The sequence below is a fragment of the Belnapia mucosa genome (assembly GCF_016775475.1).
Lineage (GTDB): Bacteria > Pseudomonadota > Alphaproteobacteria > Acetobacterales > Acetobacteraceae > Belnapia > Belnapia mucosa.
In genome coordinates, this window is sequence record NZ_JAEUXJ010000002.1 from 455,658 (window position 1) to 510,070 (window position 54,413).

A 54,413-nucleotide genomic window follows, 5' to 3' on the forward strand; every position below is an offset into this window, starting at 1 on the left:
CCTTCGGCCGCACTGCCATGGCGGCCCTGGTCGCCGGCGGCGTCGTTGCTTCGGGCATGGGCTGGACCTGGCTGAAGAACGGGCATTTCGAGCTTGGCTCCTGGGCCGGCATCTCGCTGCTCGGCAAGTCGCTGGTCCTGCTGGAGCCGGAGGATGCCGCGACGCTGCCACCCGCCGTCAGCGCCTCGCTCCAAGCCGCCGCCGACGCCCGCCGGCTGATCGCCGAGCAGCCCGACATTGCCGCCCGCATGCGGGCGCAGATCCAGTCCTCGGGCGATGTCCGCTTCCCGGGCTTCTGGCGCGCCGCGAAGCGCGACTGGCCCGAATGGCAGCAGGCCAGCGACCGGGAGAAGGATCTGCTCGCCCGCGCCATCGACAAGCAGCTCATCGCGGCGCATCCGCATGGCTATCTCGAGCTCTGGGCGCGCGACTGGCTCGCCCTCATCATCATGCCCTCCTATTGGCCGGCCTGGGCGACGACGGTGCCGGAGGATTGGAGCGTCTTCGCCTTCTGCCGCGAGCTCGATAGCTGCTGGGGGCTGGAACGCTACGACCTGCCCTTCCATGCGCGGCTGCTGCTGATCGGCGCCAGCGTGTTCGGCGCGATCCTGGCCGTGGCGCTGATCCCGCTGCTGGCCTGGCGGGTGCTGACCCGCCGCGCCGACCCGGCGACGGTGCTGGTCTGGGGCGTGGCGATGCTGCTGCATGGCAGCCTGATCATCACCTCGGCGGTGGAGGCGGGGCATGTGCGCTACACGGTCGCCCTGCATATCCTCGACATAACCATGCTGTCCTGGCTGCTGCTGCGCCTCCTGCCCGGGCTCGGCCGACCCGCCGCGGTGGAGGCTCGCGCATGAGGACGCTTCGCCTCGGCCTGCTGCTCACCCTGCTGGTGCTGGCGACCGTCGCGCTGACGCCGCTGCTCGGCGTGCCGGTCTATGGCCGGAATTTCGGCCATGATTCGAATTTCGCGCTCACCGCCCTGGCCTTCATGGAACAGGGCATCCGCGAGGGCCGCTGGTGGCCGCGCTGGGTGATGGACACCAATTTCGGCCTGGGCGGCATCACCTTCTACACCTATCCGCCGCTCGGCTATTGGGTCGCGGCGCTGTTCCGCATCGGCAGCGGCCTCCCGACCGCCGAGGTGATGGCGCTCAGCATGGCCTTCTGGCGCCTGGTCTTCCTCGGCGGCTGCTTCCTCTGGCTGCGGCGCCATGTGCCGCCGCAGGCGGCGCTGGCCGGCGCCGCGCTGGCCGCGCTGCTGCCCTATCCGGCGCTGATCAATCCCTGGATCCGCTTCTCCTATGCCGAGGTGGCCGGGGCGGCGATGCTGCCCTTCCTCCTGCTGGCGATCGAGCGGGCAGCCGAAAGCCGCGACGGCCGCGGCATCCCCGGCCTCGCCGTGGTCTTCGCCGCGTTGGCGCTGACGCATCTGCCGAGCTGCGCCCTGGTCGCGCATCTCGCCCCTGTCTATGGCTGGGCGTATGGCGGCAAGCGCGGTGCGATCCGCACCATCCTCGGCGGCCTGGGCGGTGCCGGGCTCGCCGCCTGCTTCATCCTGCCCGCCGCGGCGCTGCTGAAGGACGCGAATTTCGAGGGCGACGCCATCTGGCGCACCAGCCTGATGTTCTACAGCGGCCTCGACGGCACCGCGGTCTATGTGCAGTTCCTGCTGATCGTCTGGACCGCCGGCTGGGCCACGGTGCTGGCGGCGCTGACCTTCCGCTGGCTCGGCCGGGCCATGCCGGCCTCGCCGCTGCGCCATGCGGCGATGGTGCTGCTGTTTGCCGCCTTCGCGCTCATGACGGTGGTGACGCTGCCGCTCTGGATCCTGCTGCCGCAGCTCCGCTCCATCGAATTCCCCTGGCGGGCGACCGGGCTGCTGACCATGCCTGTGGCGGCGCTGGCGGCCCTTGCCCTGGCCGGCGGGGCGCGGATGGCGCGGCCAGTGGTGCTGGCCTTCGGCCTCGGCTGCGCCGTCCTGCCGCCGCTCTTCCTCTGGGTGATGGTGAGCTTCGGCAATCCCGGCTGGCCACGCTTCCTGCCGGCCGAGCAGCGGCAGGAACGCGCCATGGTCTCGCCGCGCGGCATCTCGCCCGAGCATCTGCCGGCCTGGGCGGCGCGGGCCGGCTGGCGCGGCGTCTGGGAGGGAACGGAGACCGAGACGGCGCCCGATCCCTGGCCGCGGCCCGCGCTGCCGGCGGGCGCCCGCCGCATCCCCGGCGGCTTCCTGGTGCCGGAGGCGACCACCAGCTTCGCCCTGCCGCAATTCTACTTCCCCGCCTGGCAGGCGATGGATGGCGCCGGGCAGCGGCTGGAGGTGCGGCCGACCGAGGGCGGCTTCGTCGAGGTGGTGGTGACCCACCCCGTGCGGGACCTGCGGGTTGCGGTCGGGCTGACGCGCTGGGAATGGGTGGGCTGGGCGGTCACCGGCCTCACCGCGGCAGGGCTGCTCGGCCTCGCCCTCTGGCGGCGGCCGGTGCGGGGCGTGGTCCCGGCGGTGGCGCCCGGTGCCCGCTGACTAGATGAACTGGCCGCGAAGGAAGCCGAGCGCCGGGAGCGGGGTCCATTTCCGCGGCAGCTCGGCCCGGTTGATCGGTGCCACGCTGTAATGTGGCACCGGCTGGCGGGAGCGGCGGAGGAAATCCTCATAGGCCCGCACCTGCTGGGCCCGCCAGTCCCGGTCGGCCAGCGCCGCGGCACGGCTGCGATAGACATCGGCAACGCGGTTGATGCGCCCGACCGTGGCATAGACGGCCCAGAGCTGATCGTCGTCACGACCGAGGCTGATCAGATCCCTCACACCACCTTAGGTCGCAATCGGCAGGGCCGGCGTCAAGCCTTCCCCGCCTCCTGCTCCCGTTCCAGGTCCCGCCGCGCATCCGCCAGCCGGGCCCGCTCCTCAGCCGGCAGGCTGGGGTAGTGCAGGTCGAGCCCCTCCAGGGCCTGGGCGATCGCCTCGGCGACCATCAGCCGGGTAAACCATTTGGTATCGGCCGGCACCACGTACCAGGGCGCGGCCGGGGTGGCGGTGGCGCGGATCGCCCGTTCATAGGCGTGCTGGTACTCGTCCCAATGGTGCCGCTCGGCGATGTCGCCGGCGTTGAATTTCCAGTTCTTCTCCGGCTCCTCGATCCGCTTCAGGAAGCGCTGGCGCTGTTCCTCCCGGCTGACATGAAGGAAGAATTTCAGCACCACCACGCCCTGGCGGCCGAGATAGGCCTCGAAGGCGGCGATATCCTCCAGCCGCTCCTCCCAGATCCGCTTGCCGACCAGCCGGTCCGGCAGGCGCTGCCGCGCCAGCACCTCCGGATGGATCCGGGCGACCAGCACCTCCTCGTACCAGGACCGGTTATGGATGCCGATCTGGCCGCGGGCGGGGAGGGCGGCGACATGGCGCCAGAGGAAGTCATGGTCCAGCTCCACCGGCCCCGGCGCCTTGAAGGCCGTGGCATGGCAGCCCTGCGGGTTCACCCCGCTGAAGACATGCTTGATGGCGCCGTCTTTCCCGGCCGCATCCATCGCCTGGAAGATGCAGAGCACCGCCCAGCGATCCTGGGCCGAAAGCTGGTCCTGCAGGGCGGCGAGGCGGTCCACACCTTCCTGCAGCAGCGCCGCGGCGGCCTCCTTGTCGAGCTCGAGGCCGGCGGTATCGGCCGGGTCCCAATCCGCCAGATGGAAGCCCTTGCCCGCCTCGACCCGGTATTTCGCCACCAGCTTGCGGCGCCGCTTCACATCCATGGACCGTCTCTCATGCTGTGGGGCGACGGTCACCGCCCGTCCCGCCGGGGTCAAGCTCAATGCAGCCGGAGCCGCAGGCTGACCGGGCAATGGTCGGAGAGGCGGTCGCGCCAGTCCAGGCTGCGCTCGGCATAGACCAGGACGCGCAGGCTCTCCGGCACCGCCCAATCCCGTGCCGCGCCACCGAGCAGGATATGGTCGATGAAGGCCCGCCCGCCGCGCGGCCCGGCCCAGCAGGGGCTGGAAACGCCCTCGGTCGCGCGCAGCAGGGGCGCCGCCGCCGCAAGCCGCGCCCAGAGCGCATCGCCCGGCGTGCCCAGTGCCCGGTTGAAATCGCCGAGCAGGGCGAAAGCCACGCCCTCCCGCTGCCGCGCCGCGACCCAGCCGGCCAGGATCTCGCCCTGGCGCACAAGCTGCTCGCATTCCGGCTCAGGCCGGTCGAGCCGGCCGCTGGAGCAGCCGCTTTTCAGATGCAGCGAGAGCAGGCGCAAGCGCCGCCCCTCCGCCTCGACCATGATGTCGGTGCCGCGGCGGAGGGAGAAGCGGGCACCGGGATTGAGGTCGAGCCCGGCGAGATCCGGGTTGCGGGTGACGCGCAGGCTGCGGCGCACGGCGAATCCGGCGCGTTGCACATCGTCTTCCTCGGGGAAGAAGAAGGCATAGTCGCGGGCATCCAGCAGCCGAGCGGCGGCCTCGGGCCCGTCCACCTCCTGCAGGGCCAGGATATCGGGATCGAGGCGGCGGGCGTATTCGGCCAGCCGCGCCACATCCTCGGCCCGGCGCGGCGCCCGGTCGCGCGGCAGCAGCCAGTCGCGGCCGGTGAACCAGGCGAGGTTCCAGCTCGCCAGTTTCAGCTCCCGCGCCTGGGCGAGAGGTGGAAGCAGCAGGGTGAGGAGGAGAGTGAAGGCGGAGAGGGTGATACGCATGGCGGCGACCTTGCCGGGCGGCGGCCGGGGTGCCTAGCCTGGGGCATGACACGCCCTCTCGCCCTGCTCCTGCTGCTCGTCGCCCTGCCTGCCGCCGCCCAGGGGGTGAAGGCGCCCGAGACGCCCTTGCAGACCATCGCCGCCCTGCCCACCGAAGCAGCCGGCTGGCGCCGCGGCGGCGTGACGGATTTCGAACCGCGGCCGGGCGGGGCCGGGATGGGTGCGGCGGCGGAATACCGGCCGGCGGCGGGCGGGCCGGGCGTGCTCACCGTCTATGTCTATGACCGGGGCCTCGCCGGCGGCGCCACCGCCGCGAGCCTCGAGGCCGAGATGAGCCAGGCGGTGCGGGAGATCGAGCTGGTCGGGCCGCAGCGCCGCTATCGCGTGGATGCACGGCAGCCGGGGCCGCCGGTCGGCCAGGCGCTGCGCTGCGAGCAATTCGGCCTCGCCTTCGATGGCGGCAACCGGGCGGATAGTTTCCTCTGCCTCGGCGTGGTGCGCAGCCGTTTCGTGAAGCTGCGCGCCACCTTCCCGGCCGGCGCGCTGGAGGCCGAGGCGCAGCAGGTGCAGGCCTTGGGCGGGGCCGTGGTCGCGGCGATCCGCCAATAACGGGGAGGGGCCAATGGGGGAGGGTATGACGATGCAGGGTCAGACGGCGCCGCTCACGGTGCGGCTGGATGGGTTGCGGGTGGCGATCAGTGCCGGCGCGGGCGGCATCGGCCGCGCCATGGCCGATGGGTTTGCCAGCTGCGGGGCGAAGGTCTTCCTCTGCGACGTGGACCAGGAGGCGCTGGCGGCCTCGCCCCACCCCTCCATGCTCGCCGATATAGAGAGCGTCGAGGGCTGCGAGGGCTTCGTCGATGCCGCGATCGCGCATCTCGGCGGGCTCGACGTGCTGGTGAACAATGCCGGCATCGCCGGCCCCACCGCCCGGGTCGAGGATGTGACGCCGGAGGCGCTGAGCCGCACGCTGAAGATCGACCTGGAGGCCATGTTCCACTGCGCCCGCCGCGCGGTGCCGGCGCTGCGCGCGGCGGGCGGCGGCTCCATCGTCAACCTGTCCTCGGCCGCGGGCCGCTTCGGCTTCCCGCTGCGCAGCCCCTATGCGGCGGCCAAATGGGGCGTCATCGGCTTCACCAAATCCCTTGCCATCGAGCTGGGGCCGGAGCGGATCCGGGTGAACGCCATCCTCCCCGGCCTCGTCGCCGGCGACCGCATCCGCCGGGTGCTGGAGGCCAAGGCCCAGGCCAACGGCCGCAGCTTCGCCGAGCAGGAGGCCGAGGCGCTGCGCCCCGTATCCCTCCGCTGCTACGTCACGCCGCAGGACATCGCCAATATGGCGCTCTATCTCTGCTCGCCCTTCGGCGCGACGATCAGCGGCCAGTCGCTCTCGGTTGATGGCGACATGCAGGTGCTGGCGTGAGCCTGCGGCCCATCTCCTCCTTCGACGAGCTTTCGGTCGGCCAGCGCTTCGCTTTCGGCACCTTGGAGATGACGCGGGAAGAGATCCTGGAATTCGGCCAGCGCTACGACCCGCAGCCCTTCCATGTCGATGAGGCGGCGGCGGCCGAGGGGCCCTTCGGCGGCCTCATCGCCTCGGGCCTGCATACCCTCTCGGCCAGCTTCGCCACGATGATCCGCACCGGCATCATGGCCAAGGTCTCGTTGGGCGGGGCTGGGATGGAGATCGCCTGGCCGGCGCCGGTGAGGCCCGGCGACGTGCTGCAGGTCACCGGCGTGGTGGAGGAGCTGACGCCGAGCCGCAGCAAGCCCGACCGCGGCGTGGCGAAGCTGCGCTTCACCGCGCATCGCGTCGGGGATGGGGCGAAGGTGCTGGACGTGCTGGGGACGGTGTTCCTGAAACGCTGACCCCTGGCCCGCGCCATGATTGCGTCCATTCCATGATAGTGATGATCGCGCTGCTGAGCCTGCCGGCATTCTGCGCGGTCTGGCTGGGTGGCGAAGCGCCCTCCTACCTCAAGGCCGCGGTGCTGGGCGGAATGGTTGGCGCTTTCGCCGCCATGATCGCCGGCTTGATGGTGGTCCCGTTCTTTCTCGCCGTGATCCTTTTTGGCGCACCCTGGACGGTGTCGATCGGCGCGGCCTGCGGATGGATCGGCCACGCGCTGCGCCGTCATCTTGGTAGTCGAGCGCGAACCGCCCTGAGAGGCAGCTACCTCCTCGCTGCGATCGGGGCTGGCCTCTACGGGTTTCTGGCGCCGAATGCGCAGGCCGCCGTGCCTTGGCCTGATCCGGAGGTCAGCATCCGGCTCTCCACCTGGGGTTTCCACACATCCCAGTGGCGCATGCGTGTCAGTACCCCAAACGGCTCGGCGCTTCAGGAAATGTGGGAGAACTGGGGGCCCGCGACACGCGCCAACATCTACCGCACGCCGCTTGGCTCCGTCGCCATCGCCGGGGCAGGAAGCTATGGCTGGGTGATCGAGTTCGCTGCCGACGGCAAGCCTCGTCCCGGCGGACACCGGGAACTGGCTGATGCGTCGCAATGGACCTATATCGGGGCCGTTGTTCAACGCGACAGCGCCCTGGTATTCGTCTCTCCCACCCAGCTTCCGGAATGCGTCGAAACATTCGGCGAAGGAACGATCCCACCCGGCAGGGAGGCATTCCGCTCCGCAACCGGTTGTTAGAGAAGGTCCTAACCCTTGGCCCGCGCGATGATCCCCGTCGTCGAGCGTCCCGGCAGCAGGTCCAGCAACACCACCTCGCCGCCCGCCGCCTCGACCTCAGCCGCTCCCACCACCGTCTCCTTCGTGTAGTCGCCGCCCTTCATCAGCACATCCGGTAGCAGCAGCCGGATCAGCTCGATCGGCGTGTCCTCCTCGAAGGCGATCACCGCATCCACCGAGGCGAGGCCCGCCACGACCGCGGCCCGGTCGGCGAGCGGATTGACCGGCCGCGTCGGGCCCTTCAGCCGGCGGACGCTGGCATCGGAATTCAGCGCCACCACCAGCCGGTCGCAGCGCCGCCGCGCCGCGCGCAGCGAGGCGACATGCCCGGCATGGAGGATGTCGAAGACGCCATTGGTGAAGCCGACCCGCAGCCCATGCGCCCGCCATTCGGCGACCAGCCGCGCCGCCGCCTCCCGGTCCAGCAGCGCCTCCTCATCCGGGGCGGAGCCGCTTTCGGCCCGCAGCGCATGCGCCAGCTCATCCACGCCGACCGTCGCCGTGCCGAGCTTGCCGACGACGATGCCAGCGGCGGCATTGGCGATCCGCATCGCCTCCTCGAGCGGCTGGCCCGAGGCATGCGAGAGGGCGAGGGTGGCGATGACCGTGTCGCCGGCGCCGGAGACATCGAAGACCTCCCGCGCCAGGGCCGGCACGCTCGTCACCCCGGCGCCGGCGCGGATCAGGACCATGCCATGCCCGGCCCGGGTGCAGAGCAGGGCGGCGAGGTCCGCCTCGGCCATCGCATGCCGGGCGGCGGCCACCACCTCCGCCTCGGTGCCGACCGGCATGCGGGTGGCGCGGGCGAGTTCGCGGGCATTGGGCTTCACGCAATCGGCGCCGCGATAGATGCGGAAATCCTCGCTCTTCGGATCGACCAGGACAGGAATGCCCCGGGCCCGCGCCGCGGCGATCGCCTCGGCGATCACCGGGGGCGAGAGCACGCCCTTCGCGTAATCCGAGAGGATCATCGCCTGGCAGGAGGGGAGGGCGGACCGCACCGCCGCCAGCATCGCCGCGGCTTCCTCCGGCTCGGCGGGGCTGGTTGCCTCGTCATCGACGCGGACCACCTGCTGGGTCCCGGCGATGATCCGCATCTTGCAGATGGTCGGGCGGCCGGCGCTCTCGACCATCCGGTCCTCGATCCCCGGATCGGCGGCGAGCAGGGCGCGGAATTCCGCCGCCGCCCCGTCCCGCCCCAGCAGCCCGACCAGCACCGCCCGGGCGCCGAGGGCGGTGATGTTGCGGGCGACATTGCCGGCGCCTCCCGGCATCGCCATCAGCCGGCGCTGGCGCAGCACGGGCACCGGCGCCTCGGGCGAGATGCGCTCCACCTCCCCGTAGAGGAAGCGGTCGAGCATGGCGTCGCCGAGGACGAGGATGCGGAGGGCGCTGAAATCGAGCATGGGGAGGGGAATAATCCCCTTCCGGGTTCAGGAAAAGAAAACGGCGCCCGGGTTGCCCCGGGCGCCGTCAAAACCAGCCCTGACCGGAGAGATCAGGCGCTGTTCTTCATGATCTCGTCCGCCACGTTGCGCGGCACCGGATCGTAGTGGTGGAACTGCATCGAGAAGCTGGCGCGGCCCTTGGTCATGCCCCGCAGGTTGGAGATGTAGCCGAACATCTCCTTCAGCGGCACATGCGCCCGGACGATGACCGAGGTGCCGGCCATGTCCTGCGACTGGATCACGCCACGGCGGCGGTTCAGGTCGCCGACCACGTCGCCGACATGGTCCTGCGGCGTCGTCACCTCGACATCCATGATCGGCTCGAGGATGACCGGACCGGCCTTCTTCATGCCCTCGCGGAAGCAGGCCTTGGCCGCGATCTCGAAGGCCAGGGCCGAGGAGTCGACGTCGTGGTACTTGCCGTCCACCAGGCTGTACTTGAAGTCGACGGTCGGGAAGCCCGCGAGCACGCCGGTATCGGCCTGCACCTTGATGCCCTTGTCGACCGCCGGGATATATTCCTTCGGCACCGAACCACCGACCACGGCATTGACGAACTCGATGCCGGTGTTCCGCTCCTTCGGCTCGAAGGTGATCTTCACCTCGGCGTACTGGCCCGAGCCACCCGACTGCTTCTTATGGGTATAGGTCTCGGTATGCGGCTTGGTGATCGTCTCACGATAGGCCACCTGCGGCGCGCCGATATTGGCGTCGACGCCGTATTCCCGCCTCAGCCGGTCGATGATGATCTCGAGATGCAGCTCGCCCATGCCGGAGAGGATGGTCTGGCCGGTCTCCTGATCGGTCTTGAGGCGGAGCGACGGATCCTCGCCGGCCAGCTTCTGCAGGCCAAGGGTCATCTTCTCGATGCCTTCCTTGGTCTTCGGCTCGACCGAGATGTCGATGACCGGGATCGGGAAGGCCATGCGCTCCAGCACCACCGGGTCGGCGGCATCGGCGAGGGTGTCACCCGTGCCGGTGTCCTTCAGCCCGACGAAGGCGGCGATGTCGCCGGCGAAGACTTCCTTGATCTCCTCGCGCTTGTCGGCATGCATCTGGAACATGCGGCCGACGCGTTCCTTGTGGCCCTTGGTCGTGTTGAGGACCGTGTCGCCCGAACGCAGCACGCCGGCATAGACCCGCACGAAGGTCAGGTTGCCGTACTTGTCGTTGATGATCTTGAAGGCGAGGCCGGCGAAGGGCAGCGTCTCGTCGGCCGGGATCACGCGGCGGTCGGCGTTCTCCTCCTCGCCTTCCTCGGCGGCGACCTTGATGCCCTCGATATCGACCGGGCTCGGCAGGTAGTCGAGCACGGCGTCGAGCAGGGGCTGCACGCCCTTGTTCTTGAAGGCGGTGCCGAGCAGCACGGGGCGGAACTCGCCGCTGATCGTACCCTTCTTGATGCAGGCCTTCAGGGTCTCGACCGAGACGTCGCCCTTGTCGAAATACTCTTCCATCGCCTTGTCATCGACGCCGAGGACGGTGTCGAGCAGGGTCTGGCGATATTCCGCGGCCTTGTCCTTCAGGTCGGCGGGGATGTCGACATATTCGAACTTCGCGCCGAGCTCGTCGCCCTGCCAGATGATGGCGCGCATCTCGACCAGGTCGACGACGCCCTGGAAGGTGTCCTCGGCGCCGATCGGCAGCTGCAGCGTCACCCAGTTGATGCCGAGCTTCTCGGTCAGGGTCGCGGCGGCGCGGTAGAAGTCGGCGCCGGTGCGGTCGAGCTTGTTGACGAAGATGATGCGGGGGACGTTGTAGCGGTCCGCCAAGCGCCAATTCGTCTCGGACTGCGGCTGCACGCCGGCCACGCCCTCGATGATGAAGATGGCGCCGTCGAGCACGCGCAGCGAGCGGTTCACCTCGATGTTGAAATCGATGTGGCCGGGCGTGTCGATGATGTTGATCCGGTAGTCCTTCCACACGGCGGTCACGGCCGCAGAGGTGATGGTGATCCCCCGCTCGCGCTCCTGCTCCATGTAGTCGGTGGTGGTGTTGCCGTCATGGACCTCGCCGATCCGATGCGACTTGCCGGTATAGTACAGAATCCGCTCGGTCGTCGTGGTCTTGCCCGCGTCGATATGCGCGGTGATGCCGATATTGCGGATGCGGTCGAGCGGGGTGCGCGCCACGGTGGGCCTCCATAGACAAAAACGGGCCCGGCCGCGGAACATGCTCCGCACCGCCCGCCGAGATCTGACTCAATCGGTCTGGTATCGCTGGGGGAGATGCCCCCTCCGGCCCGGTTTTGCAAGCGGGTTTCGCGCAAACCGGGCCGAATGGCGTCGCCCGGGCAGGTCGGGCCCGTTCCCCTAGCCGAACAGCTTCGCCGTGATCTCCGCCACATGGCGGCCCTGGAAGCGCGCCAGCTCCAGCTCGTTCTCGCTCGGCTGGCGCTCGCCCTTGCCGCCGGCGATGGTGGTGGCGCCATAGGGGCTGCCGCCGCTGACCTCATCGAGGCGGGTCAGCCCCGAGGCCGAATAGGGCAGCCCGACCACCAGCATGCCGTGATGCAGCGCCATGGTGTGCATCGCCATCAGCGTCGTCTCCTGCCCGCCATGCTGGCTGGCGGTGGAGGTGAAGGCGCTCGCCACCTTGCCGATCAGCGCCCCGCGCGCCCAGAGACCGCCGGTCTGGTCCCAGAACTGCGCCATCTGGGACGCCATCCGCCCATAGCGGGTCGGGCAGCCGATGATGATCGCGTCATACTGGTCGAGCTCCTGCGGCGAGGCCTCGGGCGCCGCCTGGTCGAGCTTGGCGCCGGCCTTCTCCAGCACCTCGCGCGGGGCGATCTCCTGCACCCGCTTCACCGTCACCGTGGCGCCGGCCCCGCCTGCGCCCTCGGCAACGGCCCCGGCCATCGTCTCCACATGGCCATAGGTCGAATAGTACAGCACCAGGATGCGCGCCATCGCTCTCTCCGCCGGTTGTAACCGGCGGGGCATACGCCCGGGGCCGCAGCGCGTTCCGCTACCAGATCAGGCGTTCCGTCTCCGCATCCGTGTAGAGCCGGCGGGCGAGGTCGGCATGGCCAGCCTCCGTCGCATGATCGGCGGCGGTGCGGCCTTCCCGGTCGCGGAGCGCCGGGTCGGCGCCGAATTCCAGCAGCAGCGCCACCGCATCCTGCTGCCCGGCGGCGGCGGCGGCCATCAGCGCGGTCGGCGCCTCGCGCGGGTCGCCCTCGGGCTCGTTCTGGGCGCCGCATTCCAGCAGCAGGCGCAGCACATCGAGATGCCCCGCCCGTGCCGCCAGCGCCACCGGGTCATCCGCGTGCCCGCCGCGCGGGGCGGCGAGATCGGGATCGGCCTCGATCATGGCACCGGCCGCCGCCGCGTCGCCGCGGCCGACCACTTCCAGGAACTGCGCCTTGTTGTCCATGACCCCGCCCTCCGGAGGCCGGAACGCTCAGGACCCCCGATAGGTTGTGTAGCCGAAGGGGGAACAGAGCAGCGGGACATGGTAATGCCCCTGGCCGGCCTCCAGCCGCACCCGCACCGGCACCACGTCATAGAAGCCGCTGCCCAGGCCGCGGCCGGCGAAATAGGGGCCGATGGCGAAGCGCAGCTCATGCAGGCCAGGGGTGAAGCCGGCTTCGTTCGGATAGAAGGGCTCGGCATTCCGCCCATCCGCCGTCGTCACCGTGCGGGCGACCAGCACCGGCACCGGCGCCGGCTCCAGCCGCCAGAGCTCCACCACCACGCCGGCGGCCGGCACCCCCTCCGCCGTGTTCAGCATATGGGTGCTGAGATACCCCGCTTCCGCCATCGCCATCCCCCGTCGTTCCGCTGGCCCTGTCTCATGGGCATTAGCATGGCTTGACGGCGCCCCGCCCGCTGCGGTTTGTCCGCCGGGTCCGAGGGAGCGAGCAGCGCATGAGCGGAACCGTGGCGCCCAACCTGGTGGCCGCCGTCAGCGAGCAGCGGCAATGGGACCGGCTGATGGAGATGGCCCGGCTCGGCGCCATCACCGGCGCGGATGGCTCCCCCGGCGTCAACCGCCCCTGCCTCTCGCCGCTCGACCGCGAGGCGCGGCGGCTGCTGATCGGCTGGGGGAGGGAGCTCGGCCTCACCCCCTCCATCGACGCCCTCGGCAATCTCTTCTTCCGGCAGGAGGGGCGGGAGGCGGGCCTCGCCCCGGTGCTGACCGGCAGCCATATGGACAGCCAGCCGGCCGGCGGCCGGTTCGACGGCATCTGGGGCGTGCTGGCGGGGCTGGAGGCGATCCAGGCCCTGCGCGAGGCCGGCATCACCCCCCGCCGCCCGATCGAGCTGGTCGCCTGGACCAATGAGGAGGGCGGCCGCTTCGCCCCCGGCTGCATGGGCAGCATGGCCTATGCCGGCCATAGCGCGCCCACAAGCTGGGACGCGGTCGAGGATGGCGAGGGCATCCGCTTCGGCGATGCGCTGCGGGAGCAGCTTGCGCTGGAAGCCGACCTGCCCCGCCGGCCCCTCGGCGTGGTCGAGGGCCAGGCGCCGCATGCCTATGTCGAGGCGCATATCGAACAGGGGCCGCGGCTGGAGACGGAGGGCTATGATATCGGCGTCGTTACCGGCATCCAGGGCAGCCGCTGGTTCCTGGTGGAGCTGCGCGGCGAGAGCGCCCATGCGGGCACCGCGCCGCTCTCGACGCGGCGGGATGCGGTGCAGGATATGGTCCGCGCCGTCACCGCGCTGAACGCGCTGATGGACGACCCGACCGATGTGCTGCGCTTCACCGTGGCGCGGATCGAGGTCCATCCCAACAGCTCTAACAGTGTCGCGGAGCGGGTGCGCTTCACCATCGATTTCCGCCACCCTGCCGCCGCGGTGCTGGCGGCGCGGGGCGATGCGATCGAGCCCACCATCCGCGCCGCCGTCCAGCATTGCGAGGTGACGGTGACGGAGCGCTTCCACGCCCAGCCCGCCGACTTCGCCCCGCTGGTGACGGAGGCGGTGGCGCGGGCCACCGCTGCGCAGGGACTGCGGGCGCTGCGCATGCCATCCGGTGCCTTCCATGATGCGCAATTTATGGTGCCGCTCTGCCCGACGGGGATGATCTTCGTGCCGAGCCGGCGGGGCATCAGCCACAACCCGGCGGAGTATTCGTCGCCGGTGCAGCTGGCGGCGGGGACGCGGGTGCTGGCGCAGGTGCTGGCGGAGTTGGCGGAGGGGTAGGGCCCAGGCAGCGCCTCACCGAACAGGTCTGCGACTGCCCCCCGAAGGCAATCTCTCAAACCGCGCATAATTTGAGGTGCATCAAGGCCGGGAGGTTACAGATCCGCCATTTTGCCGCCCGCACAGGCCGCCGGGGCCTGTAGGAAGAGCGGGAGGACGGCGTGAAGGCACGCGACCTGATGACTACTGGCCTCGTCGTGGTGCCGCCGGAGATGGCGGTCGCCGGTGTGGCGCAATTGCTGGCCAGCCGCGGCATCTCGGCGGTGCCGGTGACGAATGCCGAAGGAAAGCTGCTTGGCCTGATCACCGAGGGCGACCTGATCCGCCGGCTGGCGGAGGAGAAGCGGGGACCGCTCGGCTGGTTCCTGGCGCTCTTCGGGGATAGCCGGAAGCTCGCGGACCGCTTCGCCAAGGCGCACGGCGCCAAGGCGGAGGATGTGATGACCCGCGATCTGGTGACCGTGGACGAGGACGCCAGCGCCGAGGACATCGCCCGGCTGATGGAGCGGCACCAGATCCGCCGCGTGCCGGTGCTGAGCAACGGCAAGCTCGCCGGCATCGTCAGCCGGGCGGACCTGCTGCACGCGGTGCTCGCTCCGTCCGGCGCGGCGCCCGCCGCCGAGGTGACGGACGCCGCAATCCTGCGGAAGATCAGCGCCGCGATGCAGGAACAGCCCTGGGTCAACGCCTTCTACGTCTATCCCGACGTCCAGGAAGGCAAGGTCACCTTCTACGGATTCCACCGGTCGCCCGAGGTGCAGCGCGGGCTCGACGTGCTGGCGCGCGAGGTGCCGGGCGTGACGGCAGTCGAGGACAAGACCGAGCCGATGCCCTTCTTCCTGCGCGCCTCGATCTAGCGGCCAGGGCGGCGCCGGGCACGTCATGAAAAGTGCAGGATTGAGCACGGCGGAGGCCGCACTGCGCCTCCGCCGGGAGGGGCCGAATGCCCTGCCAGACGCCGCCCACCGTTCCCTGGCCCGCGTCGCGCTGGACGTGGCGCGGGAGCCGATGTTCGCCCTGCTCCTGGGGGCCGGGGCGCTCTACCTCCTCCTCGGCGACCTGGCCGAGGCGCTGGTATTGCTGGGCTTCGCCTGCCTTTCAGTCGGCATCGCGGTCGCGCAGGAGGCGCGGACCGAGCGGGCGCTGGAGGCGCTGCGCGACCTCTCCTCCCCCCGCGCCCTGGTGGTGCGCGATGGGGAACGCCGGCGCATCCCGGGGCGGGAGGTGGTGCGGGGCGACCTGCTGATCCTGGCCGAGGGCGACCGTATCCCCGCCGATGCCCGCCTCCTGGCGGCCGAGACGCTGGAGGTGGACGAGTCCCTGCTGACCGGCGAATCCGTCCCGGTCCGCAAGCATGCCGCCGCCGCGCCGGGCGAGGCGACGACACCGCGCCCGGGCGACGACCCGGCCGCGGTCTTTTCCGGCAGCCTCGTCGTGCGCGGCAGCGGCGAGGCGATCGTGCAGGCGACCGGCCCGCGCACGGAACTCGGCCGGATCGGCTCCGCCCTCGGCGGGATCGAGCGCGAGCCGCCGCGTCTGCGGGCGCAGACCGCGGCGCTGGTGCGCAGCTTCGCCGTGCTCGGCCTCCTGGCGAGCCTCGTGCTCGCCCTGCTCTATGGCCTGCTGCGCGGGGACTGGCTGCAGGCGGCGCTCGGCGGCATCGCGCTGGCCATGGCGATGCTGCCCGAGGAATTCCCCCTTATCCTGACCGTCTTCGCCGTCATGGGGGCGCGGCGCATCGCCCGGGTCGGCGTGCTGCTGCGCCAGGCCTCCGCGCTGCAGACGCTGGGCGCCACCACCGTGCTCTGCACCGACAAGACCGGCACGCTGACCCGCAACCGCATGGCCGTCGCCCTGGCGCAGCCGGACCCGCCGCTGGACGGGCCCGGCCTGCTGCGCCTCGCGGCGGAAGCCAGCGAGGACGCGCCCTTCGACCCCATGGAGGTGGCGCTGCGCCAGGCGGCGCCGGAAGCCACGGGCGGCACGCCGCTGCATCACTACGGGTTGCGCCCGGACCTGCCGGCCATGGGCCGCGCCTGGGCCGCGGGCGATGGCATGCGGCTGGCGGCCAAGGGCGCGCCGGAGGCCATGCTGCGCCTCTGTGCCCCACCGCCCGCCGAGGCGGCGCGCATCGCCGCGGCGGCCGCGGCGCTGGCCGCGCGCGGGCTGCGGGTGCTGGGCGTCGCTTCCGCCGAAGGGCTGGACCCGGCGCACCCGCCGGCGCGGCTGGAGGAGGCGGGCCTCGTTTTCCGCGGGCTGGTCGGCCTGGCCGATCCGCTGCGGCCGCAGGTGCCGGAAGCGGTGGCGGAATGCCGCACCGCCGGCATCCGCGTGGTGATCGTCACCGGCGACCATCCGGAGACGGCCCGCGCCATCGCCGCCGAGGCCGGGCTCGATACCGGGCCGGTGGTGACGGGCGCCGAGCTGGCGCGGCTGGACGAGGCGGGCTTCGCCGCGCGCGCGGTGGGGGCCGCGATCCTGGCCCGGGTGCTGCCGGAGCAGAAATTGCGCCTCGTCCAGGCGCTGAAGGCGGCGGGCGAGGTGGTGGCCATGACCGGCGACGGGGTGAACGACGCCCCGGCGCTGAAGGCGGCGCATGTCGGCGTCGCCATGGGGGCGCGCGGCACCGATGTGGCGCGGGAAGCCGCGGCGGCGGTGCTGCTGGAGGATGATTTCGGCGCCATCCTGCGCGCCATCCGCCTGGGCCGCCGGATTCTTGACAACCTGCGCAAGGCGATGGGCTACATCGTCGCGCTGCATGTGCCGATCGCCGGCATGGCCTTCCTGCCGCTGGCCTTCGGCCTGCCGCCCGTCCTCGGGCCGCTGCACATCGCCTTCCTGGAGATGGTGGTGGACCCGGTCTGCTCCCTGGCCTTCGAGGCGGAGCCGGAGGAGGCCGATGTCATGCGCCGCCCGCCGGAGGACCCGCAGGCGCCGCTCCTCGCGCCCGGGCTGGTTGCCTGGGGCGTGGTGCAGGGTATCGTGGCCTTCGCCACGACCGGCGCGCTCTACCTCTGGGCCTGGCAGGCGGGGCTGGAGGAGCCGGCGCTGCGCGCCATCGCCTTCACCGCCCTGGTCGCCGCCCTGGTGGCGCTGATCCTGGTGAACCGGTCCTTCAGCGCCTCGCCCCTCGCGGCGCTGGCGCGGCCGAACCCGGTGCTGCTGGCGGTGCTCGGCTTGGTCGGCCTTCTGCTGGTCCTGGTGCTGGAGGTGCCGCCCGTCGCGGCGCTGTTCCGCCTGGAAGGCTTCGCGGCCTGGCATGCGGGGCTGGCGCTGGCGAATGGCTTGGCCGTGCTGCTGATCCTGGAGGTGGGGAAGCGGTTGCGGAATGCCTGGCCCCGCCGGTGAGGCAGGGCGATGCGGCCGAGCCCACGATCCGCGCCGCCGTCCAGCATTGCGAGGTCGCGGTGACGGGGCGCTTCCACGCCCTGCCGGCGGAGTTCGCCCCGCTGGTGACGGAGGCGGGGGCGCGGGCCGCCGCCGTCCAGGGCTACGGGTGCTGCGGATGCCATCGGACGCCTTCCATGATGCGCAGTTCATGGTGCCACTCTGTCCGACGGGGATGATCGTCGTGCCGAGCCGCGCGGGGATCAGCCACAACCCGGCGGAGTATTCGTCGCCGGCGCAGCTGGCGGCGAGGGTGCTAGGGCACTTGGTGGAGGAGTAGAGGCAGGCTCAATGGGACTGTATTTGGCACGGGAAAAATAAGTTCTGGTTTGGCCCAACGATCAGGGTTAGTAATTTCTGGATTTTCAACAAGTAGGAGTTTGCAGCGCACATGTCCCTGCCTGCTCCGATTTTTCCTCCTGTTGGTGTCTGCATCTACTGTCGAAGCGATGGTGGAGCGGAGGGGCTCAGTAGAGAGCATCTTTTTCCGTACGGCCTTGGGGGAAATTACGTATTACCTGAAGCTAGCTGCGCGGCTTGCGCTGATGTAACTAAGCGATTCGAGCAGGTATGTCTTCGGCAGATGTTTGGCGCCGTGAGAGCTCAATTGGGCTACCCGACACGGCGTAAGCAGGAACGACCCAACGAATTCCCTATGGTACGAGTTAAATCGGAGGCGGAGGAACGCATCTCTGTTGTAATAAGCGAACATCCGACCGTACTGATTCTTTTTGTATTTGAGCCCCCAGGCTTGCTGCGCGGTCAGAGCGGCATAAAGGTGTTCGCGTACAACGCAGTTTGGGTTTCCGACATTACTGGATCCGCATTTGAAAAGGCGAAAGGCGTCGGCTCCGAATTGCCGCTTGTTTCACATCACCATGATATGTTTGCTTTCGCGCGCATGATCGCAAAAATCGCCCACGGGCTCGCCGTCGCGCGGTTTGGTATAAATAGCTTCGAGCCAGTTTTAACTAAACTTATCCTCGGTGAAGAGAACTATGCGCCCGATGTAATAGGAGGTGTAGCTGAGAACGGGTTTCATGCGATTCCTGATCGAGTCGATTTTGAATTTACCTGCTATTTTTCGCTATTTAATTTGGGAGATACGATTTACCTAGTGGCCGATATTCGACTTTTTGCTTATTTGGGAGCCCCCGTTTATAGAGTGGTGGTGGGTAAAGTGCGGCATGGAGTTAAAGACGGCAGCCCCACTGCTTCCTAGGAATTTGCCACAGTTCCATAAAGGCGGAACGCTCTAGAGCCACCTTCGGCCGTCTCGGATATCAGCTCCTTCGTTCGAATCCTCGACATTTTAACCCTTTTCCGCTATAGGAATCCAGTCACCTCCCCACCTGGATGGGGTTTTGTCCGAAACCTACCGCTTTGATCTTACACGCTTACGCTGCCAACCAGCTCTTCGCCTCCCCGGCATAGGCCTCCCCCGGGTTCCCGCTCACCGTCGTCCGCCACATCACCCGCTCCAGCCGCTCGGCGTCGAACCAGGTGGCGGCATGGACCAGGCAGCGGTTGTCCCAGATCACCAGGTCGCCCGCCGTCCATTCATGGACATAGACGAAGCGCGGCTGGGTCAGATGGGCCATCAGCGCCTCCAGCAGCCGCGCCCCCTCGCCATGCGGCCCGGGCTCGAGGCCGGCGATCGGTCCCTCCAGCCAGTCCATCTGGCCATATTCGCAGAGGAAGAGGGCCGGCCGCCCCGTCACCGGATGCCGGCGGACCAGGGGCTGGCGCTGCGGGCGCTGGTGCGGCGCGAGCGGCGCCTGGGGCGGGGTGCCGGCCAGCACCGCCTCCCGCCGCCGGCCGATGGAGGAACTGGCATGCAGCCCCTCCAGCCCCTCGATCCGGGCCTGCATGGCGGGCGGCAGGGCGGCATAGGCCGCGGTGCCATCGGCAAACAGGGTCTGCCCCTGGCCCTGCGGCACCGGCACCACCGCGAGGAAGAGGGAGATATCGGGCGGCGGTCGCCTGTAGCTCTGGTCGGTATGCCAGCCGCGGCGATGCGGGAATTGCACCGGCAGGCGGCCATCCTCGGTCAGCGGCGGCTCCGGCCGGGCAGGCGGGGCGCGATGCACGGGCGGGATGTTGGAGACGACGAAGATCTCCGGCACCTCGGGATGGATCATGTTCGGCGCCATCCCGGTCTCCCGGTAGTTCTCGACCTCGGGCCCGAACAACCGGCTGAGGCGGAGCAGCAGGCCGGCCTCCCCGGCCATGTCCCCCATGCCGGGGATCAGCAGCAGCCCGCCGGCCTCGGCCAGCAGGCGGGGCAGGGCCTCCGGCTCGGCCTCGGCCGCGGCGACCAGGGCGCCGGCGCCGGGCAGGCCATCGAAGCGAAGGCGCCCGCCGAAGCCGGCGCCGGGGAGGGGCTGTTGGCAGTCGAAGCGGCTCATTCGCCGAGCCTATCGGGGGGCCTCCGGCAGGTCCAGGCTGCCGCCGAAGGGGAGGGTGGTGAAGGCCTCAGCCTCCAGCCCCGCCGCGGCGCGGGCCTCGGCGAGCCAGGTTTCCGGCCCCTCGATCGCCTCATCGGTCAGGCTGGCGAAGGTGCCGAAATGCATGCCGATGCTGCGGCGGGCCCCGAGCGCCCGGTGCGCCTCGACCGCCTCGCCCGGGTCCATGTGCTGGGTGCGCATGAAGAAGCGCGGCTCATAGGCGCCGATCGGGATCAGGGCCAAGTCGATGCGGGGGAAGCGGGCGGCGATCTCGGCGAAATGCGGGCACCAGCCGCTATCGCCGGCGAAGTAGATGGTGGCGCCCTCCGACTCGAGGACGAAGCCGCCCCAGAGGCTGCGGTTGCGGTCGAAGGGCGTGCGGGCGGAGAAATGCTGCCCCGGGACATAGGTGATGCGGAGGCCGGCGGCCTCGGTGGATTGCCACCAGTCGAGCTCGGCAGCATCCCGGATGCCGGCCTTGGCGAGGTGCCGCGCATTGTCGAGGCCGGTGACGGCGGGCGGCGACCAGCGGCGGCGGACCTCTCGCAAGGTCGGCAGGTCGAGATGGTCGTAGTGGTTGTGGCTGACCAGCAACAGGTCGCAGCCCGGCAGCGCCTCCAGCGCCTGCCCCGGCGCCCGCACCCGGCGCGGCCCGGCGAAGGAGAGGGGGCTCGCCCGCATCGACCAGACCGGGTCCACCAGCACGCAACGCCCGCCGAGCTGGATCAGGAAGGAGGCATGGCCGATGAAGGTGGCGCCGATCCGCCCGGCCGGCAGGCGCGGCGGCGGGGGCTGCGGCGGGTCCTCGATCCAGCGCGGCCAGGGGATGGGCCGGCTGGTGCGGCGCCAGCGCCAGACATCGCGGAGGGTCTTCTCCGTGCGGTCATGGACATTGTGGAAGACGCGACCATCCCAGTGGTCGGAGGGGCTCACTTGCAGTCCAGCACCCGCAGGTCATAGACGGGGTGCTCGAGCATGCTGACGCCCGGCGCATTGGCGAACATCCAGCCGCGGAACACTTCCTGGAAGCCGTTGGGGCGGCGGCTGTCGCTGATCTCGAGGAAGGCGGCGGCATCCGGCACCTCATCCGACGGGCGGGCATTACAGGCGGTGACGCGGACGGTCAGCGTGCCGAATTGCGCCGGCTGCCCGACGGTCGCGCGGAGGACGGAGATGCGGGCCGTCACCTTGTCGAGCAATTGCAGCTCGGCTTGGCCCTTCGGCAGCCACTCCTGCGCCGCCGCGGGAAGCGCGGCCAGCAACAGCGCCAGCAGCAGCGCCCGCCTCATGGCTGGGGGCGCTTCGGGCTGGGCAGCGCCGCCACCATCTCGGTCAGGATGCGGCGCAGCGCCGCCTCATCGACGCCCATCAGCACGGCGTCCTCGAAGGCGTCGCGCATCACCTGGACGAGTTCCTCATGGTTCTCGGCCAGGACCTTCAGCTTCTCCCGGCAGGAGAGGGGCTGGCCATCGACACCGGGCCAGCTGGCGGGCGGGGCGAGGCTCATCGGCTGGCGGCCGGTGCCCCGGAGCCTTGTGTCGCCCCCTGGGCAGCGCCCTGTTCGGCGCCGCCATTCTGCGGTTGCTGGCTGTTCATCTGCGTGACCGAGAAGATGAACCGCCCGAGCAGCGATTCAAGGCTGACCGAGCCCTGGGTCTCGGTGATGCGGGCGCCATCGGCGAGGAATTTCTCGCTCCCCCCCGGGACGAGCGAGACATATTTGCCGCCCAGCAGCCCCTCCGAGGTGATCTCGGCCGAGGTGTCGTCGGGCAGGCGTAGGCTGCGATCGACGCGCATGGTCAGCACGGCACCGAAGCTGTCCGGGTCGATCCGGCTATCGGTCACGCTGCCGACCTTGACGCCGGCGATGCGGACATCGGCGCCGTTGGAGATGCCGTCGATCTTGTCGAATTTGGCCGTCAGCCGCATGCCATCCGCATTGGTCGCGCCGCGGCCGCTATGCAGCACGGCATAGGCGAGGAAGATGGCGGCGATGACGAGCACGATGCCGCCGGTTGCGACCTCGACGAGGCTGCGTCCCTTCATTTCCGGCGCCTCAGGAACCCGGGGTCCAGGCTTCGTAGTCGCCCGTGGTCGTGCGCCGCGTGCCGCCGACATAATCATGGCCGGTGGGGCGATAGGAGTGGGCGGTGCCGGTCAGGTTCGGCAGGTGCTCCTGCTGCCAAGCATAGCGCTTCGTCTCCGGCAGCGGCTCCGCCGTGATGTGGTGCAGCCAGGCATGCCATTCGGGCGGGACCACGGTGGGGTCGTTCCCCTTGGCAAACAGTGCCCAGCGCCGGGTGCGGCCATAGACCGCCTGCTTGGCCCGGCTCTCATAATAGACATTGCCGAAACGGTCGGTCCCGACCTTGCGGCCGGTGAAGCCGGAGGTGAAGCGCGTCAGGAAAGACATAGGGCCGGGGAAGCTCCTCGGGGGATGGCCGCCCAGATGGGGTGCGGTGACGGGGCGGACAATCGCACAAGGCGTGCAGCGGCGCAAAAGCCGCACCTGCGAACATCCCATCCACAGGACCATCCACAGGATGTTGCGGTCAGCGGAGTCATTAGACACCAGATACGGCTTCCCGCCAGCGCCGAGCCGGCCTAGCATGCCCCCATGGCAAGGCTCACAGGCACGCTCTGGGAAGGGGTCGCGCTCCGCCGCATCCGCGCGGGCGCCGATCCGGATGCAACGCCCCGTCCGGTGGCCCTGCCGATCGGCTGGGATGCCGACTCGGCCGCGGCCATCGCCGCCCTGGCACCGGGGGAGGGGCCGGTGGCGCTGCCGCGCCTCGCCGAGGCCTGGATCGGCCGCGTCACCCGCTGCGGGCTGCGCGCCGGCCTGTTCGAGGAGCGTGGCGCCGCTCAGCTCGCCGAAGGGCTGCGCGCCCTGCTGCTGACCCGCCGCGGCGCGCCGGGCATCGAGATCTGGCGCGGCGAGGTGCCGAAATCCGGCCGCGCCGAGCCGCGCTTCGTGCTCAACCTGCCCGCCTTCCTCGAGGCCGAGGGTGGCTTCGACCTGGAAGGCTATGCCGAGGCCTGCGCGCTGGCCGTCCGCGCCCTGGATGCGCTGGGCGGGGCCAAGGCCAACCGGCTGCGACTCGGCTTTGCCGATCTGGCCGGGCTGCTGGCCGGGCTCGGCCTGCCCTATGACAGCCGCGAGGCCCGCAACACCGCCGCCGCCATCGCTGCGCTGACCCGCGGCGCGGCGGAGGCCGAGTCGGGCCGCATCGCCGCCCGGCTCGGCGCGCGGGAGCCGGTGGCCCTGCTCTGGCCCGCCCCGCCGGGCGAGACGCCGGTGTCCGGCCTCGCCGCCGCCGCCCGCGCCGCGCTGGACGAGGCCGCGTCCTCGCCCGGGCTGCGGCATCAGGCGCTGCTGGCCCTCGCCCTGCCCGATGCGGTGGAGGCGCTGCTCGGCGCCGAGACCGGCGGGCTGGCACCGGCCACCGGCTCCACCCGCACCGTGCTGACCGAGGCGGGCGAGGTGGCCGAGGTGCCGACCCGCGCCGCGATGCGCGTCGCCCGGCAGTTCCAGTCCCGCGCCGGGACGCTGCTCGCCTCCGCCTCAGAAGCCGCCCGCGCGGCGATGCGGGAGGCCGTCTCACCCTTCCTGCATGCCGTGCCGCCGGCGCCGGTGGCGGTGCCCGCCCCGGCCCAGGCGGTACCGAAACCGGCCGCCCCGCTGCGCCGCCATGCCGGCTCCACGCTGCATGTCACGGTCGGCGGCCATAAGGTCGCGCTCCGCACCGCCGAGGACGCCTCCGGCCGGCTGCTGGAGATCGCCTTTACCCTCTCGAAGGAGGGGCCGGCCTTCCGCAGCCTGATGGAGGCCTTCGCGCAATCCGTCTCGCTCGGCCTGCAATCGGGCGTGAAGCTGGCCGACTATGTCGAGGCCTTCGCCTATACCCGCTTCGGCCCGGCCGGAGTGGTGGAGGGCGATCCGGCCATCCCGCGCGCCACCTCGGTGCTCGACTGGGCCTTCCGCCGGCTGGCGCTCGACTATCTCGACCGGCGCGACCTGCCGCAGCCCTCCGAGGAGGACTGCCTGCCGGAATCGCTCGGCAATGCCGCGCAGCAGGCGCCACTGCTGCCGCTCGACCTGCCGCCGCAGGCGCCGCCGGGGCGCGAATCCGCCGCGGGCGGGCCGCGCGGCCGCAGGCGCAACCTGCGGCTCGTCGGATAAACAGGGGATCACCATGGCCGGACGCATCGAAATCCGCCTCGCCGAGCTCGGCATCACGCTGCCGGCCCCGGCGGCGCCGATCGCCAATTACGTGGCCTTCAACATCACCGGGAAGCTGGTTGTCATCTCCGGCCAGATCCCGCTGCGGGGTGGGAAGATCGCCTATACCGGCAAGGTCGGCGCCGGCGTCTCGGTCGAGGATGGCGTGGCCGCGGCGCGGCTCTGCTTCGTCAACCTGGTCGCGCAGCTGAAGGCCGCGGCCGGCGATCTCGACCGGGTGGCACGGGTTGTCCGGCTGGGCGGCTTCATCGCGGCGCCGGCGGAATTCACCCAGCATGCGGTGGTGATGAACGGCGCCTCCGACCTCGCGGTCGAGGTCTTCGGCGATGCGGGCCGGCATGCCCGCACCACCATCGGCGTGCCCTCCCTGCCCGGGGATGCGGCGGTCGAGGTGGAGGGGATGTTCGAGCTGGCCTGAGGGGCATTGCCAGGGGTTGCCCTCGCGCTGCGGCGCAGCACATGCTGGGGCGATGCCTGAGTCCGCCCCGGCCCTGACCCTCAGCCTTCACCGCGCCATCGCGGAGCTTCCGGCGGAGGAATGGGATGCCTGCGCCGGCGGCGGCAACCCCTTCGTCAGCCATGCCTTCCTGGCGGCGCTGGAGGAAAGCGGTAGCGCCACCGCCCGCACCGGCTGGCTGCCGCAGCATGCCGCCTTGCGCGACCCCGACGGCCGGCTGCTGGCCTGCGCCCCTTGCTACGCGAAGAGCCACAGCCAGGGCGAATATGTCTTCGACTATGGCTGGGCCGACGCCTTCGAGCGGGCCGGGGGGCAGTACTATCCGAAGCTCCAGGTCTGCTCCCCCTTCAGCCCGGTGCCCGGGCCACGGCTGCTGATCGATCCCCAGTCCGGCCTCGGCCCGGCGGCGATGGGCCAGGCGCTCGCCCAGGCCTGCGGCGAACTCGGCCTCTCCTCGGCCCACATCACCTTCTGCGAGGCCCCCGAATGGGAGGAACTGGGCGAGGCCGGCTGGCTGCAGCGCCTCGGCACCCAGTTCCACTGGCACAACCACAGTTATGCCAGCTTCGACGACTTCCTCGGCGCCCTGTCCTCGCGCAAGCGGAAGGCAATCCGGCGGGAGCGGCGCGATGCCGCGGCCTCGGGCTTCGTGCTGCGGACGCTGCGCGGGCATGAGATCACGCAGCGCCACTGGAAGGCCTTCCATCGCTTCTATCGCAGCACCACCGACAAGAAATGGGGCCGCAGCGCCTATCTGACGCCACGCTTCTGGCCCCTGCTGGGTGAGGCGCTGGGCGACAAGGTGGTGCTGATGGTCGCCGAGCAGGATGGCGAGCCGGTGGCCGGCGCGCTCAACCTGCTGGGACGCGAAGCCCTGTATGGCCGCAACTGGGGCAGCATCATCGATGCGCCCTTCCTGCATTTCGAGCTCTGCTACTACCGCGCCATCGACTTCGCCATCGAGCACGGGCTGCCCCGCGTCGAGGCCGGTGCCCAGGGCGAGCACAAGATCCAGCGCGGCTACCTGCCGGCCCCGACCTATAGCGCGCATTGGATCGCCCATGTCGGGCTGCGCCGCGCTATCGGCGATTTCCTCGACCGCGAGCGCCCTGCCATGCTGCGGGAGATGGAGGCGCTCGCCACCCTCTCTCCCTTCAGGAAGGATGGCGAGGCCGAGTAGCGCGGCGCAGCCGGCGGAGTGTTCAGGGTCCGGCGGGGACTGAGTCCAGCATCTCCAGCACCGCCGCTGCCGCCGCCTCGCTCGGCACTCCCTCGGGCGGCCGCAGCAGCGCCAGCGCCTCGGCGAAGCCCGCCCGCTGGGCCGCCGCGGCGGCCGGATCGCGCAGCAGCCGGACCAGCCCCTCGGCCAGCAGCGCCGGGGTGCAGCGTTCCTGGATGAATTCCGGCACCACCTCCCGCTCGGCCAGCAGGTTGACCAGGGAGGCATGCGGCACCTTGATCAGCCGCCGGGCGATGGCGGCCGTCACCGGGTTCACCCGATAGGCCACCACATGCGGCAGGCCGGCCACCGCGACCTCGAGGCTGGAGGTGCCGGATTTGATGAGGCCCGCGGCCGAGGCGGCGAAGAGATCGTATTTGTCGGCCACCTGCCGAACCAGCACCGGCGCCACGGGCCAGGTGGCGGTGCCGGCGCGGACCGCCTCCTCCACCGGTCCGGCCAGCGCCACTGCCGGCCGCAGGCCCGGCACCTCGGCCGAGGCCAGCCGCAACGCCTCGCCGAAGATGCCGAGCAGCCGGCGCACCTCGGACCGCCGGCTGCCGGGCATCACCGCCACCACTGGCGCGCCGTCCGGGATGCCATGCGCCGCGCGGAAGCGGGCTGCATCGCCCCTGTCGGCGCCGCTCTCCAGCACCGGATGGCCGACGAAGCGGACGGGGATGCCGGCGGCCTCGAAGAAGGGCGGCTCGAAGGGCAGCAGGGCGAGGATGCGGTCCACTTCCTGCGCGATCTTGCGGACGCGCCCCTGCCGCCAGGCCCAGACCTGCGGCGCCACGTAATGCAGCACCTTCACCCCCTGCGCCCGGACCCGGCCGCCGAGGCGGAGGGTGAAGCCCGGCGCATCGATCGTCACCAGCAGCGCCGGACGGCGGGCCAGCACATCGGCCTCCGCCTCGGCCATGCGCCGGGCGAGGCGGCGAAGATTGGGCACCACCTCCAGCAGCCCCATCAGGGAGAGCTCGCGCATGGGGAACAGGCTCTCGACACCCATCTCCGCCATTCGCTCGCCCCCGATACCGGCGAAGCTGAGGTCGGGCCGCCGGCGCCGCAGCGCCGCGATCAGCCGCGCGCCGAGGATGTCGCCCGAGGCCTCGCCGGCTGCCAGGTAGATGAGGGTCATGCGAATACCGCGAGAGGAGGGGGTGCCACCGGCCCCTTCGGCCAGTCGCGGTGGTTCAGCACCGCGCCCTCGCGCCGCACCGTCTCGATCCGCGCCGGGTCGACCTCGCAGAACAGCCAGCCCGGCGCATCCAGCGCCGCCTCGGCCAGCACGCCATCCTCGGGGAAGCCGCGATCGACCGGGCCATAGACCGCGGCCGCGCCGTGGTTCTCGTCGAGGGCCGCCGACCAGGGGGCGAGGCCCACGGTCGGCGCCACGGCGACGAAGCACTGGTTCTCCAGCGCCCGGGCGCGGGCGGAGAAGCGCACCCGGTTGAAGCCCTGGACGCTGTCGGTGCAGGCCGGCACCAGCACCAGCCAGGCGCCGGCCTCGACCTGGGCGCGGACATGCTTGGGGAATTCAGCGTCGTAGCAGATGGAGACGCCGATCCGCCCCCAAGGTGTCGGGAAAACCTGCGGCCCGGCGCCGGGGGAGACGCCCCAGCGCTCGGCCTCGAAGCGGGTCATCATCCGCTTGTCCTGGAAGGCGAGGCTTCCGTCGGGCGCGATCAGCGGCGCCCGGTTCACCACCCGCCCGTCCAACGCCATGGGCAGGCTGCCGGGCAGCAGCCAGGTGCCGTGCCGGCGCGCGACGCCGCGCATCGCCTCCAGCACGGCGGGCGCCGCCTCGACCATGGCGCGGAGCTCGGCGGCCTCGTCGGCGCGGCCGCCAACGATCTCCATCGGGGCGTATTCGGGCATAAGGAGGAGGTCGGCGCGGGGGGAAGCTTCGGCGACGAAGGCATCGAGGCGCGCGGCATAGCCCTCGACCCCTGCCGGCCGCCCCACGGGCCAAGCGAGCAAACCGAGCCGCAGAGTGGTCACAACAGATCCTTCACCCAGAAGCCCAGCGCATGCGGCGTCTCGGCCGCATCACCATGCTCCCGCCAGCGGAAGACGCAGGAGAGGTCAGGCCGCGGGGTGAAGCCGCGCCGTCGCCAGAAATCATCGAGCGGGACGTAACCGGGCGGCCGGCGAGGGTCGTTGGCGTTGCGGACCACGGCGCAGAAGGCAGCGGCCTCCAGCCCGAGGGCGCGCGCATGCGCCTCGCGCGCCGCGAAGAAGCCGACGCCCGCGCCCTGGCCGCGCCAGGCGGGCAGCAACACGCTCTCGCCGAAATAGCAGAAGCGGGCGGGGTCGAGGCCGCGCCGGCGGAAGGCCGCCTGGACCGGCGCATGCGCCTCGGCCATGGGCTGGCAGGTCGCCATGCCGACCGGTTCCTCGCCGGCGAAGGCGACGATGATGCCGGCGTCGCGGCCGGCGGCGAGGCTTTGCAGATACTCGGCCTCATGCGCCGCGTCGCCGTCATAGAGGTAGGGCCATTCGGCGAAGACGGCGATGCGGAGGCGGGAGAGGGCGGGCAGCGCCGCCTCCAAACCAGCGCCGGAGAGGGTTTCGAGCCGCAGCGCGCTCATCAGGTGATCTCGCGCTGCTGCCGGGCACTTTCGGCGAAGGCCATCAGCCCCTTCTCGACCGTCGCCCGGTCGAGGTCGCGGAGAATGAAGACGAGGCGGGAGCGGCGGTCATCGCCCTCGGGCCAGCGCTCCAGCATGACGGGCGGGTGGAACAGGTGCTGCACGCCATGGATGGCGACCGGCCGCTCCTGCCCCTCGAGGTTCAGGATGCCCTTGATGCGGAGCACGCTCTCCCCGCGCGTCATGGTCAGCACCTCAAGCCAGGTGGCCAGCCCGTCCCAGGGCAGGGGCTCGTCGAAGGTCAGGCAGAAGGAATGGATCCGGGCATCGTGCCGGTTCGCGTCGTGGTGGTGGTGATGATGGTGGTGGTCATGCGCCGCGAAGGCCTCGGCATCCAGCCAGCGGCGGACATCCGGGTGCTTGCGCGTTGCGTCGAACAGCCCGCAGTCGAGCAGCGCCTCCGCCGGGGCATCGGCCCGCAGCAGGGGCGCGCCGGGGTTCAGCGCCCGCAGCCGCGCCTCCAGCGCCGCCACCGCCTCGGGTGGGGCGAGGTCGGTCTTGGTCAGCACCAGCCGGTCGGCGACGGCCGCCTGCTTCACCGCTTCGGGCTGGGCGTCGAGCGTCGCCATGCCGGCCATGGCATCGACCAGGGTGACGACGCCATCCAGCCGGAAGCGGGCGAGGACCAGCGGGTCGCTCATCAGCGTCTGGAGGATCGGTGCAGGATCGGCGAGGCCGGTGGTCTCCACCACCACGCGGCGGATCGCCTGACCGGCGGTGGCCCGCTCCGCGAGGTCGCGCAGCGTCCGCACCAAATCACCACGCACGGTGCAGCAGAGGCAGCCGGCATTGAGCAGGACGGTGTCGCCATCCAGCCGCTCGACCAGCAGGTGGTCGAGGCCGATCTCGCCGAACTCGTTGATGAGGACGGCGGTCTCGGCCAGCGCCGGGTCGCGGAGCAGGCGGTTGAGCAGGGTGGTCTTGCCGGCCCCGAGGAAGCCGGTCAGCACCGTCACTGGAATAGGGGTCATTGACCGTACAGCGCCTCCGGCGCCACCTCGGGCTGGGTCAGCTCGGCCAGCCCGCCATCGCGGGGTGCGAAGTAGAAGCAGCTCCGCCGCCCCGTATGGCAGGCGACCCCGGTCTGGTCGACCAGCAGCAGCAGCGCGTCGCCATCGCAATCGAGCCGGATATCGACCAGCCGCTGCACCTGGCCGGAGGTCTCGCCCTTCCGCCACAGCCGGTTGCGGGAGCGGGAGAAGTAGCAGGCCCGGCCGGTGGCGAGCGTCTCCTCCACCGCCTCGCGGTTCATCCAGGCGAGCATCAGCACCTTGCCGGTGTCGTGCTGCTGGGCAATGGCGGGCACCAGCCCGCGCAGGTCGAAGCGGATGGAGTCGAGCAGCGGCCGGCCGGCCTCCGGCTCGGGACTCTTCGGGGAACTGGTCATTCCCCTATATAAGGGCAGGAGCCCCGGATGGAGGAGCCCATGCCCGACGCCCCCCCGCTGGAGGCGAGCCTCGACCGCGCCGCCGCGCTTTGTGCCCGGCGCGGCGCCCAGCTGACGGCCCTGCGCCGGCAGGTGCTGCGGCTGGTGCTGGAAAGCGGCCAGCCGGTCGGCGCCTATGCCTTGCTCGACCGGCTGAAGGCCAGCCGCGCCGGCGCCGCCCCGCCCACCGTCTACCGGGCGCTGGATTTCCTGGTCGAACAGGGCCTGATCCATAAGGTGGAGCGCCTGGGCGCCTTCGTCGGCTGCGCCGAGATGGAGGATCATCCGGAGGATTGCGATTGCGGCGCGGCGCATGACCACCCGCACCAATTCCTCATCTGCGGCCGCTGCGGCGGGACAACCGAGATCAGCGACCCGGGCGTGGCGCTGGCCCTGCATCGCGCCGCCACCGCCGCCGGCTTCGCCCTGTCGCGCAGCACGGTGGAGGCGGAGGGGGTCTGCGCCGCCTGCCGCGCGGCGGAGGGCTGAACGATGGCCGAGGATGCCGAAGCCGCGGCCGCCGCGCTCCGCCAACGGGCGCTGGCCGAGCGGGGCAAGGCCGCCGATCCCGCCTATGCCTATGCGCCCCGCTGGATCCCGACCGGCAACTGGCGAATGAGCCTGGGCGATTGGATCGTGACCCTGATCGGGGTGGGAATCGTGCTGATGGTGCTGGGCATGCGGTTGTTCGGGGTGATCGGCTGATGCGGCGACGGCTGCTCGCGCTCGTCCTGCTGCTGCCCGCCGCCGCCCGCGCCCAGCCGCGGCCGGACGCCCGCAAGGCGGAGCTGGACCGCGCCTTCGAGGCGCTGCGCACCGCCCCGGACGAGGCCGGCGCTGCCCTGGTGGAGGGGCGCATCCGTGCCCTCTGGGCCCAGGCGGCCAGCCCCTCGGTGGCGCTGCTGCTGCGGCGCGGGCTGCGCAATGTCGAGGCCCGGATGCCTGGCGAGGCGCTGGAGGATTTCGACGCCGCCATCACCCTGGCGCCGGACTTCCCCGATGCCTGGTTCCTGCGCGCCCAGGCCTATGCGGCCGCCGGCGAGGCGGCCGCAGCGGCGCGCGACTTACAGGAGGTGTTGCGGCTGGAGCCGCGCCATTGGCCGGCGCTGCTGCTGCTGGCCACGATCCAGGACGGCGCGGGCGATGCCCGCGGCGCGCTGCGCAGCCTGACGGCCGCGCTGGCGATCAACCCGCGCATGCCGGGCGGCGCGGCGCGCCTGCGGGAGCAACGGCGGAAGGCGGAAGGCGAGGCCACGTAACCGTGAGCGGCCATTCCGTTGCTGCATGGCAGCATGCCCGAAACATGGGTGGCATGTCATGCGTATGGGGCTCAGATTGCATTTCAGCAATCCGGCGGACCTCCTCGGGCTGGGGCCGGCCGATCAGGGATACAGGTCATGAACGAGCTTCTTTCCATCCTGCCCTGGGCCTTCGGCCTGGTGGCCGCGGCCGCGGCGCTCTCCCAGTCCCGCTAGGCGTCCCTCACGGGGGGCGGTAAACCGGCAGCCTTGAGCATCCTTCAGGGGCCGGATGACACGCTTTTCCTGGGCCGCCCTGGCGCGCGGCGCATTGCGCGGCCACCGCGCCTGGACGCCGCAATGGCGGAGCCCCGACCGGCCGCAGCCCGATTATGATGCGGTGATCGTCGGCGGTGGCGGCCATGGCCTCGCCACTGCCTATTACCTCGCCAAGGAATACCGGCTCGGCCGCATCGCGGTGCTCGAGAAGGGCTGGATCGGCGGCGGGAATACCGGCCGCAACACCACCATCATCCGCAGCAACTACCTCTTCCCCGAAAGCGCCGCGCTTTACGACCATGCGGTGCAGCTCTGGGAAGGGCTCTCGGCCGAGCTGAATTACAATGTGATGTTCAGCCCCCGCGGGGTGCTGATGCTGGCGCACAGCCATCACGACGTGCAGTCCGGGTTGCGCCATGTCCATGCCAACCGCCTCGCCGGCGTGGACAATGAATGGCTGACGCCGGCGGAGGCCAAGGCCTTCTGCCCGCCGCTCGACATCGCCACGCCGCGCTGGCCGGTCTTCGGCGCCGCCTTGCAGCGGCGGGGCGGCGTTGCCCGGCATGATGCGGTGGCCTGGGGCTATGCGCGGGCGGCGAGTGCGCTCGGCGTCGACATCATCGAGGGCTGCGAGGTCACCGGCATCACCCGTGACGCAGCGGGCGTGACGGGGCTGGAGACCAGCAAGGGCCCGGTGCGGGCGCGGCGCATCGGCGTGGTCGCCGCCGGCAGCACCAGCCTGGTCATGGCCATGGCCGGGCTGCGCATGCCGCTGGAGAGCTTTCCGCTCCAGGCCCTGGTCTCGGAGCCGGTGAAGCCGGTCTTCCCCTGCGTCGTCATGTCGAACACGGTGCATGCCTATATCAGCCAGTCCGACAAGGGCGAGCTGGTGATCGGCGCCGGCACCGACCAATACCCCAGCTACAGCCAGGCCGGCGGGGTGCAGATCCTCGGCCATACCCTGGAGGCGATCTGCGAGCTGTTTCCCATCTTCCGCCGCATGCGGATGCTGCGCGCCTGGGGCGGCATCGTCGATGTCACGCCGGACCGCTCGCCGATCATCGGCCTGACGCCGGTGCCGGGCCTGTTCGTGAATTGCGGCTGGGGCACCGGCGGCTTCAAGGCGACGCCGGGCTCCGGCCATGTCTTCGCCGCGACCATCGCGCGCGGCGAGCCGCACCCGATCGCGGCACCCTTCAGCCTCGACCGCTTCACGACGGGACAGCTGATCGACGAGGCCGCGGCGGCGGCGGTCGCGCACTGATGCTGCTGATCCGATGCCCCTGGTGCGGCGAGCGCCCCGAGATCGAATTCCGCCATGCCGGCGAGGCGCATCTGGCGAGGCCCGCTGCCGCCACCGATGCCGAATGGGCCGCCTATCTCTATGAACGCGCCAATCCGCGCGGCTGGGCGCGGGAGCGCTGGCGGCACGCGCATGGCTGCGGCCGCTTCTTCAATGCCCGCCGCCACACCCTCACCGACTGCATCGCCGCCACCTATGCGCCGGGCGAGGAGCCACCGCCATGAGGCTCCCCGAAGGCGGCCGCATCGACCGCAGCCAGCCGCTCCGCTTCACCTTCGACGGCCGCGCCTATCGGGGCTTCGCCGGCGACACCCTCGCCTCGGCGCTGCTGGCGAATGGCATCACGCTGTTCGGCCGCAGCTTCAAATATCACCGGCCGCGCGGACTGCTGGCCGCGGGCGCCGAGGAACCGAATGCGCTGGTCGAGCTCGACCGCGGCCCGGGCCGGCGCGAGCCGAACATCCCGGCGACGCTGGTGCCGCTGGAGGAGGGGCTCGTTGCCCGCAGCCAGAATCGCTGGCCCTCGCTGCGGGCTGATCTGGCCTCGGTGGCGGGGCTGGCCGCGCCGCTGCTGCCGGCGGGCTTTTATTACAAGACTTTCATCGGCCCCGGGCGCGAGGCCTGGCACCGGCGCTGGGAGCCGCTGATCCGCCGCATGGCCGGGCTGGGCCGCGCCCCGGCGGCGCCGGACCCCGACCACTATGCCAACCGCTTCGCCCATTGCGAGGTGCTGGTGGTGGGCGCCGGCCCGGCCGGCATCGCCGCGGCCCTGGCGGCGGCCGAGGCAGGCGGGCGGGTCATCCTCTGCGAGGCGGGGACGGAGCCGGGCGGGCAGCTGCTGGCGACGCCCGAGGCGATGGTGGAAGGCCAGCCGGCCTCGGACTGGCTGGCGGCGCGGGTCGCGGCAATCCGTGCCCATCCGCGCATCCGCCTGCTGACCCGTACCACCACCTTCCATTACGGGCTGCAGAACTACCTCTGTCTGGCCGAGGCGCTGGACCGGCCGGACGGGCTGCGCGAGCGGCTCTGGCAGGTGCGGACCGCGCGGGTGGTGCTGGCGACCGGCGCCTATGAGCGGCCGATCCCCTTCGCCGGCAATGACCGGCCGGGGGTGATGCTGGCAGAAGCGGCTCGCGCCTATGCCGGGCGCTGGGCGGTGCTGCCGGGACGCCGGGCGGTTCTGCTGGCGGCGCATGACAGCGGCTATGCCGCGGCCTTCGCCCTGGCGGATCGGGGCGTGGGCCTCGCCGCCATCCTCGACCTCCGGGCCACGCCGCCGCCCGACCTCGCTGCCCAGGCACCGGCGCGCGGCATCCGGCTGCTCGCCGGACACGGTGTCGCCGGCACGCGGGGCGGGACGCGGCTGACGGGCGTGCTGGCGGCGCCGCTCCGCGCCGATGGCGTGCCGGATGCCACCCGGGCCGAGGCCATCCCCTGCGACCTGCTGCTGATGGCCGGCGGCTGGACGCCGGATATCCAGCTGTTTTCCCAATCGCGTGGGCGGGCCCGCTGGGATGCGGCGCTGGATGCCTTCCTACCCGGCGAATCGGTGCAGGACCTGGCCTGCGCCGGCGCCTGCAACGGCAGCCTCGACCTCGCTGAGGCGCTGGCCGAGGGCGCCGCCGCCGGGCGTGGCGAGGCCTGGGCGCCGCCGCCGCGCCGCTCCACCGCGCTGCCGGCGCGGGCCATCGCCGCCGGTGCGCTCGGCGCCCGCAAGGCCTTCGTCGATTTCCAGAACGACGTCACCACCGCCGATATCGCGCTGGCGGTGCGGGAAGGCTTCCGCTCGATCGAGCATGTGAAGCGCTACACCACCACCGGCATGGCGACCGACCAGGGCAAGGCCGGCGGGCTGATGGGCCTCGCGGTGGCGGCTGCGGCACAAGGGGTGGACCTGCCCGAGCTGGGCCTGACCACCTTCCGCCCGCCCACGATGCCGGTGAATTTCGGGACCCTTGCCGGCCGCCATCGCGGCCCGCTCTTCGAGCCGCTGCGCACCGCGCCGTTGCATGGCTGGGCCGGGGCACGGGGAGCGGAGTTCGAGCCGGTCGGCCCCTGGCTCCGGGCCCGCGCCTTTCCCCGGACCGGTGAGTCCGCGGAGGCGGCGGTCGCCCGAGAATGCCGCGCGGTGCGGGAGGCGGCGGGGCTGCTCGACGCCTCGACCCTCGGCAAGATCGAGGTGGTTGGCCCGGACGCCGCCGAGTTCCTGGAACGCTGCTATGTCAACGCGCTGCACCGGCTGCAGCCCGGCCGCTGCCGCTACGCCCTGCTGCTGCGCGAGGACGGCTTCCTCTACGACGACGGCGTCATCGCCCGCCTCGCCCCCGACCGCTTCCATGTGACCACCACCACCGGCGGCGCGGCCCGGGTGCTGCACCTGCTGGAGGATTACCGCCAGACCGAGTGGCCGGACCTCCAGGTCTGGCTCACCTCCACCACCGAGCATTGGGCGGTGCTGGCGGTGCAGGGGCCGGCCTCCCGCGCCGTGCTGGCGCCGCTGGTCGAGGGGATCGACCTCGCCGCCCTGCCGCATATGGGCGTGGCGGAGGGCCGGGTCGCCGGCATCCCGGCCCGGCTCTTCCGCCTCAGCTTCACCGGCGAGCTGGGCTATGAGGTGAATGTCACCGCCGGCCAAGCCGAGGCGTTGCGCGCCGCGCTGTTCGAGGCCGGGGCGCCGCATGGCCTCACCCCCTATGGGACCGAGGCGATGCATGTCCTGCGGGCCGAGAAGGGCTACGTCATCGTCGGCCAGGATTCGGACGGCACCGTGACGCCCGATGATCTTGGCCTCGGCTGGTGTATCGGCCGGGCCAAGCGGGACTTCATCGGCAAGCGCGGGCTGGAACGGGCGGGGATGCAGGGGCCCGGCCGGCGCCAGCTCGTCGGCCTGGCGCCCGATGGCGACTGGCTGCCGGAGGAGGGGGCGCAGCTTCTGCCGGCTGCGGAGGCGCGGGCGGCGGAGGGGCATGTGACCTCGGCCTATCGCAGCGCCTGGCTGGGGCGGCCGATCGCCCTCGGCCTGTTGGCCGGCGGGCGGGGGCGGATGGGGGAGCGGGTCTTCGCCACCCGCCGCGATGGGACGCCCGCGCCGCTGCGGATCGTCCCGCCGGTCTTCCATGATCCGGAAGGGAAGCGCCTGCATGGCTGAGCCTGCCCGCATCGCGCTCCGCTCCGGCCCGGCGGTACTGCCCGCCCTCGGCGCCGCTTTCGGCCTCGACCTGGGTGGACCGATGCTCCGGGCCGCCGAGGCGGGGCCGCGCGCTGCCCTCCGCCTCGGTCCCGATGAATGGCTGCTGCTGGCCGAGGATGCGCCGGCCGCGGCCCTGCTCCCGGCGCTGGAAGCGGCGCGGGGCGGCGCCCCGGCCTCGCTGGTCGACGTCTCGGACGGATTCCTCGCGCTGCCGGTGGAGGGGGAGGGGGCGCTCGATCTCCTGGCCGAGGGCTGCCCGCTCGATCTCGAAACCATCCCCGAGGGCGGCTGCACCCGCAGCCTCTACGGCAAGGTGGAGGTGGTGCTGTGGCGGCGCGGCCCGGCGCGCTGGCGGCTGGAGGTCGCCCGCTCCTTCGCGCCGCATCTGCGGGCGCATCTGGCGGAGGCGGCGCGGGACCTGCCCTAGCCTTCGATCAGCCCGCGGATCCGCCGTGCCAGCAGTCCCGCCTCGAAGGGCTTGGTGACGAGGGCGGTGCCAGGCGCCAGCACCTCCCCGGTCAGGCCGGCGGCATCGGCATAGCCGGTGACGAAGAGCACCTTCAGCCCCGGCCGCGCCTCCCGCGCCTGCTCGGCGAGCTGGCGGCCATTCATCCCGCCGGGCAGGCCGACATCGGTGACCAGCAGGTCGAGCCGGCGGCCCTCCGCCAGCAGCGCCAGCGCCTCCCGCCCGTCGCCCGCCTCCAGCGCTTGGTAGCCGAGGTCGCGCAGCACCTCGACCATCACCGCGCGCACCACCGGCTCGTCCTCGACCACCAGCACCGTCTCGCCGAGCGCGGCGCTGGGCGCCCCGGCAAGGCCAGGGACCGGGGCCGGCCGGGCCGGCATGGCGCCGCCGGCATGGCGCGGCAGGCAGAGCTGCACCGCCGTGCCCTCGCCGGGGGCCGAACGGATATCGATGCTGCCGCCCGACTGGCGGACGAAGCCATAGATCATCGACAGGCCGAGCCCGGTGCCCTGGCCGGTCGGCTTGGTGGTGAAGAAGGGGTCGAAGGCGCGCGCCATCACCGCGGGTGGCATGCCGGTGCCGGTATCGGTCACCGTCAGCGCCACATACTCCCCCGGCTCGACCTCGGCCGCCGCATCCAGCCGGACAGGCGCAGCCTTGATGGTCAGAGATCCGCCCCCCGGCATGGCGTCCCTGGCATTGATGGCCAGGTTGAGGATGGCGCTTTCCAGCTGGTTGGGATCGCAGAGGGTGGGCGGCAGGCCCGGCGCGATGGAGATCGAGAGCCGGATCGCCTCGCCGATGGTCCGCCGCAGCAGCTCCTCCATCGACCGCACCAGGACGCCGACATCCACGGCGCGGGGGTCGAGCGGCTGGCGCCGGGCGAAGGCCAGCAGCCGCTGGGTCAGCGCCGCGGCGCGCTGCGCCGATTGCGTCGCGGCATCGATATAGCGCCCGGCCTCGCCGGCCCGCCCCTCCGCCACCCGCTTCTTCAGCAGGGCGAGGGAGCCGATGATGCCGGTCAGCAGGTTGTTGAAGTCATGCGCGATGCCGCCGGTGAGCTGGCCGACGGCCTCCATCTTCTGCGCCTGGCGGAGCTGTTCCTCGGCAGCGTGGAGCGCGGCGGCGGCGCTGCGTTCGGCGGTGACGTCGCGGCCCACTGCATGGATCATCCCCTCGGCCGGCACCGCGGTCCAGGAGATCCAGCGCCAGCTTCCGTCGTGGTGGCGGTAGCGGTTCTCGAAGCGCAGCGTGGCGAGGCCATTGGCGAGGCGGGAGCATTCACGGAGTGTCGCCTCCTGGTCCTCCGGATGGACCAGGTCGGGGAAGTTGGTGCCGAGGAGTTCCTCCGCCGGCCAGCCCAGCATCTGGCTCCAGGCCGGATTCACCGCCATCACCCTGCCGTCGAAGCGGGCGACGAGCATGAGATCCTGGGAGAGCAGCCAGATCCGGTCGCGCTCGCGCGTCCGCTCCTCCACCCGTCCTTCGAGCTGGGCATTGAGCGCATGGAGCGCCGCCTCGGCCTGGCGCTGCTCCTCGATATCGATGTTCATCCCGACCCAGGAGCGGAGATGCCCTTCGGCATCCAGCAGCGGCACGCCGCGGGCCAGCGTCCAGCGCCAGCCGCCGGCATGGTGGCGCAGCCGGTATTCGACCTCATAGGCGATGCGCCGGGCGACGCTGTCGCGCCAGGTTGCCTCGGCCCGGGCGCGGTCCTCGGGATGCACCACATCCAGCCAGCCGAAGCCGATCCAGTCTTCGACGCTCTGGCCGGTGAAGGCGCGCCAGGAGGGGGAATCGGCCCGCACCGCGCCTGAAGCATCGGTGGTCCAGACGATCTGGGCGGAGGCCTCGACCAGGGCACGGAAGCGCGCCTCGCTCTCGGCCACCGCGCCGGTCGCGGCATGGCGCTCCGAGATGTCGAGCACCGAGCCGATATAGCCGAGATACTCGCCATCCTCGCCGAAGCGCGGCGCCGCGGCGTCCAGGACGAAGGCGTAGCTGCCATCGGCGCGGCGCAGCCGGTAGTCGGACTGGAAGGGCTGGCGGGCGCGGTCGGCGGCGCGGAAACTGGCCTCGGCATGGGGCCGATCCTCGGGATGCAGGGCATCCAGCCAGCCGAACCCCTCACCCGCGGCGGGGGCCTGGCCGGTGAATTCGTACCAGCGGCGATTCAGATAGGTGCAATGCCCGCCCGGATCGGTGGTCCAGACCATCACCGGCGCATGGTCCGCCATGTTGCGGAAGCGCGCCTCGCTCTCGCGCAGCGCCGCCTCGGCCGCGGCGCGCTGGCGGTCGGCGAGGATCTGGCCGGTGGTTTCGGTGCAGGCACAGAACATGCCGGCGATGGCGCCGGTCTCGTCCCGCACCGGGCTGTAGGAGAAGGTGTACCAGGTATCCTCGGGATACCCGTGCCGCTCCATGACGAGATGCAAATTCTCGGACCAGGTCGCCTCGCCAGCCAGCGCCCGGTCGACCAGCGGGAGGATATCGGGCCAGATCTCGTCCCAGATGTCCTGGAAAGGCTGGCCGAGGGCACGCGGATGCTTAGCGCCGAGGATCGGCGCGTAACCATCATTATAGAGGAAGGCGAGCCGCGGCCCCCAGGCAACGAACATGGGGAAGCGGGAGGCGAGCATGAGCCCGACCACGGTCCGCAGCGAGGCCGGCCACCTCTCCGGCGGCCCGAGCGGCGATTGCGACCAGTCCGCGGCGCGCATCAGCGCCCCCATGGCACCGCCACCGGCCAGGAAGGCCGGGCTGGCGTCCAGGGTTTCTGATTCTGCGGATTGGGTCAGCGCTGCCTCATGCCGGATGGTTGGCGGTGGGGCGGCCGCCGAGTTCATCAATCTCAGAAAATTGGGGCCGGTCCCGCTTCGTCAAGGCTCGGGGCCGGCCCGGTGCGGATTACATCCCGAGCGCGCGCTTGTAGAGGTCGAGCAGCGTCTCCTGCTCCTCCACCTCGGCCGGCTCCTTCTTCCGCAGCGAAATGAGCTGGCGGACGACCTTCACGTCGAAGCCGGCCGATTTCGCCTCGGCATAGATGTCCTTGATATCGTTGGCGAGGGCCTTGCGCTCCTCCTCCAGCCGCTCGATCCGTTCGATGATGGACCGCAGGCGGTCCACCGCGATCCCACCCACCTCGGGGTCCGGGTCGGCCGCCTGGCGGGCACGGCTGGCCCGGGCTTCGTCCTCGATATCGATATCGCTATCGCTCATCTGCTGCTCTGCTCCAAGGCGGGCGGCGCTCCTACCGCGCCCCGGGGCCGGCAGCAACGAAGATCAACCGTGGCCCGGATTCGCCGCAGCGAATTGCGCTTTCTGCGCCGCAGTCGCCTCCTGCTGATACTTCGCCTGCCACTCCTTGTAGGGCATGCCGTAGATGATCTCGCGTGCATCGGGGTCGGCCAGCGGGATGCCCTTCTCCTCGGCGGCGGCGCGGTACCATTTGGACAGGCAGTTCCGGCAGAAGCCGGCCAGGTTCATCAGGTCGATATTCTGCACATCGGTCCGCTCGCGCAGATGCTCGACCAGGCGGCGGAAGGCGGCGGCCTCCAGCTCGGTGCGGGTGGCGGTGTCCATCTCGGGTGCGGGCATAGGGCTCTCCCTCTCGGTTGCTGCCTAGATGGTCCATACTGCGCCCCGAGCAAAGGGGAGGGGCATGGGCATGGCGGCAGGCTGGGGGGATGCGGCGGCGCGGGCGGCACTGCACCGGGTCTTCGCCGCGGCGCTGGCGGCGGCCGACCCGCTGACTGCCCTGCCGGCGCATCTGCCGGAGGCGCCGCGCGGCCGGACCATCGTCATCGGCGTCGGCAAGGCGGCGGCGAAGATGGCGCTGGCGGTGGAGCGCGCCTGGACCGACCGGCCGCTCTCGGGCCTCGTCATCACCACCCATGGCGCCGATGTGCCGGACCCGCCGCCGGGCCGGCGGATCGCGGTGCGGTTCGGCAGCCATCCGGTGCCGGATGCGGCCGGCGCGGCGGCGGCAGCGGAGATGCTGGACCTGTTGCGCGGGCTCTCGGCCGAGGATCTCGTGCTGTTCCTGGTCTCGGGCGGCGGCTCCTCCCTCTCGACCCTGCCGGCGGCTGGCCTCTCGCTGGACGACCTGATGGCGGTGAACCGGGAGCTGCTGCGCTCCGGCGCCCCGATCGGGGAGATGAACTGCATCCGCAAGCATCTCTCGGCCTTCTCCGGCGGGCGGGTGGCGGCGGCGGCCTATCCGGCGCGGGTGGTGACGCTCGCCATCTCCGACGTGCCGGGAGATGACCCGGCGGTCATCGCCTCCGGCCCCACCGTCCCCGACCCCACCACCTTCGCCGAGGCGCGGGCGCTGGTCGCGCATTACGGGATGCAGTTGCCGCCCGCCGTGACCCGCCACCTGGCGGAGGCGCGGGAAGAGAGCCCGAAGCCCGGAGATCCGCGGCTTGCCGGGACGGAGCTGCGCATGATCGCCACCCCCTTGATGGCGCTGCGGGCCATGGCGCGCGAGGCGGAGGCGCTGGGACTCACGCCGGTCATCCTCGGCGATGCGCTGGAGGGGGAGGCGGCGGTGCTTGGCAAGGTCCTGGCCGGCATCGGCCGCAGCACCGCGGCGCATGGGCTGCCGGTGGCGCCGCCCTGCCTGATCCTCTCCGGCGGGGAGACCACCGTGACCCTGCCGCAGGGCGCCGGCGGGCGCGGCGGGCGGAGCATGGAGGGGCTGCTCGGCCTCGCCCTGGCGCTGGAGGGGCATCCCGGCATCTGGGCGCTGATGGCCGATACGGATGGCATCGACGGCAAGTCCGATGCGGCGGGGGCCATCGCCGCGCCGGATACGCTGGCCCGGGCGCAGGCGGCGCGTCTCGACCCGCGGGCGATGCTGGCGGCGCATGACAGCTACGGGGTCTTCGCCGTGCTCGGCGACATGATCGTGACCGGGCCGACCCTGACCAATGTGAATGATGTCCGGGCGGTGCTGGTGACTTAAAAACGTCTTCAAATTTAAGCCCGTCGGGGCCCTAGGCGTGCCAGCTTAACATTCCTAAGTTGGCCGCATGCGCGATCCAGCCCTGGAAGAGATCCTTGCCCGGCGCGGCGCCGTCACCCGCATCGCCGGCGCGCTCGGCATTTCCCCTGCCGCCGTCTCGCAATGGCAGCGCGTGCCGGCGGACCGGGTTGCGGAGCTCGCCCGCCTGCTGGACCTGCCGCCGCATCGGCTGCGGCCGGACCTCCACACGCCCCCGATGGAAGGGAATACGCCCCGCATGGCCACCCGCATCCCGCTGCGCCGCCGCCGCCGCACCAAGATCGTCGCGACCCTCGGCCCGGCCAGCACCAGCCCCGAGGTGATTGAGCGGCTGTATCGGGCGGGGGCGGATGTGTTCCGGCTCAACTTCTCGCACGGCAACCATGCCGACCATGCCGAGCGCATCGCCATCATCCGTGCGCTGGAGGCGAAGGTGGGACGGCCGATCGGCATCCTCGCCGATGTGCAGGGGCCGAAGCTGCGGGTCGGCCGCTTCCAAGGCGGGCGGGTGCAGCTCCAGGCCGGGCAGCCCTTCCGCCTCGATCTCAGTCCCAATCCGGGCGATGTGCGGCGGGTGCAGCTGCCGCATCCGGAGATCATCAAGGCGGCGCAGATCGGCACCTCGCTGCTGCTCGACGACGGCAAGCTGCGGCTGCGCGTCACCCGGGTGCGCGAGGACCATCTGGAGACCGAGATCATGGTCGGCGGCCCGCTTTCCGACCGGAAGGGCGTCAATGTCCCCGATGTGGCGCTGCCGATCCCGGCGCTGACCGAGAAGGACCGGGAGGACCTGGCCTTCGTCCTCGACCAGGGCGTCGAATATATCGGCCTCAGCTTCGTCCAGCGGCCGGAGGACGTCGCCGAGGCCAAGGCGATCTGTGCCGGCCGTGCCCTGGTGATGGTGAAGATGGAGAAGCCGCAGGCGGTCGAGAATCTCGACGCCATCATGGCCCTGACGGATTGCGTCATGGTGGCGCGCGGCGATCTCGGCGTGGAGTTGCCGCCGGAGGAGGTGCCGCTGGTGCAGAAGCGCATCGTCCGCGCCGCCCGCGCCGCCGGCCGCCCGGTGGTGGTGGCGACGCAGATGCTGGAGAGCATGATCTCCGCCCCCGCACCGACCCGCGCCGAGGCCTCCGATGTGGCGACGGCGGTCTTCGACGGCGCCGATGCGGTGATGCTTTCGGCCGAGACGGCGGCGGGGCAATATCCTTTCGAAGCGGTCAACATGATGGACCGCATCGTGGCGCGGGTGGAGCAGGATGGTGGCTGGCGCCACCTGACGGACAATTCCCGGCCCGAGCCGGAGCCGACCAGCGCCGGCGCCATCGCCGCCGCGGCGCGGCAGGTGGCGCATACCATCCAGGCGCAGGTGATCGCGACCTTCACCTCGACCGGCTCGACCACCCTGCGTGTCGCGCGGGAGCGGCCGGATTGCCCGATCCTCGGCCTGACCGCCAGCATGGCCAGTGCGCGGCGCCTGGCCGTGGTCTGGGGCGTGCACCCGCTGGTCTCGCAGGAGCCGCATTCGATGAGCGACATGGTGGCGAAGGCGCTGCGTGCCGCGCAGGCCGAGGGTTTCGCCGTGCCCGGGCAGGAGGTGGTGGTGACGGCCGGCGTTCCCTTCGCCACGCCGGGCACCACCAATGCGCTGCGGGTGGCGGTGGTGAAATAGGCGCCATGGCGGTTTGACCGCGCCCCTCCTCTCCCGCATGCTGGCGCCGGGACGGACCGCCTCAGCGCGAAAGGAATATGCCGATGTCCGACGCCGCCATCCCCATTCTCGATCTCGGCCCCGCCTTCGCCGGCGAGCCCGGCGCGCTGGAGGAAGCTGCCGCCCGGCTGCGCCATATCTGCGAGACGGTCGGCTTCCTCTTCATCGCCAATCACGGCGTGCCCTGGTCGCTGGTGGATGCGAGTTTCGACGCCGCCGCGCGTTTCCACGCCCAGCCGCTCGAGGCGAAGATGGCGGTGAAGCTTGACGACGCCATGCAGGGCTACCTGCCCTACAAGAGCAGCACGACGCGCGCCAATGGCCTCGTCGCCGAGCGCAAGCCGAACGAGAACGAGGCCTTCTTCGTCAATCCGGAACGCGACCCGCAGCGCCCGGCCAATCGCTGGCCGGAAGCGATCCCCGAATTCCGCGAGGTGACGCTGCGCTACTTCGCGGCGCTGGAGGCGCTCGCGCTGCGGCTCCTGCCGGTCTATGCCCGGGCGCTCGACATGCCGGCGGACTATTTCACGCCGCTCTGCCGGAAGTCGCTCAGCTCGCTGCGGCTGACCCATTACCCGCCGGTCGCCTATGGCTCCGACGAATACGGCATCGCGCCGCATACGGATTCTAGCTTCTTCACCCTGCTGGCGCAGAATCCGGTGCCCGGGCTGCAGATCCGCACCCAGGAAGGTGAGTGGATCTCGGCGCCGGTGATCCCGCAGACATTCGTGGTCAATACCGGCGACATCCTGAACCGCTGGACCAATGGCCGCTTCCTCTCGACGCCGCACCGTGCCTTCAACACGATGCAGTCGCCGCGCTACGCGATCCCCTTCTTCTTCCACCCCGATCCCGAGACGAGGATCGAGGCGCTGCCGACCTGCGTGAGCGAAGCCAACCCGCCGCGTTTTCCGGCCCAGACGGTCGGCGAATACATGGCCTGGTTCCGCGGCCAGAATTACGCCCATTTCCGCAAGGATGCCGCCGCCGCCGAATAGGCGGCCAAGAATCGCCAGCCACGGCCCAACGCCCCTCGGAGAGTGTCCATGAGGCTGTGCCGTCTCGCCCTGCTGCTCCTGCTGCTGCCCTGCGCCGCCCTGGCGCAGGACCGCCGCAGCACGCTGCGCGTCTCGCTCAACACCGAGTTGCAGGTGCTCGACCCGCTGGTCACCACCATCAATGCGACGCGGGTCTTCGCCTATCTGGTCTTCGACACCCTCGTCAGCCTCGATGCCGAGGGGCAGTACCGGCCGCAGATGCTGCAGGGCTGGGAGATCAGCCCGGACCGCCTGACCTATAGCTTCACCCTGCGCGAGGGACTGGAATGGAGCGACGGCCAGCCGGTGACGGCCGAGGACTGCGTCGCCTCCATCCGCCGCTGGGCGAAGCGGGAGGCGCTGGGTGGCCAGCTCATGGCGGCGACGCGCGAGATGCGGGTGGTCGATGCCCGGCGCTTCGAGATCCGGCTCAACCGTCCCTTCGCCTTCGTCATCGAAGCGCTGGGCAAGGCCGGGCATACCATCCCGGTGATGATGCCGGCCCGGCTCGCCGCGCATGACCCGAACCTGCCGGTGCCGGAGATCATCGGCTCTGGCCCCTATCGCTTCCTGCAATCGGAATGGCGCCCCGGCGAGCGGGCCAGCTTCGTCCGCAACCCGCGCTACCGGCCGCGGGAGGAGCCGCCCTCGGCGCTGGCCGGTGGCAAGGTGCCGCGGATGGAGCGGATCGAGCTGCTCAGCATCGCCGACCAGGCGACCCGCGCCGCCGCGCTCGAAGCCGGCGAGCTCGACTTCCTCGAGGTCCTGCCCTTCGACTTCATCGCCCGGATGCGGCGCAACCGGGCCATCCTGGTCGGCCAGCCGCGCGGCATCGACCAGTTCCTGGCCGTGCTGAACATCAACCATGCGGTGCCGCCCTTCAACGACCCTGCCGTTCGCCGCGCCTTGCAGGCCACCATCCTCCAGCCGGAGGTGATGGCGGCGATGGGCCTGCCGGACGACATGGTCGTGCCCTGGTGCGGCTCGATCTACATGTGCAACGCCGCCGGGACGACCGAGGCGGGGACGGAGGGCCTGCGGGCCGCCTCGACCGAGCGGGCGCGGACCCTGCTGCGCGCCAGCAGCTACCGGGGCGAGCCGGTGGTCTTCCTCCACGCCGCAGCCTCGGCCCTGCTCAACCCGATCGGCCTCGTCATGGCCGACCAGATGCGGCGGGCGGGGTTCAATGTCGACCTGCGCAGCACGGATTACGCGACGGTCGCCCAGAAGCGCCTCAGCCGGGCGCCGGTGGAGCAGGGGGGCTGGTCGGTCGCGCCCATCGTCCTCAACGGGGTCGATCTGGTGAACCCGCTGGCCAATCCGCTGATCGCCTATAACTGCGTCGAATACCCCGGTTGGTATTGCGACCCGCGGCTGAAGGACCTCACCGCCCGCTATTCCGAGGCGGCCACGCCGGAGGAGCAGCGGCGGCTGGCCGACGAGTTGCAGGCGGTGGTGCATGACGCCGTCACCTTCATCCCCGGCGGCCAATTCGCCGGCCCGCCCGCCTGGCGCGCCGATCTTCGGGGCGTGGTCCCCTTCAGCTTCCCGGTCTTCTGGGGGGTGGAGCGCCGCTAGTCGGTCCGCCCCGGGCCTTGCCCCGGGGCGGCCACCATGCCATATGCCGCCGCGTCGTGGCCGGGCACTGCCTGGTGCGGCGAATTCGCACGCGGCGCGCCCTTCCACTTGGCAGGGTCCGGTCCCGGGTCAACCCCGGGAAGGCGCCGCGGAGGCCCAACCGGACTGACAGGAAGGATTTCGCCCCGATGGCGATGCCCCAGGTTTCCCTCCGCCTGCTGCTCGAGGCAGGCGTCCATTTCGGCCACCATACGCGGCGCTGGAACCCGCGCATGGCGCCCTACATCTTCGGCGTCCGCAACCAGGTCCATATCCTCGACCTGCAGCAGACCGTCCCGATGATGGACCGCGCGCTGCGCGCCGTCCGCGACGTGGTAGCGGCCGGCGGCCGCGTCCTTTTCGTCGGCACCAAGAAGGCGGCGGCCGAGTATGTGGCGGAAGCCGCGACCCGCTGCGGCCAGTATTACGTCAACCACCGCTGGCTCGGCGGCATGCTGACGAACTGGAAGACCATCACCGGCTCCATCAAGCGCCTGAAGCAGATGGAGGAGCAGCTCGGCGGCAACATCCAGGGTCTCACCAAGAAAGAGATCCTGATGCTGACCCGCGAGAAGGAGAAGCTCGACCGCGCGCTCGGCGGCATCAAGGAGATGGGCGGCCTGCCCGACATCATCTTCGTCATCGACGTGGTGAAGGAGAAGCTGGCGATCGAGGAGGCCAACAAGCTCGGCATCCCCGTCATCGCCGTGGTGGACAGCAATGCCGATCCGCAGGGCGTCGCCTTCCCGATCCCGGGCAATGACGACGCGATCCGCGCGATCAACCTCTATTGCGACCTGATCGCCGGCGCCGTCATCGACGGCATCTCGGCCGGGCTGCAGGCCTCCGGCGTCGATATGGGCGCGGTCGAGGAGCTGCCGGAGGATGAGGCGCTGGGCGCCGCTGCCGAGGAGGCGACCCCGGACGAGTTCATCGCCGCCGCCGCGGCCGAGGGCAGCACCCCGGCGGACGACCAGGCGGTGCGCGTCGCCGATGCCGAGGCGCCGGCCCAGGGCTGACGCTTCGCCCCGCTTTGGCGGGGATATTGGATTGGAACACGAGGCGGCCGTCCGATGGGCGGCCGCATTCCTATGGAGGATTGATCCATGGCCGAAATTACCGCTGTGATGGTCCGTGACCTGCGCGACAAGACCGGCGCCGGCATGATGGATTGCAAGAAGGCCCTGGTCGAGGCGAATGGCGACATGGAAGCCGCGATCGACTGGCTGCGGAAGAAGGGCCTCTCGGCCGCTGCCAAGAAGTCCGGCCGCGTCGCCGCGGAAGGCCTCGTTGGTGTCGCCAGCGGCCCGCAGGTGGCCGGCATGGTCGAGGTGAATGCCGAGACCGACTTCGTCGCCCGCAACGAGCAGTTCCAGAATTTCGTCTCCGAAGTCGCAGGCCTCGTGCTCTCGGTCGGCGAGGATGTCGAGAAGCTGAAGGCCGCCACCTATCCGGGCACGCGCCACAGCGTCACCGACGAGCTGACCCGGCTGATCGCCACCATCGGCGAGAACATGACCATCCGCCGCGCCCGCCGGCTGGAGGTCGAGCACGGCACGGTGGCGACCTATACCCACAATGCCATCCGCCCCGGCCTCGGCAAGATCGGCGTGCTCGTCGCGCTCGAGGGCAAGTCGGAGATCGATGCGCTGGAGGGCCTCGGCCGCCAGATCGGCATGCATGTCGCCGCGACCCGTCCGGAAGCCCTGGATGTTTCCGCGGTTGATCCGTCCGCGCTCGAGCGCGAGAAGGCCGTGCTCTCCGAGCAGGCCCGCGCCAGCGGCAAGCCCGAGGCGATCATCGAGAAGATGGTCGAGGGTCGTATCCGGAAGTACTACGAGGAAGTGGTGCTGCTGGAGCAGGTCTGGGTGCATGACGGCGAGAGCCGGGTGAAGGCCATCGTGCAGAAGACCGGCGGCAACCTCGCCGGTTTCGCCCGCTTCCAGCTCGGCGAAGGCATCGACAAGCCGGTCGGCCCCGACTTCGCCACCGAAGTCGCCAAGGTCTCCGGCGTCGCCGGCGCCTGAGCCGTCTCACGTTGGCGGAAGGGTGAAGCCCTTCCGCCCGGGCGGGCCTTGCGGGGGCGGGGGGGCCTGAATATGGTCTGGCGCTCCCGTCATGGTCGCAGAATGGACAATTCGCCCAACTACCAGCGCGTGATGCTGAAGGTGTCCGGCGAGGCCCTGATGGGCAGCCGCGACTACGGACTCGATACCGGCGTCTGCCGGCGCATTGCCGAGGATGTCAAAGGCGTTCTCGAACTCGGCGTGCAGGTCTGCCTGGTCATCGGCGGCGGCAACATCTTCCGTGGCATCGCCGGTGCCGCGGCCGGGATGGACCGCGCCCAGGCCGATTACATGGGCATGCTGGCGACGGTGATGAATGCGCTCGCCATGCAGTCGGCGCTGGAGAAGCTCGGCCTGCCGACGCGAGTGCAGAGCGCGATTCCGATGCAGTCGCTCTGCGAGCCCTATATCCGCCGCCGCGCCATCCGCCATATGGAGAAGGGCCGCGTCGTCATCTTCGCCGGCGGCACGGGCAATCCCTTCTTCACCACCGACACCGCCGCCGCACTCCGCGCAGTCGAGATGGAATGCGATGCGCTGCTGAAGGGCACGCAGGTGGATGGCGTCTACAGCGCCGACCCACGGAAGAACCCGAAGGCCGAACGCTACGAGACGCTGACCTATCTCGACATGCTGGCGCGTGATCTGCTGGTGATGGATGCGGCGGCGATCAGCCTGGCGCGGGAGAACCGCCTGCCGATCATCGTCTTCAATATCCATGAGCCTGGCGCCTTCACCGCGGTCATGCGCGGCGAGGGGAAGTTCACCACGGTGATCGAGCAGCACTGACTTTCGCCGCCCCTGTCCCGCCATCTTCGCATGGTGATCTGGGCAGGCGCTGACCGCAGAGATGATCGGGGGAGAGTGGCCATGCCGGCCGACCTCAAAACGCTGAAACAGGATCTGACGCGCCGTATGGACGGCGCGATCGAGATGCTGAAGAAGGAATTCACCGGCCTCCGGACCGGCCGCGCGAGCCCCGCGCTGCTGGAGCCCGTGCGGGTGGAGGCCTATGGCAACAACCAGCCGCTGAACCAGGTGGCCAATGTCTCGGTCGCCGGGCCGGGCCTGCTTTCGGTTCAGGTCTGGGACAAATCGGTGGTGAAGGCGGTCGAGGTCGCCATCCGCGACAGTGGCCTCGGGCTGAATCCGCAGACCGAAGGCCAAGTCATCCGCGTGCCCCTGCCGCCGCTGACCCAGGAACGCCGCAACGAGCTGGTCAAGACCGCCAGCAAATATGCCGAGGGTGCAAAGGTCGCCATCCGCGGCGTGCGCCGCGACGGGATGGAGCAGATCAAGGCGCAGGAGAAGGACAAGAAGGCGCCGATCAGCCAGGACGACGTCAAGCACTGGTCCGACGAGGTCCAGAAGCTGACCGACCAGTATATCAAGCAGGTCGACAGCACCTTGGCCGAGAAAGAGAAAGACATCAGGCAGGTCTGAGGCCCGTGTCCGGCGCCCCCAAGCTCCAGTCGCTGCCCGAAGCCGCGCCGCCCGGTGCGCTGCCGCAGCACGTCGCCATCATCATGGACGGCAACCGCCGCTGGGCGGAGGCACGCGGCCTGCCGGTCGCGCTCGGCCACAAGGCGGGGGCGGAGGCGGTGCGCCGCACCATCCAGGCCTGTGCCGAGCAGGGGATCGGCTGGCTCACCCTCTTCGCCTTCTCCTCGGAGAATTGGCTGCGCCCGCCCGAGGAGGTGACGGCGCTGACCGGCCTGCTCCGCCTCTATCTGCGCTCCGAGGTGGCGACCTTCGCCAGGGAGGGCATCCGCCTCCGCGTCATCGGCGACCGCGCCCGCTTCGGGGTGGAGACGATGCGCGAGATCGACCGGGCCGAGGCGGTGACCGCCGGCGGCACGCGGCTGAACGTCAATGTCGCCCTGTCCTATGGCGCGCGGGACGAGATCCTGGCCGCCGCCCGGGCGGTGGCCGAGGCGGCGCGGGCCGGCACGCTCGACCCCGCCAGCCTCGACGAGACTGCCTTCGCCGCCCGGCTCTTCACCGCCGGCATGCCCGATCCGGACCTCATCATCCGCACCTCGGGCGAGCAGCGGCTTTCGAATTTCCTGCTCTGGCAGGCGGCCTATGCGGAATTCGTGTTCCAGGAGGTGCTCTGGCCCGATTACGGCGCCGAGCACCTGGCCCGGGCGCTCCGCGACTATGGCCGGCGCGAGCGGCGGTTCGGCGCCCGGCCGGGTTGAGCGCCACCGCGTGACCGGACGCTGGCCGGATCTCCGCAAGCGCGTCCTCTCGGCGGCGCTGCTGCTGCCGGCTGCCATCCTCGGCATCTGGCTGGGGGCGGAAGCCTGGACGGCGCTGATGGCGGCCGCGGTCGCACTGCTGGCCTGGGAATGGGCGCGGCTCTGCGGTTTCTCGACCCAGAGGCTGCCGGGGCTCGCCCTGCCGGTGCTGGTGCTGGGCGCCGGGGTGCTCGGCGTCGGTGGCGCCTGGTGGGCGGCGCTTGCCGTCCTTGCCGCGGGCTTCCTCGGCCTCTGGGTGGTGGCGGAGCCGCGCTTCGGCCGCGCCGTGCCCGGCTTCTGGCTGGCCTTCGGGGTGCCCTATATCGGGCTGGCCGGCCTTGCCCTGATCCATCTGCGCGGCGATGCAGCCGGGCTTGGCAATGTGCTGTTCCTCTTCCTCGTGGTCTGGGCCAGCGATATCGGCGCCTATGTCGCCGGCCGCTGGCTGGGCGGGCCGAAGCTCGCCCCGGCGATCTCGCCGAACAAGACCTGGTCGGGCGCGGCGGGGGGGCTCGTCTCCGTGATGGCGGTCGGGCTGCTCTCGGCGTATGTGATGGGATCGGTGGCGGCGCCGCTCCGCACGGTGCTGGTTGCCGCCATCCTCGGCCTGCTGGCGCAGGTGGGGGATCTGTTCGAAAGCTGGATCAAGCGGCGCTTCAATGTGAAGGATAGCTCAGCCCTCATCCCTGGCCATGGTGGCCTGCTGGACCGGCTGGACGGCGTTCTCACGGCAGCGCCCGCCGCGGCGCTGCTCGGCGTCCTGCTCGGGCCTGGGGAAGCCTTATGGGGTTGAAGCGCGTCACTATCCTCGGCAGCACCGGCTCGGTCGGGCGCAGCACCATGGCGCTGCTCGATGCCGCGCCGCCGGGGCAATTCGCGGTGGAGGCGCTGGTCGCCGGCCGTGACGTCACCGCGCTCGCCGCCCAGGCGCGGCGGCATGGCGCGCGCCTCGCGGTCGTCGCCGACCCGGCCTGCCTCGGCGCCCTGCGCGAGGCGCTGGCCGGCAGCGGGATCGAGGCGGCTGCGGGGCCGGAGGCGGTGGTCGAGGCTGCCAGCCGTCCGGTCGACTGGACCATGGCCGCGATCGTCGGCGCCGCGGGGCTGCGCAGCACGCTCGCCGCGCTCGGCCATGGCGGGACGCTGGCGCTGGCCAACAAGGAAAGCCTGGTCTGCGCCGGGGAGATCGTGCTGGCCGCCGCCCGGCGCTCCGGCGCGACGCTGCTGCCAGTCGATTCCGAGCATAATGCGATCTTCCAGGCGCTCGACGCGCGCGACCCGGCGGCGATCGAGAAGATCGTGCTGACCGCTTCGGGCGGGCCCTTCCGCAATGCCGATCTCGCCACCATGCGGGCGGCGACGCCGGAACAGGCGGTGCGCCACCCGGTCTGGTCCATGGGCGCCAAGATCTCGGTCGACAGCGCCACCATGTTCAACAAGGGCCTCGAGCTGATCGAGGCGGCGCGGCTCTTCCCGGTGCCGGAGGAGCGGATCGAGATCCTGGTCCATCCGCAATCGACGGTGCATGGCTTAGTCCATTATGCCGATGGCTCGGTCCTCGCCCAGCTCGGCTCACCGGATATGCGGACCCCGATCGCCCATGCCCTGGCCTGGCCGGCGCGGATGGCGGTGGAACTGCCCAAGCTCGACCTGATCGGGCTGGGGCGGCTGGAATTCTTCGCCCCCGATCCTGGGCGCTTTCCGGCGCTCGGCCTGTGCCGGCAGGCGTTGCAGGCGGGGCAGGGCGCCACCACCATATTGAACGCGGCGAATGAAGTGGCGGTGGCGCTCTTCCTCGACCGCCGGCTTGGCTTCCTCGACATCGCCGCGGTGGTCGAGGAGACGCTGGCCGATCTCGGCAACCCGCCCGTGGATGGGCTGGAAGCCGTGTTGGCGCTGGACGCGGCGGCGCGCCAGGCGGCTGGGCGGATTGCCGCCCGGCGTCCGGCCGCCTGACCACCTGCTGGGAGCGACGGGTTTGGAATTCTTCGGTCATCTTTGGGCCATGCTGCCGTCGCTGCCGCGGACGCTGATCGCCTTCGCGCTCGTCCTCGGCGTGCTGGTCTTCGTGCATGAGATGGGCCACTACCTCGCCGCCCGCTGGCGCGGAGTGCATGTGGATGCCTTCTCCATCGGCTTCGGCCGGCCGCTGCTGCAGGGCGTGGACCGGCGCGGGACGGAATGGCGGCTCGGCTGGATTCCGCTCGGCGGCTATGTGAAATTGCATGGGCAGGAGACGCCGGAGGACGTGCCGCCGGAAGTCCGGGCGGGCTGGCTTCCCGGCCGCACCTTCCATGAAAAGCCGGTCGGCAGCCGCGCCATCGTCGTCGCGGCCGGGCCGGTGGCGAATTTCCTGCTCGCCATCCTGCTCTTCGCCGGGCTCTACGCCACGGTCGGCCATCCGGTCGGCGGCACCGGCGTGACCGCTGTGGTCGAGGGTTCGCCCGCGGCACGGGCCGGGCTGCGCCAGGGCGACGAGATTCTCTCGCTCGATGGCCGCCGGGTGACGCGGTTCGAGCAGGTGCAGCGCTACATCCAGCCGCGCGCTGGCCAGCCGGTGGCGGTGACGATCGGCCGCGAGGGGGGCGACCAGACCCTGACCGTGGTGCCGGATCAGCGCGAGACTCCGCAGGGCGTGGTGGGCGTGCTTGGCATCCAGGGCGGCGCCGCCCGGTTCGAGCGGCTGGACCCGGTCTCGGCGATTGGCGCCGGCGCGACCCAGACTGCCGACATCACCTGGCAGACCCTGAAGGGGATCGGCGAGATGCTGGTCGGCCAGCGCAGCGCCAAGGAGCTGGGCGGCCCGATCAAGATCGCCGAGGTCTCGGGCGAGGCCGCCTCGCTCGGCATCGTGCCGCTGATCAACCTGATGGCGCTGCTTTCGGTCAGCCTCGGCCTGCTGAACCTCTTCCCGATTCCGCTGCTCGATGGCGGCCATCTGGTCTTCTACGCCGCTGAGGCGATCCGCGGCCGGCCGCTGCCGCCGCGAGCCCAGGAATACGGCTTCCGCGCCGGATTCGCCCTGCTGGTGACGCTGTTCCTCTTTGCCTCCTGGAACGACATCGCTGGCGGCGCCATCGGCCAATGGGTCGCCAAGCTGGTGGGCTGACCCGGACTAATATTTCGGCCACCTCGACCGTCGCGGATAACCCATTGACCGGGCTTCTGTCGAAGGCGCGAGGTGCAGGGTGGCGGCGGCGGGATGCGGCGGCTATTCTCCGCGCCGCTCGCTGAACCCTGAAGCCACGGGTCCCCACTTTGCCCCTCTCCCTGCGCGTCCTCCTCGCCGCCACCGCCTGCATCGCCACGGGGATGGTTCCCCTGGCGGCCGATGCGCAGACCCGCCCCCGCCAGGCACCCCGCGCGGTGCCCAGCCGGCCGGCGGCGCCCGACGGGATGGTCCAGGCCATCGACGTCACCGGCAACCAGCGGATCGAGGCGGATACCGTCCGCTCCTACATGCTGCTCCAGCCCGGCGATGCCTTCGATGCCGACCGGCTCGATCGCAGCCTGAAGTCGCTCTACGCCACCGGCCTGTTCAAAGATGTGCAGGTCCGGCGCGAGGGCGGCCGGGTCATCGTGCAGGTGGCCGAGAACCCGATCGTCAGCCGCGTCGCCTTCGAGGGGAATCGGAAGATCTCTGACGACGTGCTGGGCAAGGAGGTGCAGCTCCGCTCCCGCTCCGTCTTCACCACCCAGGCGGTGCAGGCCGATCGCCAGCGCATCATGGAGCTCTATGCGCGCCGTGGCCGCTTCGCCGCGACGGTGGAGCCGAAGATCATCGAGCGCGACCAGAACCGCATCGATGTGGTCTACGAGATCCAGGAAGGCGAGGCGGCGCTGGTCGCGCGCATCAACTTCGTCGGCAACCAGTCCTATTCGGACAGCCGGCTGAAGGAGGTGGTGGCGACCAAGGAGCAGGCCTGGTACCGGCTGCTCTCCTCCTCCGACCAATTCGACCCCGAGCGCCTGGCCTTCGACCGCGAGCTGCTGCGCCGCTTCTACCTGCGCAACGGCTATGCCGATGTGCAGATCACCAATGCCACCGCCGAGCTGGCGGGCGACCGCACCGGCTTCTTCGTCACCTATTCGGTGGATGAAGGCGTACGCTACCGCGTCGGCAAGGTCGAGGTCGTCTCCAACATCGCCAATCTCGACGCCGCCAGCGTCCGCCGTCTGGTCGATATGGACGAGGGTGACTGGTACGACGGCGATGTCGTGGAGCGCATGGCGCAGTCGCTGCAGGATGCCGCCAATCTGCGCGGCTTCCCCTTCGTCGATGTCCAGCCGCGCATCACCCGCAACCGCGAGGAGCGGCGGGTCGACCTCACCTTCGAGATCAACGAATCGCCGCGGGTCTATGTCGAGCGCATCGACATCAACGGCAATACCCGTACCCAGGACCGCGTCATCCGCCGCGAATTCCGCCTGGCCGAGGGCGATGCCTTCAACGCCGCGCAGATCCGCCGCAGC

56 protein-coding genes (2 of these 56 cut by a window edge) are annotated in these 54,413 nt (G+C 70.9%); 34 read left to right on the forward strand and 22 right to left on the reverse strand.

Features of this window, described 5'->3' with window-relative positions; genetic code table 11:
* Both JMJ55_RS06740 and JMJ55_RS06745 read left to right on the forward strand, forming a co-directional pair.
* Positions 1-857: the 3' portion of a hypothetical protein gene (locus JMJ55_RS06740; protein WP_202824744.1), read on the forward strand. The gene continues 601 nt to the left of window position 1, outside the view; 857 of the gene's 1,458 nt are visible here — the last part of the coding sequence; the start codon falls outside the window, past its left edge; it ends in the stop codon at positions 855-857.
* Positions 854-2,521 carry a hypothetical protein gene (locus JMJ55_RS06745; RefSeq protein WP_202824745.1) on the forward strand — a complete coding sequence of 556 codons (1,668 nt, stop codon included), beginning with the start codon at positions 854-856 and terminating at the stop codon, positions 2,519-2,521. The genes JMJ55_RS06740 and JMJ55_RS06745 overlap by 4 nt, the downstream gene beginning before the upstream one ends.
* Here JMJ55_RS06745 and JMJ55_RS06750 read toward each other — a convergent pair whose 3' ends face one another.
* Genes JMJ55_RS06750 through JMJ55_RS06760 form a run of 3 tightly spaced genes read right to left on the reverse strand, consistent with a single transcriptional unit; the run spans position 2,522 to position 4,667 of the window.
* The gene (locus tag JMJ55_RS06750) at positions 2,522-2,803 is read right to left on the reverse strand and encodes a hypothetical protein (protein WP_202824746.1); all 282 of its coding nucleotides are present in this window, start codon (positions 2,801-2,803) and stop codon (positions 2,522-2,524) included.
* A 32-nt stretch (positions 2,804-2,835) separates the two neighbouring features.
* Positions 2,836-3,741: a polyphosphate kinase 2 family protein gene (locus JMJ55_RS06755; protein ID WP_202824747.1), complete on the reverse strand. Its 906-nt coding sequence runs from the start codon at positions 3,739-3,741 to the stop codon at positions 2,836-2,838.
* Positions 3,742-3,797: 56 nt separating this feature from the next.
* A complete protein-coding gene (locus JMJ55_RS06760) occupies positions 3,798-4,667 on the reverse strand; it encodes an endonuclease/exonuclease/phosphatase family protein (RefSeq protein ID WP_202824748.1) in 870 nt (289 codons plus the stop codon).
* Between the two features lie 45 nt (positions 4,668-4,712).
* On the opposite strand from JMJ55_RS06760, the gene JMJ55_RS06765 reads away from it, so the two are divergent.
* The 4 genes from JMJ55_RS06765 to JMJ55_RS06780 are packed head-to-tail and all read left to right on the forward strand — an operon-like array spanning position 4,713 to position 7,318.
* Positions 4,713-5,276, forward strand: coding sequence for a hypothetical protein (locus tag JMJ55_RS06765; RefSeq protein ID WP_202824749.1), 564 nt, complete (start codon positions 4,713-4,715; stop codon positions 5,274-5,276).
* A gap of 31 nt (positions 5,277-5,307) precedes the next feature.
* Positions 5,308-6,090, forward strand: coding sequence for an SDR family oxidoreductase (locus JMJ55_RS06770; RefSeq protein WP_202824750.1), 783 nt, complete (start codon positions 5,308-5,310; stop codon positions 6,088-6,090).
* On the forward strand, positions 6,087-6,536 hold the full coding sequence (locus JMJ55_RS06775) for a MaoC family dehydratase (protein ID WP_202824751.1): 450 nt from the start codon (positions 6,087-6,089) through the stop codon (positions 6,534-6,536). The genes JMJ55_RS06770 and JMJ55_RS06775 overlap by 4 nt, the downstream gene beginning before the upstream one ends.
* A gap of 41 nt (positions 6,537-6,577) precedes the next feature.
* Complete coding sequence (locus JMJ55_RS06780; protein WP_202824752.1) at positions 6,578-7,318, forward strand: hypothetical protein; 741 nt, start codon at positions 6,578-6,580, stop codon at positions 7,316-7,318.
* A gap of 8 nt (positions 7,319-7,326) precedes the next feature.
* Here JMJ55_RS06780 and hldE read toward each other — a convergent pair whose 3' ends face one another.
* The 5 genes from hldE to uraH all read right to left on the reverse strand — a co-directional run bounded on the left by hldE (position 7,327) and on the right by uraH (position 12,576).
* Positions 7,327-8,763: a bifunctional D-glycero-beta-D-manno-heptose-7-phosphate kinase/D-glycero-beta-D-manno-heptose 1-phosphate adenylyltransferase HldE gene (gene hldE, locus JMJ55_RS06785; protein WP_202824753.1), complete on the reverse strand. Its 1,437-nt coding sequence runs from the start codon at positions 8,761-8,763 to the stop codon at positions 7,327-7,329.
* Between the two features lie 92 nt (positions 8,764-8,855).
* A complete protein-coding gene (gene fusA / locus JMJ55_RS06790) occupies positions 8,856-10,979 on the reverse strand; it encodes an elongation factor G (RefSeq protein ID WP_236033452.1) in 2,124 nt (707 codons plus the stop codon).
* Between the two features lie 138 nt (positions 10,980-11,117).
* Entirely contained in the window at positions 11,118-11,717 is a 600-nt protein-coding gene (gene wrbA / locus JMJ55_RS06795) for an NAD(P)H:quinone oxidoreductase (protein WP_202824755.1), read from the reverse strand.
* A 58-nt stretch (positions 11,718-11,775) separates the two neighbouring features.
* The gene (locus JMJ55_RS06800) at positions 11,776-12,183 is read right to left on the reverse strand and encodes an ankyrin repeat domain-containing protein (protein ID WP_202824756.1); all 408 of its coding nucleotides are present in this window, start codon (positions 12,181-12,183) and stop codon (positions 11,776-11,778) included.
* Positions 12,184-12,210: 27 nt separating this feature from the next.
* Complete coding sequence (gene uraH / locus JMJ55_RS06805) at positions 12,211-12,576, reverse strand: hydroxyisourate hydrolase (RefSeq protein ID WP_236033453.1); 366 nt, start codon at positions 12,574-12,576, stop codon at positions 12,211-12,213.
* 101 nt (positions 12,577-12,677) lie between these two features.
* On the opposite strand from uraH, the gene JMJ55_RS06810 reads away from it, so the two are divergent.
* From JMJ55_RS06810 to JMJ55_RS06825, 5 genes are all read left to right on the forward strand, one after another.
* A complete protein-coding gene (locus tag JMJ55_RS06810) occupies positions 12,678-13,958 on the forward strand; it encodes a M20 family metallo-hydrolase (protein WP_202824758.1) in 1,281 nt (426 codons plus the stop codon).
* Between the two features lie 161 nt (positions 13,959-14,119).
* Positions 14,120-14,815, forward strand: coding sequence for a CBS domain-containing protein (locus JMJ55_RS06815; protein ID WP_202824759.1), 696 nt, complete (start codon positions 14,120-14,122; stop codon positions 14,813-14,815).
* Between the two features lie 40 nt (positions 14,816-14,855).
* Positions 14,856-17,306 (forward strand): cation-translocating P-type ATPase, encoded by a 2,451-nt coding sequence (locus tag JMJ55_RS06820; protein WP_236033454.1) that lies wholly within the window; start codon positions 14,856-14,858, stop codon positions 17,304-17,306.
* 190 nt (positions 17,307-17,496) lie between these two features.
* Positions 17,497-17,625, forward strand: a complete 129-nt coding sequence (locus tag JMJ55_RS31540; protein WP_268885258.1) for a hypothetical protein — start codon at positions 17,497-17,499, stop codon at positions 17,623-17,625.
* A gap of 111 nt (positions 17,626-17,736) precedes the next feature.
* Entirely contained in the window at positions 17,737-18,567 is an 831-nt protein-coding gene (locus JMJ55_RS06825) for an HNH endonuclease (RefSeq protein WP_202824761.1), read from the forward strand.
* A gap of 175 nt (positions 18,568-18,742) precedes the next feature.
* On the opposite strand, the gene JMJ55_RS06830 is transcribed toward JMJ55_RS06825, so the two are convergent.
* From JMJ55_RS06830 to JMJ55_RS06855, 6 genes are read right to left on the reverse strand one after another with little or no spacing between them, the layout of a single operon-like run.
* Complete coding sequence (locus JMJ55_RS06830) at positions 18,743-19,753, reverse strand: TauD/TfdA dioxygenase family protein (protein ID WP_202824762.1); 1,011 nt, start codon at positions 19,751-19,753, stop codon at positions 18,743-18,745.
* 9 nt (positions 19,754-19,762) lie between these two features.
* Positions 19,763-20,725: an MBL fold metallo-hydrolase gene (locus tag JMJ55_RS06835; protein ID WP_202824763.1), complete on the reverse strand. Its 963-nt coding sequence runs from the start codon at positions 20,723-20,725 to the stop codon at positions 19,763-19,765.
* Entirely contained in the window at positions 20,722-21,081 is a 360-nt protein-coding gene (locus tag JMJ55_RS06840; RefSeq protein WP_202824764.1) for a DUF2155 domain-containing protein, read from the reverse strand. Before JMJ55_RS06840 ends, JMJ55_RS06835 begins: the two co-directional genes overlap by 4 nt.
* Positions 21,078-21,299, reverse strand: coding sequence for a hypothetical protein (locus tag JMJ55_RS06845; protein WP_202824765.1), 222 nt, complete (start codon positions 21,297-21,299; stop codon positions 21,078-21,080). Before JMJ55_RS06845 ends, JMJ55_RS06840 begins: the two co-directional genes overlap by 4 nt.
* Positions 21,296-21,838, reverse strand: a complete 543-nt coding sequence (mlaD, locus tag JMJ55_RS06850; RefSeq protein WP_202824766.1) for an outer membrane lipid asymmetry maintenance protein MlaD — start codon at positions 21,836-21,838, stop codon at positions 21,296-21,298. The genes JMJ55_RS06845 and mlaD overlap by 4 nt, the downstream gene beginning before the upstream one ends.
* A 10-nt stretch (positions 21,839-21,848) precedes the next feature.
* Entirely contained in the window at positions 21,849-22,205 is a 357-nt protein-coding gene (locus JMJ55_RS06855) for an NADH-ubiquinone oxidoreductase subunit NDUFA12 family protein (protein ID WP_202824767.1), read from the reverse strand.
* 204 nt (positions 22,206-22,409) lie between these two features.
* Between JMJ55_RS06855 and JMJ55_RS06860 the strand changes: the two genes are divergently transcribed.
* From JMJ55_RS06860 to JMJ55_RS06870, 3 genes are read left to right on the forward strand one after another with little or no spacing between them, the layout of a single operon-like run.
* On the forward strand, positions 22,410-23,975 hold the full coding sequence (locus JMJ55_RS06860; protein ID WP_202824768.1) for a TSCPD domain-containing protein: 1,566 nt from the start codon (positions 22,410-22,412) through the stop codon (positions 23,973-23,975).
* Between the two features lie 13 nt (positions 23,976-23,988).
* A complete protein-coding gene (locus JMJ55_RS06865) occupies positions 23,989-24,453 on the forward strand; it encodes a RidA family protein (protein ID WP_202824769.1) in 465 nt (154 codons plus the stop codon).
* Positions 24,454-24,505: 52 nt separating this feature from the next.
* Positions 24,506-25,672 (forward strand): GNAT family N-acetyltransferase, encoded by a 1,167-nt coding sequence (locus JMJ55_RS06870; RefSeq protein WP_202824770.1) that lies wholly within the window; start codon positions 24,506-24,508, stop codon positions 25,670-25,672.
* A 22-nt stretch (positions 25,673-25,694) separates the two neighbouring features.
* Here JMJ55_RS06870 and lpxB read toward each other — a convergent pair whose 3' ends face one another.
* Genes lpxB through hisI form a run of 5 tightly spaced genes read right to left on the reverse strand, consistent with a single transcriptional unit; the run spans position 25,695 to position 29,752 of the window.
* Positions 25,695-26,852 (reverse strand): lipid-A-disaccharide synthase, encoded by a 1,158-nt coding sequence (lpxB, locus tag JMJ55_RS06875; RefSeq protein ID WP_202824771.1) that lies wholly within the window; start codon positions 26,850-26,852, stop codon positions 25,695-25,697.
* Positions 26,849-27,715, reverse strand: coding sequence for a carbon-nitrogen hydrolase family protein (locus JMJ55_RS06880; RefSeq protein WP_202824772.1), 867 nt, complete (start codon positions 27,713-27,715; stop codon positions 26,849-26,851). The genes lpxB and JMJ55_RS06880 overlap by 4 nt, the downstream gene beginning before the upstream one ends.
* Entirely contained in the window at positions 27,712-28,305 is a 594-nt protein-coding gene (locus JMJ55_RS06885; protein ID WP_202824773.1) for a GNAT family N-acetyltransferase, read from the reverse strand. The genes JMJ55_RS06880 and JMJ55_RS06885 overlap by 4 nt, the downstream gene beginning before the upstream one ends.
* Positions 28,305-29,336 carry a CobW family GTP-binding protein gene (locus JMJ55_RS06890; RefSeq protein ID WP_202824774.1) on the reverse strand — a complete coding sequence of 344 codons (1,032 nt, stop codon included), beginning with the start codon at positions 29,334-29,336 and terminating at the stop codon, positions 28,305-28,307. The genes JMJ55_RS06885 and JMJ55_RS06890 overlap by 1 nt, the downstream gene beginning before the upstream one ends.
* Positions 29,333-29,752: a phosphoribosyl-AMP cyclohydrolase gene (gene hisI / locus JMJ55_RS06895; protein ID WP_202824775.1), complete on the reverse strand. Its 420-nt coding sequence runs from the start codon at positions 29,750-29,752 to the stop codon at positions 29,333-29,335. Before hisI ends, JMJ55_RS06890 begins: the two co-directional genes overlap by 4 nt.
* 39 nt (positions 29,753-29,791) lie before the next feature.
* Here hisI and JMJ55_RS06900 point away from each other — a divergent pair, with 39 nt between their 5' ends.
* The 7 genes from JMJ55_RS06900 (at position 29,792) to JMJ55_RS06930 (ending at position 36,228) form a co-directional block, all read left to right on the forward strand.
* Positions 29,792-30,280: a transcriptional repressor gene (locus tag JMJ55_RS06900; protein ID WP_202824776.1), complete on the forward strand. Its 489-nt coding sequence runs from the start codon at positions 29,792-29,794 to the stop codon at positions 30,278-30,280.
* A 3-nt stretch (positions 30,281-30,283) separates the two neighbouring features.
* The gene (locus tag JMJ55_RS06905) at positions 30,284-30,496 is read left to right on the forward strand and encodes a hypothetical protein (protein ID WP_202824777.1); all 213 of its coding nucleotides are present in this window, start codon (positions 30,284-30,286) and stop codon (positions 30,494-30,496) included.
* Positions 30,496-31,050 (forward strand): tetratricopeptide repeat protein, encoded by a 555-nt coding sequence (locus JMJ55_RS06910; protein WP_202824778.1) that lies wholly within the window; start codon positions 30,496-30,498, stop codon positions 31,048-31,050. Before JMJ55_RS06905 ends, JMJ55_RS06910 begins: the two co-directional genes overlap by 1 nt.
* A 271-nt stretch (positions 31,051-31,321) precedes the next feature.
* Entirely contained in the window at positions 31,322-32,572 is a 1,251-nt protein-coding gene (locus JMJ55_RS06915) for a sarcosine oxidase subunit beta family protein (protein ID WP_202824779.1), read from the forward strand.
* A complete protein-coding gene (locus JMJ55_RS06920; protein ID WP_202824780.1) occupies positions 32,572-32,835 on the forward strand; it encodes a sarcosine oxidase subunit delta in 264 nt (87 codons plus the stop codon). The genes JMJ55_RS06915 and JMJ55_RS06920 overlap by 1 nt, the downstream gene beginning before the upstream one ends.
* On the forward strand, positions 32,832-35,759 hold the full coding sequence (locus JMJ55_RS06925) for a sarcosine oxidase subunit alpha family protein (RefSeq protein WP_202824781.1): 2,928 nt from the start codon (positions 32,832-32,834) through the stop codon (positions 35,757-35,759). The genes JMJ55_RS06920 and JMJ55_RS06925 overlap by 4 nt, the downstream gene beginning before the upstream one ends.
* Positions 35,752-36,228 carry a sarcosine oxidase subunit gamma gene (locus JMJ55_RS06930; RefSeq protein WP_202824782.1) on the forward strand — a complete coding sequence of 159 codons (477 nt, stop codon included), beginning with the start codon at positions 35,752-35,754 and terminating at the stop codon, positions 36,226-36,228. The genes JMJ55_RS06925 and JMJ55_RS06930 overlap by 8 nt, the downstream gene beginning before the upstream one ends.
* Here the strand turns inward: JMJ55_RS06930 and JMJ55_RS06935 are convergent.
* The 3 genes from JMJ55_RS06935 to JMJ55_RS06945 all read right to left on the reverse strand — a co-directional run bounded on the left by JMJ55_RS06935 (position 36,225) and on the right by JMJ55_RS06945 (position 39,864).
* The gene (locus JMJ55_RS06935) at positions 36,225-39,113 is read right to left on the reverse strand and encodes a hybrid sensor histidine kinase/response regulator (RefSeq protein ID WP_202824783.1); all 2,889 of its coding nucleotides are present in this window, start codon (positions 39,111-39,113) and stop codon (positions 36,225-36,227) included. The two genes, JMJ55_RS06930 and JMJ55_RS06935, sit on opposite strands and share 4 nt — an antisense overlap.
* A gap of 61 nt (positions 39,114-39,174) precedes the next feature.
* Positions 39,175-39,486 (reverse strand): DUF2312 domain-containing protein, encoded by a 312-nt coding sequence (locus JMJ55_RS06940; protein ID WP_202824784.1) that lies wholly within the window; start codon positions 39,484-39,486, stop codon positions 39,175-39,177.
* Positions 39,487-39,549: 63 nt separating this feature from the next.
* Positions 39,550-39,864: a DUF1244 domain-containing protein gene (locus JMJ55_RS06945; RefSeq protein WP_236033455.1), complete on the reverse strand. Its 315-nt coding sequence runs from the start codon at positions 39,862-39,864 to the stop codon at positions 39,550-39,552.
* 70 nt (positions 39,865-39,934) lie between these two features.
* Between JMJ55_RS06945 and JMJ55_RS06950 the strand changes: the two genes are divergently transcribed.
* The 13 genes from JMJ55_RS06950 to bamA all read left to right on the forward strand — a co-directional run.
* Complete coding sequence (locus tag JMJ55_RS06950; protein ID WP_202824785.1) at positions 39,935-41,233, forward strand: glycerate kinase type-2 family protein; 1,299 nt, start codon at positions 39,935-39,937, stop codon at positions 41,231-41,233.
* A 277-nt stretch (positions 41,234-41,510) separates the two neighbouring features.
* Positions 41,511-42,944, forward strand: coding sequence for a pyruvate kinase (pyk, locus tag JMJ55_RS06955; protein WP_202825015.1), 1,434 nt, complete (start codon positions 41,511-41,513; stop codon positions 42,942-42,944).
* Positions 42,945-43,027: 83 nt separating this feature from the next.
* On the forward strand, positions 43,028-43,981 hold the full coding sequence (locus JMJ55_RS06960; RefSeq protein WP_202824786.1) for an isopenicillin N synthase family dioxygenase: 954 nt from the start codon (positions 43,028-43,030) through the stop codon (positions 43,979-43,981).
* A 48-nt stretch (positions 43,982-44,029) separates the two neighbouring features.
* The gene (locus JMJ55_RS06965; protein ID WP_202824787.1) at positions 44,030-45,598 is read left to right on the forward strand and encodes an ABC transporter substrate-binding protein; all 1,569 of its coding nucleotides are present in this window, start codon (positions 44,030-44,032) and stop codon (positions 45,596-45,598) included.
* Positions 45,599-45,786: 188 nt separating this feature from the next.
* Positions 45,787-46,656, forward strand: coding sequence for a 30S ribosomal protein S2 (rpsB, locus tag JMJ55_RS06970; protein WP_236033456.1), 870 nt, complete (start codon positions 45,787-45,789; stop codon positions 46,654-46,656).
* An 87-nt stretch (positions 46,657-46,743) separates the two neighbouring features.
* Entirely contained in the window at positions 46,744-47,664 is a 921-nt protein-coding gene (gene tsf / locus JMJ55_RS06975; protein WP_202824788.1) for a translation elongation factor Ts, read from the forward strand.
* Positions 47,665-47,766: 102 nt separating this feature from the next.
* Positions 47,767-48,492 carry a UMP kinase gene (gene pyrH, locus JMJ55_RS06980; RefSeq protein WP_202824789.1) on the forward strand — a complete coding sequence of 242 codons (726 nt, stop codon included), beginning with the start codon at positions 47,767-47,769 and terminating at the stop codon, positions 48,490-48,492.
* Positions 48,493-48,573: 81 nt separating this feature from the next.
* Positions 48,574-49,146 (forward strand): ribosome recycling factor, encoded by a 573-nt coding sequence (frr, locus tag JMJ55_RS06985; RefSeq protein ID WP_202824790.1) that lies wholly within the window; start codon positions 48,574-48,576, stop codon positions 49,144-49,146.
* A 5-nt stretch (positions 49,147-49,151) separates the two neighbouring features.
* A complete protein-coding gene (gene uppS, locus JMJ55_RS06990) occupies positions 49,152-49,904 on the forward strand; it encodes a polyprenyl diphosphate synthase (RefSeq protein ID WP_202824791.1) in 753 nt (250 codons plus the stop codon).
* Positions 49,905-49,914: 10 nt separating this feature from the next.
* On the forward strand, positions 49,915-50,736 hold the full coding sequence (locus tag JMJ55_RS06995) for a phosphatidate cytidylyltransferase (protein ID WP_328702577.1): 822 nt from the start codon (positions 49,915-49,917) through the stop codon (positions 50,734-50,736).
* Positions 50,727-51,896, forward strand: a complete 1,170-nt coding sequence (gene dxr, locus JMJ55_RS07000; protein ID WP_202824793.1) for a 1-deoxy-D-xylulose-5-phosphate reductoisomerase — start codon at positions 50,727-50,729, stop codon at positions 51,894-51,896. The genes JMJ55_RS06995 and dxr overlap by 10 nt, the downstream gene beginning before the upstream one ends.
* Before the next feature lie 49 nt (positions 51,897-51,945).
* Positions 51,946-53,049 (forward strand): RIP metalloprotease RseP, encoded by a 1,104-nt coding sequence (gene rseP, locus JMJ55_RS07005; protein WP_202824794.1) that lies wholly within the window; start codon positions 51,946-51,948, stop codon positions 53,047-53,049.
* A gap of 149 nt (positions 53,050-53,198) precedes the next feature.
* Positions 53,199-54,413, forward strand: partial view of an outer membrane protein assembly factor BamA gene (gene bamA, locus JMJ55_RS07010; RefSeq protein ID WP_236033457.1) — the 5' portion only. It continues 1,125 nt past the right edge of the window; the window shows 1,215 of its 2,340 coding nt (coding positions 1-1,215); it begins with the start codon at positions 53,199-53,201; its stop codon lies beyond the right edge, outside the window.

Bases quoted from the DNA above. Each gene is read 5' to 3' on its own strand.
- JMJ55_RS06780 (WP_202824752.1), top strand. From the start codon at position 6,578: ATGATCGCGCTGCTGAGCCTGCCGGCATTCTGCGCGGTCTGGCTGGGT.
- JMJ55_RS06825 (WP_202824761.1), top strand. From the start codon at position 17,737: ATGTCCCTGCCTGCTCCGATTTTTCCTCCTGTTGGTGTCTGCATCTAC.
- JMJ55_RS31540 (WP_268885258.1), top strand. From the start codon at position 17,497: ATGGTGCCACTCTGTCCGACGGGGATGATCGTCGTGCCGAGCCGCGCG.
- hldE (WP_202824753.1), bottom strand. From the start codon at position 8,763: ATGCTCGATTTCAGCGCCCTCCGCATCCTCGTCCTCGGCGACGCCATG.
- JMJ55_RS06885 (WP_202824773.1), bottom strand. From the start codon at position 28,305: ATGAGCGCGCTGCGGCTCGAAACCCTCTCCGGCGCTGGTTTGGAGGCG.
- JMJ55_RS06765 (WP_202824749.1), top strand. From the start codon at position 4,713: ATGACACGCCCTCTCGCCCTGCTCCTGCTGCTCGTCGCCCTGCCTGCC.
- JMJ55_RS06910 (WP_202824778.1), top strand. From the start codon at position 30,496: ATGCGGCGACGGCTGCTCGCGCTCGTCCTGCTGCTGCCCGCCGCCGCC.
- JMJ55_RS06840 (WP_202824764.1), bottom strand. From the start codon at position 21,081: ATGAGGCGGGCGCTGCTGCTGGCGCTGTTGCTGGCCGCGCTTCCCGCG.
- frr (WP_202824790.1), top strand. From the start codon at position 48,574: ATGCCGGCCGACCTCAAAACGCTGAAACAGGATCTGACGCGCCGTATG.
- JMJ55_RS06860 (WP_202824768.1), top strand. From the start codon at position 22,410: ATGGCAAGGCTCACAGGCACGCTCTGGGAAGGGGTCGCGCTCCGCCGC.
- JMJ55_RS06905 (WP_202824777.1), top strand. From the start codon at position 30,284: ATGGCCGAGGATGCCGAAGCCGCGGCCGCCGCGCTCCGCCAACGGGCG.
- JMJ55_RS06760 (WP_202824748.1), bottom strand. From the start codon at position 4,667: ATGCGTATCACCCTCTCCGCCTTCACTCTCCTCCTCACCCTGCTGCTT.
- pyrH (WP_202824789.1), top strand. From the start codon at position 47,767: ATGGACAATTCGCCCAACTACCAGCGCGTGATGCTGAAGGTGTCCGGC.
- uraH (WP_236033453.1), bottom strand. From the start codon at position 12,576: ATGGCGATGGCGGAAGCGGGGTATCTCAGCACCCATATGCTGAACACG.
- rpsB (WP_236033456.1), top strand. From the start codon at position 45,787: ATGGCGATGCCCCAGGTTTCCCTCCGCCTGCTGCTCGAGGCAGGCGTC.
- JMJ55_RS06945 (WP_236033455.1), bottom strand. From the start codon at position 39,864: ATGCCCGCACCCGAGATGGACACCGCCACCCGCACCGAGCTGGAGGCC.
- JMJ55_RS06745 (WP_202824745.1), top strand. From the start codon at position 854: ATGAGGACGCTTCGCCTCGGCCTGCTGCTCACCCTGCTGGTGCTGGCG.
- rseP (WP_202824794.1), top strand. From the start codon at position 51,946: ATGCTGCCGTCGCTGCCGCGGACGCTGATCGCCTTCGCGCTCGTCCTC.
- lpxB (WP_202824771.1), bottom strand. From the start codon at position 26,852: ATGACCCTCATCTACCTGGCAGCCGGCGAGGCCTCGGGCGACATCCTC.
- JMJ55_RS06755 (WP_202824747.1), bottom strand. From the start codon at position 3,741: ATGGATGTGAAGCGGCGCCGCAAGCTGGTGGCGAAATACCGGGTCGAG.
- JMJ55_RS06960 (WP_202824786.1), top strand. From the start codon at position 43,028: ATGTCCGACGCCGCCATCCCCATTCTCGATCTCGGCCCCGCCTTCGCC.
- dxr (WP_202824793.1), top strand. From the start codon at position 50,727: ATGGGGTTGAAGCGCGTCACTATCCTCGGCAGCACCGGCTCGGTCGGG.
- fusA (WP_236033452.1), bottom strand. From the start codon at position 10,979: ATGTTCCGCGGCCGGGCCCGTTTTTGTCTATGGAGGCCCACCGTGGCG.
- JMJ55_RS06770 (WP_202824750.1), top strand. From the start codon at position 5,308: ATGCAGGGTCAGACGGCGCCGCTCACGGTGCGGCTGGATGGGTTGCGG.
- JMJ55_RS06900 (WP_202824776.1), top strand. From the start codon at position 29,792: ATGCCCGACGCCCCCCCGCTGGAGGCGAGCCTCGACCGCGCCGCCGCG.
- JMJ55_RS06810 (WP_202824758.1), top strand. From the start codon at position 12,678: ATGAGCGGAACCGTGGCGCCCAACCTGGTGGCCGCCGTCAGCGAGCAG.
- JMJ55_RS06920 (WP_202824780.1), top strand. From the start codon at position 32,572: ATGCTGCTGATCCGATGCCCCTGGTGCGGCGAGCGCCCCGAGATCGAA.
- JMJ55_RS06965 (WP_202824787.1), top strand. From the start codon at position 44,030: ATGAGGCTGTGCCGTCTCGCCCTGCTGCTCCTGCTGCTGCCCTGCGCC.
- JMJ55_RS06930 (WP_202824782.1), top strand. From the start codon at position 35,752: ATGGCTGAGCCTGCCCGCATCGCGCTCCGCTCCGGCCCGGCGGTACTG.
- JMJ55_RS06890 (WP_202824774.1), bottom strand. From the start codon at position 29,336: ATGACCCCTATTCCAGTGACGGTGCTGACCGGCTTCCTCGGGGCCGGC.
- JMJ55_RS06925 (WP_202824781.1), top strand. From the start codon at position 32,832: ATGAGGCTCCCCGAAGGCGGCCGCATCGACCGCAGCCAGCCGCTCCGC.
- JMJ55_RS06870 (WP_202824770.1), top strand. From the start codon at position 24,506: ATGCCTGAGTCCGCCCCGGCCCTGACCCTCAGCCTTCACCGCGCCATC.
- tsf (WP_202824788.1), top strand. From the start codon at position 46,744: ATGGCCGAAATTACCGCTGTGATGGTCCGTGACCTGCGCGACAAGACC.
- JMJ55_RS06940 (WP_202824784.1), bottom strand. From the start codon at position 39,486: ATGAGCGATAGCGATATCGATATCGAGGACGAAGCCCGGGCCAGCCGT.
- hisI (WP_202824775.1), bottom strand. From the start codon at position 29,752: ATGACCAGTTCCCCGAAGAGTCCCGAGCCGGAGGCCGGCCGGCCGCTG.
- JMJ55_RS06935 (WP_202824783.1), bottom strand. From the start codon at position 39,113: ATGAACTCGGCGGCCGCCCCACCGCCAACCATCCGGCATGAGGCAGCG.
- JMJ55_RS06800 (WP_202824756.1), bottom strand. From the start codon at position 12,183: ATGGACAACAAGGCGCAGTTCCTGGAAGTGGTCGGCCGCGGCGACGCG.
- mlaD (WP_202824766.1), bottom strand. From the start codon at position 21,838: ATGAAGGGACGCAGCCTCGTCGAGGTCGCAACCGGCGGCATCGTGCTC.
- JMJ55_RS06855 (WP_202824767.1), bottom strand. From the start codon at position 22,205: ATGTCTTTCCTGACGCGCTTCACCTCCGGCTTCACCGGCCGCAAGGTC.
- JMJ55_RS06915 (WP_202824779.1), top strand. From the start codon at position 31,322: ATGACACGCTTTTCCTGGGCCGCCCTGGCGCGCGGCGCATTGCGCGGC.
- JMJ55_RS06845 (WP_202824765.1), bottom strand. From the start codon at position 21,299: ATGAGCCTCGCCCCGCCCGCCAGCTGGCCCGGTGTCGATGGCCAGCCC.
- JMJ55_RS06950 (WP_202824785.1), top strand. From the start codon at position 39,935: ATGGCGGCAGGCTGGGGGGATGCGGCGGCGCGGGCGGCACTGCACCGG.
- pyk (WP_202825015.1), top strand. From the start codon at position 41,511: ATGGCCACCCGCATCCCGCTGCGCCGCCGCCGCCGCACCAAGATCGTC.
- wrbA (WP_202824755.1), bottom strand. From the start codon at position 11,717: ATGGCGCGCATCCTGGTGCTGTACTATTCGACCTATGGCCATGTGGAG.
- JMJ55_RS06865 (WP_202824769.1), top strand. From the start codon at position 23,989: ATGGCCGGACGCATCGAAATCCGCCTCGCCGAGCTCGGCATCACGCTG.
- JMJ55_RS06830 (WP_202824762.1), bottom strand. From the start codon at position 19,753: ATGAGCCGCTTCGACTGCCAACAGCCCCTCCCCGGCGCCGGCTTCGGC.